The following is a 54458-nucleotide window of genomic DNA, read 5'->3' on the forward strand; positions in this document are numbered from 1 at the left end:
CCGAGCGGTCACCGCGTGTAGCGCCGTGATCGGGTGAAACGGCCTGCCTAGCAGGCCTGCCCCGGTCCGGGTGGGGGGTACCCCCACGTTGCCGAAACCGCCGCTGACCGCTAGTTTTCCCGGCGCCGGGAACCACATGCCCCTTTGGTTCCCTGGCACACCACGTTTCACAGAGTGCCGGTATTGGACTACCGGTGCGATAGGGACCTGAGGAGAACTGGTGCCGCTCCCGCAACTAAGCCCCGAGCAGCGTAAAGCCGCGCTGGAGAAGGCCGCGGAGATTCGCAAGGCCCGGGCCGAGCTGAAAGATCAGCTCAAGTCTGGCAAGACCACCCTCGCCGCCGTGCTCGACCGGGCGGAAGGCGACGACGTCGTCGGCAAGCTGAAGGTTTCGGCCGTGCTCCAGGCGCTGCCGGGCATCGGCAAGATCCGGGCCACCCAGATCATGGAGAAGCTCAAGATCGCCGACAGTCGCCGTCTTCGTGGCCTGGGCGAGCAGCAGCGTAAGGCCCTCCTGGGGGAGTTCGCTGCGAACTGACTCACCGGCTCGTGTTGAATGAGCCTGTGAGCATGGATGACGACGCGCGCCCGGCAGCCCGACTCACCGTCCTGTCCGGCCCCTCGGGGGTGGGCAAAGACAGCGTGATCGAGCTGATCCGGGCGCGCTCGCCATGGATCAAGCTGTCGGTGTCGGTGACAACCCGCAAGAAGCGTGACTACGAGACCGACGGCGAGCACTACCACTTCGTCACCCGCCAGGAGTTCCAGCGCCTCGTCGACGGCGACCAGCTGCTCGAGTGGGCGGAGTTCGCGGGCAACCTCTACGGCACGCCCCGGGCCCAGGTCGAGGGCTGGCTGGCGCAGGGCCGACCGGTACTGCTCAAGATCGACCTGCAGGGCGCCCGGCAGGTGCGGGCCACGATGCCCGACGCCCAGCTCGTCTTCCTCGCCCCGCCCAGCGTCGAGGAGCTCAAGCGCCGGCTGATCGGGCGCGGCACCGACGACGAGGAGACCATCCGGCGGCGCCTGGCGCACGCCGACGAGGAGCTCGCCGCCGAGAAGGAGTTCGACCGCACCGTGGTCAACGACTTCGTCGAGCGTGCCGCCGACGAGCTGGTAGGATTGCTCGGTTCGTCGTTTCTGACTCCCGCTCAGCCGCCGGTGTCAAGCTGAGAATTAAGGAAGTACATCACTGTGGGAACCATCGCCAACCCCGAAGGCATCACCAACCCGCCGATCGACGAGCTGCTCGACAAGACCTCGTCGAAGTACTCGCTGGTGATCTTCGCGGCCAAGCGCGCCCGCCAGGTCAACGCCTACTACAGCCAGCTCGGCGAGGGTCTGCTCGAGTATGTCGGCCCGCTGGTCGAGACCACTCCGCAGGAGAAGCCGCTCTCGATCGCGATGCGCGAGATCAACGCCGGTCTGCTGACCGCCGAGGCGACCGACAACCCCTGATCCGCTGATCCGCCGTGCACCCGCGCCCGCTCACCGCGGGCGCGGGTTTTTCGTTGACGGGAAGTGTGCCCATGCCGGAGGTCGTGCTCGGGGTGTGCGGTGGCATCGCCGCGTACAAAGCCTGTGAGCTGCTACGGCTGTTCACCGAGTCGGGTCACGGCGTGCGCGTCGTGCCGACCGCGTCCGCGCTGAAGTTCGTCGGCGCGCCCACCTGGGCCGCATTGTCCGGCCGCCCGGTGACCACCGAGGTGTGGGACGACGTGCACGAGGTGCCGCACGTGCGCATCGGCCGGCACGCCGAGTTGGTCGTGGTCGCGCCGGCCACCGCCGACATGCTCGCCAAGGCGGCCCACGGCATCGCGGACGACCTGCTGACCAACACGCTGCTCACCGCGACGTGCCCGGTGGTCTACGCCCCGGCCATGCACACCGAGATGTGGGAGAACCCGGCCACCAGGGCCAACGTCGCGACCCTGCGGGCCCGCGGCGCGATCGTCATCGAGCCGGCGGTGGGCCGGCTCACGGGGGCCGACACCGGCAAGGGCCGGCTGCCGGACCCGGCCCAGATCTTCGCCGCCGCCGTGCGCGTGCTGCGTCGTGGCGCGGCCGCGGGGACCGACCTGGCGGGCCGCCGGGTGGTCGTCACCGCCGGTGGCACCCGCGAGCCGCTGGACCCGGTCCGGTTCCTGGGCAACCGCTCGTCGGGCAAGCAGGGATACGCCCTGGCCCGTGCGGCGGTCGCCCGGGGCGCGCGCGTGACGCTGATTGCGGCGAACGTCACTCTGGACGATCCGGCGGGCGCCGACGTGGTGCGCGTCGGCACGACCGAGGAGCTGCGCAAGGCCACGGTCGAGGCCGCCGCGGACGCGGACGTCGTGGTCATGGCGGCGGCGCCGGCCGACTTCCGGCCGGCCGCGGTCGCCGGCCAGAAGATCAAGAAGAGCGACGAGGGTACGGCGCCCACCCTCGAGCTGGTCACCAACCCGGACATCGCAGCCGAGCTCGGCGCGGCCAAACGCCCTGGTCAGCTGCTCGTCGCCTTCGCCGCCGAGACCCACGACGCGCTGGAGAACGCCCGCGGCAAACTGGTCCGGAAACGCGCCGACCTCATCGTCGTTAACGAGGTGGGCGTCGACCTGGTCTTCGGGTCGGACAACAACACAGTCACGATCCTGGGCGCCGACGGGAGCACCACCGCGCTGGGGGAACTCCCGAAAGACGAGGTAGCCGATGCGATATGGGATCAGGTCGCCGGGCGCCTTGATCCGCAGGTCGGCACGCTTGGGACGGGCTGAGACCGCCCCGGCGTCACTACAGCGGTGGTGACTACACTGCCGCGGAACGAAACTTCGACAAATCTGAGGAGCACCGTGGCACGCCGCCTGTTCACCTCCGAGTCGGTCACGGAAGGCCACCCGGACAAGATCGCTGACCAGATCAGCGACGGTATTCTCGACGCCCTGCTGTCGCAGGACCCCCGCAGCCGCGTCGCGGTGGAGACCCTGATCACGACCGGCCAGGTTCACGTGGCCGGCGAGGTGACCACCAAGGCGTACGCGGACATCCCGAGCATCGTGCGCGAGACCATCCTGGGCATCGGCTACGACTCGTCCAAGAAGGGCTTCGACGGCGCGTCCTGTGGCGTCAGCGTGTCGATCGGCTCGCAGTCGCCCGACATCGCCCAGGGTGTGGACAGCGCGGTCGAGCTGCGCGAGGGCAACTCCGAGCACGCGCTCGACGCCCAGGGCGCGGGCGACCAGGGCATGATGTTCGGCTTCGCCTGCTCCGAGACCCCGGAGCTGATGCCGCTGCCGATCGCGCTGGCCCACCGGCTGGCCCGGCGGCTGTCGAGTGCCCGCAAGGACGGCACGATCCCGTACCTGCGCCCGGACGGCAAGACCCAGGTCACCATCGAGTACGACGGCCTGCGCCCGGTGCGGCTGAACACCGTCGTGGTGTCGTCGCAGCACGCGGCCGACATCTCGCTGGAGTCGCTGCTGACCCCGGATGTCCGTGAGCACGTCATCGCCCCGGAGCTCGAGGGCCTGGGCCTGGACGTGGAGGACTACCGCCTGCTGGTCAACCCGACCGGTCGCTTCGAGATCGGCGGACCGATGGGCGACGCCGGCCTGACCGGCCGCAAGATCATCGTGGACACGTACGGCGGCTACGCCCGTCACGGCGGCGGCGCCTTCTCGGGCAAGGACCCGTCGAAGGTGGACCGCTCGGCGGCGTACGCGATGCGCTGGGTGGCCAAGAACGTGGTCGCCGCCGGCCTGGCCGAGCGCTGTGAGACGCAGGTCGCGTACGCGATCGGCAAGGCGCACCCGGTGTCGCTGTTCGTCGAGACGTTCGGCACCGAGAACGTGCCGGTGGAGCGGATCGAGAAGGCCATCAACGAGGTGTTCGACCTGCGTCCGGCCGCGATCATCCGCGACCTGGACCTGCTGCGCCCGATCTACCAGCAGACCGCGGCGTACGGCCACTTCGGCCGCGAACTGCCGGAACTGCTGTGGGAGAACACGGACCGCGCCCAGGACCTGAAGTCCGCCGCGGCCTGAGCTTGGTGACGCCAGGAACGGGTGCCTCGACTCCGGTCGAGGCACCCGTGCTGTTTGCGCCGGAAGATGTCGTACCCGCGCGCCAGAATGTGCGGGTGAAGGCGGCCAAGGCGAAACCCGACCGCGAGCCGGCACCCCGGCTGCCGGTGGCCCGGGTGAGCGTCGAAGTGCCGCTGGCCCACCTCGACCGCCCGTTCGACTACCTGGTCTCCGCGGCCGACGACGAGGCTGCTCAGTCCGGTGTGCGGGTGAAGGTCCGCTTCGCCGGGCAGCTGGTGAACGGCTTCCTCCTGGAGCGGGTCGAGTCCAGTCCGCACGGCGGAAAGCTGGCCTTCCTCGACAAAGTGGTCTCGCCGGAGCGGGTGCTGGACCCTGAGGTGGCGCGGCTGGCTCGCGCTGTCGCTGACCGGTATGCGGGGAATCTCTCGGATGTGTTGCGGCTGGCTGTGCCGCCTCGTCACGCTCGCGCGGAGGCGCAGGCCACCCCGCCGTCCTTGTCGGATTCACCGGGACAGTCTCGGCCGGTGGGGTCAGGACCTGCCGTCCCGGACGCACAACGTGGTTCAGCGGGTGTGCCGTCGGCACACCCGGATGCGGTCGATGTGGTGCCGTCCGGGGACGTAGCGGAGATTCATCCGACCGCGGCCGTTGAGGTGGAGCCGAGCCCGGTCGGCGGCACACCGGCTGGTCCGGGCGTGGCTGACGACCGGCAGGAGAACGGCGCCGATGTTGATGGCGAGCCGGGTCCAGCCGAGGCACCACCCCTCCACCCGGAAGCAGCCGGCGCCGGGACTGTCCAGCCGGAGGCGGTTGCGCACGGGTGGGGGATTTATCCCACCGGCGGGGCTTTCCTGCATGCCTTGGCGCAGGGCCGGCCGGCTCGGGCCGTGTGGTCCGCGCTGCCCGGGGAGGACTGGCCCGCGCGGATCGCGGAGGCGGCCGGGGCCGTCGTCCGGGGTGGCCGGGGTGTGGTCATCGTGGTGCCGGACGCGCGAGATCTGGAGCGGCTCGATCGAGCTCTGACCGTGGTGCTCGGCGATGGGCGGCATGTCGCCCTCAACGCCGCCGCTGGGCCGGCTGAGCGATATCGGAGGTTTCTCGCTGCGAGCCGGCATCGGGTGCCCGTTGTCGTCGGGACGCGGGCTGCCATGTTCGCGCCCGTCGCCGACCTCGGGCTCGTGGTCATCTGGGACGACGGGGATGACCTGCACGCCGAGCCACGGGCGCCGTACCCGCACGCCCGGGATGTTCTGCTCACCCGCGCGCAGCTGGCCGACTGCGCCGCGCTGGTCGGGGGTTTCGCCCGCACGGGTGAGGCGCAGTTGCTGCTGGAGACCGGATGGGCCAAGGAGATCGTCGCCGATCGTGGCACGTTGCGGGCGCGCAGCCCGGCCATCGCGCCGACCGGTGATGATCCGCAGCTGGCGCGGGATCCCGGTGCGGTGACCGCGCGGCTGCCGAGTCTGGCCTGGCAGGCGGCTCGTGGCGCGTTGCAGGCCGGGATGCCGGTGCTGGTGCAGGTGCCGCGGCGGGGCTACCTTCCGTCCACCGCCTGCGCCGAGTGCCGGACCCCGGCCCGGTGCCCGCACTGCTCCGGTCCACTGGGGCTTGCCGGTTCGCGGGACGTGCCGGCCTGTCACTGGTGCGGCCGGGCCGCAGCCGACTACGCCTGCCCGGCCTGCGGTGGGCGGCGCCTGCGGGCCTCGGTGACCGGTGCCCGGCGTACGGCGGAAGAGCTCGGCCGGGCCTTCCCGGGGTTCCCGGTGCGCACCTCCGGCCGGGACGAGATCCTGACCACCGTTCCCGGAACGGCCGCCGTCGTCGTCGCCACACCAGGAGCGGAGCCGGTTGCCGAAAGCGGCTACGGCGCGGTGCTGCTGCTGGACACGTGGGCGCTGCTGTCCCGGGCGGATCTGCGGGCCGCCGAGGAGACCATGCGGCGCTGGCTGTCCGCGGCCGCGCTGGCACGGCCCGGTCCGGCGGGTGGCCGGGTCGTGGTCGTGGCCGACGGTGCACTGGCACCCGTGCAGGCGTTGCTGCGCTGGGACCCGGGCTGGTTCGCGGCCCGTGAGCTCGCCGAACGCCGCGAACTGGGCTTCCCGCCGGCAGCCCGGATGGCCAGCGTCACCGGCCAGGCCGAGGCGGTCGCCGAGTTCCTGAGCGCGGCACGCCTGCCCGACGATGTGGAACTCCTCGGTCCGGTTCCGGCAGCCGACGACCAGGAACGCATGCTGCTCCGGGTTTCCCGGGGGCGCGCGGCGGCGCTGGCCCGAGCTCTGCACGAGGCGGCGGCGGTCCGCAGCGTGAAGAAGTCCAACCTGCCGATCCGCATCCAGATCGACCCCGCCGAACTCCTCTGACCCAGCGGCTCACCGTGGCCGGGATGACAGCTCACTCCGTGGCCAGCTTGGCGCTGAACCCGAGCAACGCCGCCCCCGTAGCCGCATCGAGCATGCGCCGAACGCGCCGGCGGGCCAGCAGCCGCCTAGCCCGCGCCAACCCGGCCACCACCACCAGCAGATACAGCAACGACAGCACGGCATGACTCAGCGCCAGCACGAGCAGCGCCCCCAGCGGCGCGTCCGGCCCCAGGAACTGCGGCAGGACCGCCAGGTAGAAGACCAGGACCTTCGGATTGGTGATGTTGGACAGGAACCCCTGCCGCCATCCCGCCCCCGAAGCCTCGCTTCCGGCTTCGGCATAGCGACCGGCCAGCGCCGACCGCAGCGCCTGGATGCCCAGGTACGCCAGGTACGCGATTCCCGCCCACTTGATCGCCTGGAACACGGGCTGCGCCCGGGTCACGAGTGCGCCCAGTCCGGCCGCCGCGGCCAGGCCTTGCACCGCGTTGGAGCTGGCCACTCCGGCCGCGCTCCAGGAGCCTCGGCGGCGCCCGCCGGCCAGGGTGTTCTTGGTGATCACCGCGAAGTCCGGGCCCGGCACCAGGACGAGCACGATCGCGAAGATCAAGAATGATCCGTACGTCGACCACGTCATCTGTCGACCGTAACCCCGCCGCCGTCAGAGCGCCCGGTAGTACCTGACCTGGGGCAGCGCGGTGAAGCCGGCCCTCTCGTACGCGCGGCGGGCCGGTGCGTGGCCCGGGTCACCCCCGGTGCCGATCGCCACCAGCCGCGCTCCCGCCGCTCGCGCCTGCTCCACGGCGTACGAGATCAGCGCGGCCGCGATGCCCTTGCGCTGGTGCGCCGGGTCGACCGCCAGCATCTCGATCTCGCTGCTGCGGTCCGCATCGTTGAGCACCAGAGCGACGAAGCCGACCGGCTCGTCGCCGGCAGTGGCCACCCACGTGGTCGGGGCGTGTTCGGTGCACACCTTCGTCACGTCCCGGGCCTGCGACGACAACCAGTCCGGGTAGATCCGGCGGTAGATGTCCTCGCCCAGCACAGTCTCGAAGGACGCGAAGACGGGCGTCCAGGCCCGCAGCGACAGCCCGACAACGGCGTCGATGTCCGCATGCGTGAGCGCTCTGATCTCGATGGTCATGAGGATGAGACTGCCAGCAGGCCGATCTGTTCGCGTACGGGCGGGACGCGCGGGTCCGGGTGCAGGGAGGCCAGCGGTCCACGCCGCGCGGCTGGGCGACGCCGGCCGTCCGGCCGGGCTCCGTAGACTAGGTGCGATCAGCGATTTTTGTGAGCAGTCAGGAGTGGCACCCGCGTGACCGTCCAGCCCATCCGTCTGTTCGGCGACCCGGTGCTGCGTACGCCGGCCGACGCCGTGGTCGACTTCGACAAGGAACTGCGCCGGCTCGTCCGGGACCTCACCGAGACGATGCAGGACGAGGGCGGCGCCGGCCTGGCCGCACCCCAGCTCGGCGTGGGTCTGCGGGTGTTCACCTTCCACGTCGACGACGTGACCGGCCACATCGTCAACCCCGTGCTGTCGTTCCCCGACGAGGAGGAGCAGGACGGCCCGGAGGGTTGCCTGTCCATCCCGGGCGTGTACGTCGACACCAAGCGCCGCCAGCACGTCGTCGCCCAGGGCTTCACCGAGAACGGCGAGGAGTTGCAGCTGGTCGGCACCGGCCTGATGGCGCGCTGCGTGCAGCACGAGACCGACCACCTCGACGGCGTGCTCTTCCTGGACCGGCTGGACGCCGCCGCCCGGAAGGACGCGATGAAGCAGATCCGGGCCGCCGAGTGGTACGACGCCGGCGCCCCGCCGAAGGTCAAGGTCAACCCGCACGGCATCTTCGGCCTGGGGCGGTGACCCGGTGCGCCTGATCTTCGCCGGCACCCCCGAGGTGACCCTGCCGTCGCTCGACGCCCTGGCCGCCTCCAGCCACGAGATCGTCGCCGTCGTCACCCGCCCCGACGCCCCGGCCGGCCGCGGCCGCCGCCTGGTGCGCTCACCGGCCGGCGCCTGGGCCGACGAACGCGGCATCGAGGTGCTCACCCCGCAGCGCCCCCGCGAGCCGGAGTTCCTCGAACGGCTGCGCGAGCTCGCCCCGGACTGCGTGCCCGTGGTCGCGTACGGCGCGCTGGTGCCGCCCAGCGCCCTGGAGATCCCCAAGCACGGCTGGGTCAACCTGCACTTCTCGCTGCTGCCCGCCTGGCGTGGCGCGGCGCCGGTGCAGCACGCCGTCCTGCACGGCGACGAGGTCACCGGCGCCAGCGTGTTCGAGCTGGAGGCCGGGATGGACACCGGGCCGGTCTACGGCACGCTGACCGAGCAGATCCGGCCCACCGACACCTCCGGTGACCTGCTCACCCGGCTGGCCACCGAGGGCGCCGGCCTGCTGGTCGCCGTCCTGGACGCGATCGAGGCCGGCACCGCCCGGGCGCACCCGCAGCCCGCCGACGGCGTGTCGCTGGCCCCGAAGATCACCGTCGAGGACGCCCGGGTCCGCTGGAGCGACCCGGCATTCGCCGTCGACCGGCGCATCCGCGCCTGCACCCCGGCGCCGGGCGCCTGGACCACCCTGCGTGACGAGCGGCTCAAGCTCGGGCCGGTGCGCCCGGTCGCCAACGCCGCCCCGCTGGCTCCGGGGGAGCTGCTCGTCGAGCGCACCCAGGTGCTGGTGGGCACGGCGACCACCCCGGTGGTCCTGGGCGAGGTCCGGGCGGCCGGAAAGAAGCCGATGTCGGCCTCCGACTGGGCGCGTGGCCTGCGCCTCAACCCGGGGGAGACCCTCTCATGACCGAAGAGCATCGGGCCGAGCGGCCGCAGGAGCAGCGCCGGCACAGTGCCGACCGGCCGCACAACGCCGGCCCGCGCCGCCCCGGCGGGCCTGGGCAGGGCCGGGAGCAGAGCCGCGACAGCCGTTCCGGGCGGGCTCCGCGAGCGGGTCGCCCGCCGTCGGACCCGGCCCGGCAGGCCGCGTACGAGGCCATCGCGGCCGTGCACCGTGATGACGCGTACGCGAACCTGGTGCTGGCCCAGATCCTGCGGGACATGCGGCTGCACGGCCGGGACGCGGCGTTCGCGACCGAGCTGACCTACGGCACCCTGCGCGCCGTGGGCACCCTGGATCTGATCATCGCGGACGCGGCCGGCCGGGATGTGTCGCGCATTGATCCGCCCGCTCGCGACGCGTTGCGTCTGGGGGCGTACCAGTTGCTCTTCACCCGGGTGCCGGCGCACGCCGCGGTGAACCAGACCGTCGACCTGGTCCGCGCGGTCGCGCCCGCCGCCCACGGTTTCGCCAACGCGGTCATGCGCACCATTTCGGACACCGGCCTGGAGGAGTGGCTGACCAAGCTGGCCCCGGACTACGCGGAGAACCCGGTCGGCAACCTCGCGGTCGTGCACAACCACCCGGAGTGGATCATCCGGTCGTTCGCCGAGGCGCTCGGTGGCGACCTGGAGGACACCGCCCGGCTGCTGATCGAGGACAATCAGCCGCCGACCGTGCACCTGTGCGCGCGGCCGGGGCGGGCCGACGCGGTCGAGCTGGCCGACGAGGTCGAGGGTGTGCCGGGCGCGTTCTCGCCGTACGCGGTCTACCTCAACGGGGGTTCGCCGAGTGAGCTGGCCGCCATCCGTGACGGTCGGGCCCACGTGCAGGACGAGGGCTCGCAGTTGGTGGCGGCCGCGCTGCTGGCCGCGCCGATCGAGGGCCAGGACAGCCGCTGGCTGGACCTGTGCGCGGGTCCGGGCGGCAAGGCCGGGCTGCTCGGTTCGATCGCCGCGCTGCGCGGCGCCGAGGTCACCGCCGTCGAGGTCGCCGATCACCGGGCCCGGCTGGTCGAGCAGGCCACCGCCGGACTGCCGGTCACGGTGCTGCCGACCGACGGCCGTACGGTCGGACGCGACCCCGACCTGCCGGAGGAGGGCTTCGACCGGGTGCTGGTCGACGCGCCCTGCACCGGGCTGGGCTCGCTGCGCCGGCGTCCGGAGTCGCGCTGGCGGCGTACCCCGGCCGATCTTCCGCCGTTGACCCGGCTTCAGCGGGAGCTGCTGGTGGCCGCGCTGCGGGCCGTGCGTCCCGGCGGCGTGGTCGCCTATGTGACCTGCTCACCGCACATGGTGGAGACGCAGGTGACCGTCACCGAGGGCGCCCGCCGCAGCGGCGTGGAGGTCGACTTCGTGGACGCGCGCCCGTTGCTGCCGCCGGGCATGCCCAAGCTGGGCCCGGGCCCGACGGTGCAGTTGTGGCCGCACCGGCACGGCACCGACGCGATGTTCCTGGCGGTGCTGCGCCGCACCAGCTGAGCGCCTTCTGCACTGTTCCGGTCAACAAAGTCCGGTATAAAGATGGACATGGATGTCATCGGGGCAGGTTTCGGCCGTACCGGCACACTCAGCCTGAAGATCGCGCTCGAGATGCTGGGCCGCGGGCCGTGCATGCACATGCTGCCGTTGCTCGACGATCCCGAACGGGCGACTCTGTTCGCCCGGGCCGCGGAGGGCGGCGACCTCTCCAGCCTCGACAAGGCGCTGGAGGGGCACCGCTCCACGGTGGACTGGCCCGGCACGTACTTCTGGCGGGAGCTGACCGAGAGGCATCCGGACGCCAAGGTGGTGCTGACGGTCCGCGACCCGCAGAAGTGGTACGACAGCGCGCACAGCACGATCTTCCAGGCGGCGCAGAGCGCTCCGCGCGACGGCGACGACTCCGTCACGGCGGGCCTGGCCATGGTCCGGTCGCTCATCTGGGAGGGCACGTTCGGCGGCCGCTTCGCCGACCGGGAGCACGCCGTGCGGGTCTTCACCGAGCACAACGACGCGGTGCGCCGCGAAGTCCCGGCGGACCGGCTGCTGGAGTTCGAGGTCTCGCAGGGCTGGCAGCCGCTCTGCGACTTCCTCGGCGTCCCGGTCCCGGACGCGCCGTTCCCGCGGGCCAACGACAGTGCGACCTTCCAGGCGCGGATCCGGGAGCGGCAGAACGCCGGCAAGTTGTAGCGCCGTCAGTCCACGGGCAGCACCGAGGGGCCCGCGCCCTTCAGCGAGCGGGTGAAGGTCCGCTTGGCGAAGTACACGAAGCAGCGCACCCGCCGCTCGCCGGACAGCCATTCGGTGCGCGTCGGGTTGTAGGAGATCCAACCGGTGCGGTACTGCATGTCCGAGTCGTCCGGCAGCTTCGCGAACTTGGCGATCACCCCGCGGCAGCCCGCCGCGCTGCGCTCGGTGCCGGACTCCAGCGCCGCGTAGGTGATCTCCGGCGCTTTCCACAGCCCGGCGAACTCGGCCCGGTGCCGCTCCTCGCACGGGACCGGGCGCATCGTCGTCACCGTCTCGCCGTCGACCGTCGGGTTGAAGCAGCCCAGCTTGAGCGGTGACGCACCGGCCAGTTCCCCGGCCAGGCTGCCGGTGCGGCTGGTCCGGCTCTGCCCGTCGAGGTCGGCGGTCGTGACGTCGCAGCGGAACCAGCGCGCCCCGCCCGACCAGGCCGCCTTGGTCGGCCAGACCACCTGCACGGCCACCCGGGCGGTGCGCCACGGGCCGCCGAGGAAGCCGGCCGCCCTGGTCGAGCATTCCTGGAACGCGGCCCGGGCACCCGCCGTGCCGGCGGCCGGAACCACGTCGGCGTCCGCCGCGGTGCCGACGTGGAAGGTCTCCGAGACGTGCAGCTCGGCGCAATCCACCGGCCGGTAGTCGTCCAGGGCCGCCGTCGCCGCCAGCATCTCGTGGCACTCGCCGGTGGCGGGCCGGAAGGGAGCCGGGGACGAGGGCGTCCGCCAGTCGTCGGTCAGGTCGCCGTCGGTGCCGTCCGGTGGCGCGCCGGAGCAACCGGCGGTGAGCAGCACCGCCAGCAGCACCGCCGTGTGTCGCATAGAACCCTCCGGGAACGGACTGAAGGCAGTCCCCAGGAGTATCCCGGGTGACGGCAAACAGGCCATACACTTCACCGGTGGAGTCATCGCCGATCATCGCCCCCAGCATCCTGGCCGCGGACTTCGCGCACCTCGCCACCGCGGTGCACGACATCGAGGGCGCCGCCGACTGGGTGCACGTGGATGTCATGGACAACCATTTCGTCCCGAATCTGACCATCGGCCTGCCGGTCGTGCAGAGTCTGCGCAAGGCGACCGCCATCCCGTTCGACGTGCATCTGATGATCACGGATCCGGAGCGCTGGGCCCCCGGTTACGCGGAAGCGGGGGCGTACAACGTGACGTTCCACGCCGAGGCCTGCGAGAACCCCGTGGCCCTGGCCAAGACGTTGCGCGCGGCGGGCGCCAAGGCGGGCCTGGCCATCGACCGGGACACGCCCGTCGAGCCGTATCTCGAGCTGATTCCCTATGTGGACACGGTGCTGATCATGACGATCAAGGCCGGGTTCGGCGGGCAGAAGTTCATGCCCGAGATGCTGGGCAAGGTGCGTGACGTGCGCCGCCGGATCAAGGCCAAGAACCTCGAGGTACGCCTGGAGGTCGACGGTGGCATCGCCGCCGACACCATCGAGCAGGCCGCCGAGGCCGGCGCCGACGCGTTCGTCGCGGGCACCGCGGTGTACGGCGCCGAGGACCCCGCCGAGGCCTGCCGCAAGCTGCGCGCCCTGGCCGAGCGTTCGATGGTGCACGCATGAGCACCGGAGTCGTCCGGCACAAGGTCGACGCCAGCGCCGCCGAGCCGGAGGAGCGGCCCGACCTGATCCTGGTGGTCGACGACGACGAGGACATCGCCAGCTTCGTCGCGTTCAACCTCAAGGTGCACGGCTTCGAGGTGATGCGGGCCCGCGACGGCCAGCAGGCCCTCGAGGTGATGGAGAGCCGCCGTCCCGACCTGGCCGTGGTCGACTGGATGATGCCGAACATGAACGGCGTCGAGCTGACCCGCCGGCTGCGCGCCGAGCCGCTCACCTCGGCCCTGCCGGTGATCATGCTCACCGCCAAGGGGATGACCGTCGACAAGGTGGTCGGCCTCACCGCCGGCGTCGACGACTACCTGGTCAAGCCGTTCGACACCGCCGAGCTGATCGCCCGGGTCTCCTCGACCCTGCGGCGCAACAAGGAGTTCCGCGAGGTCTCGCCGTTGACCGGCCTGCCCGGCAACGCCCGGGTGCGCCGCGAGATCGTCGACCGGATGAAGACCGGCAAGGACTTCGCGGTCGGCTACATCGACATCGACCGGTTCAAGAGCGTCAACGACGTGTACGGCTTCGACCGCGGCGACGAGTTCATCACCGCCCTGGCCGGCAGCCTGCACCGGGCCGTCGCGGCCACCGGGCGCCCGCCGGTCTTCCTGGGCCACATCGGCGGTGACGACTTCGTCTTCATCTGCACCCCCGAGCAGGTCCTGCCGCTGACCAAGCGCACCGTGACCGACTTCGAGACCGTCGCCGACCAGCTCTACGACCCCGAGGACGCCCAGCGCGGCTACATCGAGGTCCCCGACCGCCGCGGCAACAAGCAGCGCGCCGCGCTGGTGACGCTCTCGATCGGTGTCGCGCAGGCCACCGCCGAGGGCCGCCGCTTCGAGGATGCCCGGGTGGTCGTCGCCGTGGCCTCCGAGATGAAGAAGGTCGCCAAGAGCCAGCCGGGCTCGTTCGTGGCGATCGACCGCCGGCGCGCCGACTCCGAGGACCCGGAGGATCCCTCGTCGGGCGTGGGTCTGTGACGTGGATCGCCCAGCAGGTGGCAACCCGCGATTCGCGTGCAAGACTCATGGGTGACCCACCACGCGCTGGCGGGACTCGGTGAAATTCCGAACCGGCGGTAATGCCCTGCTCCGGCAGGGCTGAGCCCGCGACCCGGACGTCGATACCAAGACGGACGGTGGATCTGGTGAGACTCCAGAGCCGACGGTTGAGCGGACGGCCTCGGGCCGACTGCTCAGACAGTCCGGATGGGAGACAGCGCGCGGGAGCAGGATGAGGGCTCGTCGCGGCGTGTCCTCACCGGGGCGGCGCGAAGCGTCCCCTCATGTCCTGTTTCTGCTTGTCTGTTCCCTCTCTGTTCGGCGCGTGACCGCACCGCGCATGGAGAGGGAACGCAGATGGTCACCGACGACGAGGCAATGGGCCGGGCGATCGCGCTCGCCGCCCGCGGCCTCGGCACGACCAGCCCCAACCCGGTGGTCGGCTGCGTGCTGCTCAGCGCGGAGGGCGAGGTCGTCGGCGAGGGCTTCCACGCGTACGCGGGCGGGCCGCACGCCGAGATCGTCGCCCTGGCCCAGGCCGGTGAGCGCGCCCGGGGCGGGACGGCTGTCGTCACTCTCGAGCCCTGCAACCACACCGGCCGCACCGGCCCCTGCGCCCAGGCGCTGATCAACGCCGGCATCATCCGGGTGGTCATCGCCGTCGACGACCCCACACCCGTGGCGGCCGGCGGGGCGGCGACCCTGCGCGACGCCGGGGTCCGGGTCGAGACCGGGGTCGGCCGGGCGCCGGCCGAGGAGGGCAACGTCGCCTGGCTGACCGCCGTACGCCGTGGCCGGCCCTACGTGACCTGGAAGTACGCGGCGACCCTGGACGGGCGTTCCGCCGCGGCCGACGGCACCAGCCAGTGGATCACCTCCGCGCCCGCCCGCAGCGACGTGCACAAGCTGCGCAGCACGGTCGACGCCATCGTCGCCGGGGTCGGCACCATCGTCGCCGACGATCCTCAGCTCACCGTCCGCGACCTGCGGGACGGCAGCCTGGCCATCAAGCAGCCGTGGCGGGTCGTCGTCGACTCCTCCGGGCGTACCCCGGCCACCGCCCGCATCCGCGACCAGGCCGCACCCACCTGGATCGCGACGGCGGCCGAGGTCGGCACCGGCCCCGACGGCCGGGTCGACCTGGCCGCCCTGCTCACCGAGCTGTACGCCCGCGGCGTGCGCGCCGTGCTGCTGGAGGGCGGCCCCACCCTGGCCGGCGGCTTCCTGGCGGCCGGCCTGGTCGACAAGGTGGTCGGCTACATCGCTCCCAAGATGCTCGGCGCCGGTCAGCCGTCCCTGGTCGGCGCGGGCGTCACCACCATCGCCGAGGCCATCGAGCTGGACCTCGTCGACATCGCGCGGGTCGGACCCGACCTGCGCTTCACCGCATCGCTCCGAGCCAAGGAGGCCTGATGTTCACGGGAATCGTCGAGGAACTGGGTGAGGTCGTGTACCTCACCGACGCGGGGGGCGACTCGGCGGTGATCGCGGTACGCGGTCCCGTCGTCACCTCCGACGCCCGCCACGGCGACTCGATCTCGGTCAACGGCGTCTGCCTGACCGTCATCGACAACGTCGACGGCGTCTTCACGGCCGACGTCATGGGCGAGAGCCTGCGCCGCTCGTCGCTCGGCGTGCTGACCGCGGGCAGCCAGGTCAACCTGGAACGCGCCGCGACCGTCGGCTCCCGCCTCGGCGGGCACCTGGTGCAGGGCCACGTCGACGGCGTCGGGCGGATCGTGGCGCGCGAGCCCGCCGACGAGTGGGAAGTGCTGCGCTTCTCGCTGCCCAGCGAGCTCTCGCGGTACGTAGTGGAGAAGGGCTCGATCACCGTCGACGGGGTGTCGCTGACCGTCATGGCGGTCACCGCCGACACCTTCGACGTGGGCCTGATCCCGACCACGCTCAAGCTCACCGTGCTGGGCGCCAAGTCCGTCGGCGACCCGGTCAACCTCGAGGTCGACGTCATCGCCAAGTACGTCGAGAAGATGCTGGGGGAGCGGCTGTCATGAGCACCGACATCGAACGGGCGATCAAGGACATCGCGGCCGGGCGTCCGGTCATCGTGGTCGACGACGAGGACCGCGAGAACGAGGGCGACCTGATCTTCGCGGCCGAGCACGCGACCCCGGAGCTGGTCGCGTTCATGGTCCGCTACACCTCGGGCTACATCTGCGTACCGCTGCCCGAGGAGGAGGCCGACCGGCTCGACCTGCCGCCGATGTTCCACACCAACCAGGACCGGCGCGGGACCGCGTACGCGGTGACCGTCGACGCCCGCGAGGGCATCAGCACGGGCATCTCGGCCGCCGACCGCGCGCACACCATCCGGCTGCTGGGCTCGGCGGAGACCCAGCCCACCGACCTGTCCAGGCCGGGTCACGTCGTGCCGCTGCGGGCCAAGGCCGGCGGCGTGCTGCGCCGGCCGGGTCACACCGAGGCCGCGATCGACCTGTCCGTGCTGGCCGGGCTGCGGCCGGCCGGCGTGCTCTGCGAGATGATCAACGACGACGGCACCATGATGCGGATGCCCGACCTGGAGCGGTTCGCGGCCGAGCACGACCTGGCGCTGATCAGCATCGCCGACCTGATCGCGTACCGGCGCCGGCACGAGACCCTGGTCGAGCGGGTCGTCGAGACCCGGCTGCCGACCGAGCACGGCGAGTTCACCGCGGTGGGCTACCGCACCGACGTGGCCGGCGCCGAGCACGTCGCGCTGGTCTTCGGCGACCTCGGCGACGGCGAGGACGTGCTGGTCCGGGTGCACTCCGAGTGCCTGACCGGGGATGTCTTCGGCTCGGTGCGCTGCGACTGCGGGCCCCAGCTGGACGCGGCCCTCGACCGGGTCGCCGAGGCCGGGCGGGGCGTCGTGCTCTACATGCGCGGCCACGAGGGGCGGGGCATCGGGCTGCTGCACAAGCTGCAGGCGTACCAGTTGCAGGACCGCGGCCTGGACACCGTCGACGCCAACCTCGAGCTGGGCCTGCCGGCCGACGCCCGCGACTACGGCACCGGCGCCCAGATCCTGTACGACCTGGGCGTGCGCTCGATGCGGCTGCTCACCAACAACCCCGCGAAGCGCGCCGGGCTGGAGGGCTACGGCCTGACCATCACCGGCCGCGAGGAGCTGCCGGTGCGGCCGCACCCGGAGAACGTGCGCTACCTGCGGACCAAGCGCGACCGGATGGGCCACCTCTTCGAGGCCCTGGGCTGAGCTCTGGCTGATTTTCCGGCGCCGTCGCGGTGGCCGGAGCAAACTACAGGCAAAGAGGGGGCAACACATGGCCGGTTTCGGGGATCCGCACCTCAACACGGTTGACGCCGCCGGGCTCAAGCTCGGCATCGTCGGCTCGCGCTGGCACTCCGACCTGGTCGACCACATGGTCGAGCGGGCGCAGGCGGCCGCCCAGGCGTGCGGCGTGCAGGACGTGGTCGTGGCCCGGGTGGCCGGCTCGGTGGAGCTGCCGATCGTCGCGCAGGCCCTGGCCAAGCGCTGCGACGCGGTGGTCGCGCTGGGCGTGGTGATCCGGGGCGAGACCGCGCACTTCAACTACGTCAACGACGCGGTGACGGCCGGGCTGACCCGGGTGGCACTGGACGAGCAGACCCCGGTGGCGCACGGCGTGCTCACCGTGGAGAGCCTGGGCCAGGCCAAGGACCGGGCCGGCCTGGAGGACTCGATCGAGGACAAGGGCTGGCAGTCGACGGTCGCGGTGCTGGACGCGGTCCTGGCCATCCGGGAGCTGAGCAAGGACTGAGATCGTCTAGCTTGGAGCCGTGCCGCAGACGTTACGCCGGAGCCGGATCGCCGCCGCGCTGCTCTTCCTGCTCTACGGCACACTGATCGGCACGTGGACGGCGCGTATCCCGGCGGTGAAGCAGCACCTGGGCCTCAGCGACGGCCGGCTCAGCATCGCCCTGGTCGGGCTCGCCCTCGGCGCGGTGACCGGCATGCAGCTCTCCGGGCGGCTGGTCGACCGGTACGGCAGCCGGCACATCATGGTCCCCGCGGCGCTGGTGGACGGGTGCTTCCTGCTGCCGGTCGCCGTAGCTCCGTCGCTGGTGACGCTGACCGTGGCGCTGTTCGCCTTCGGCGTGGTCCACGGCGTGCTGAACATAGCGATGAACGCCCGCGGCGTGGAGATCGAGCGGACCGCCGAACGGCCGATCATGTCGTCGTTCCATGCCGTCTACAGCATCGGCGGCTTCCTCGGGGCGGTCCTCGGCGGCGTCACCGCGGCCGCCGGCGCGAGCCCGCTGGGCACCTTCGCCGTCGTGGCTGTGCTGGGCGCGGCCCTCGCCTGGTGGTCAAGCCGCTGGTCGGCGGGCCTGACCGAGGCCGCGGGCTCCCCGGCCGACGGCCCCGCGCGTCAGGTGCCGCTCTCCGGGGTGCTGCTGCTGGGCGCGCTGGCCCTGTGTGCCCTGGTCGGCGAGGGAGCGGCAGCCGACTGGAGCACGGTCTATCTGCGCGACAGCCTGCACAGCACCGAAGGCTTCGCGGCTGCGGCGTTCGCGGCGTTCTTCATCGCCATGACGGCCGGCCGGCTGACCGGCGACCGGCTGGCTGCCCGCTTCGGCGCGGTCCGGCTGGTCCGGGGCTGCGGCCTGCTCGCGGCGGCCGGCCTGGGCACCGCGCTGCTGGTCGGGCAGCCCGTGGCCGGGGTGATCGGCTTCGGGTGTCTGGGGGCCGGGCTGTCCTGCGTGGCGCCGCAGGTGTTCTCGGCCGCGGGTCACCGCAACCCGCAGCGTCCGGCTCAGGCCATCGCCCGGGTGGCGAGCATCGGCTGGCTGGGCTTCTTCGCCGGACCGGTGCTGATCGGTGGCGCGGCCGAGGCTTTCGGCCTGCCGGTGGCACTGTCCATCCCGGTGTTGCTGGCGCTGCTGGTCGCCCTGGCGGCCGGGGCGCTGCGACCGGCCCGCGAACCCGGCACCCGGGTTCTCAGCCCCAGCTGAACCGCCGGCCGCCAGCTGCCGGCCGGTCCGGCCCGGCGGCCGGTTCGGGCGGCCGGTCGGTCCGGCCCACGGCCGGTCTCGGCGGGCTGCCGGGTTGAGCGCCCGGGAGCCCGATCAGAGCCGGCCGGCCTCGATGATGCGGGCCAGGAACTGCCGGGTCCGGGCCTCGGTGGGGTCGCCCAGCACCTGCTCGGGCGGCCCCGCCTCGAGCACCCGGCCGCCGTCCAGGAAGACCACCCGATCCGCGACCTGCCGGGCGAAGCCCATCTCGTGGGTGGCCAGCACCATGGTCATGCCCTCGTCCTTCAGGCCGCGGATCATGGTCAGTACCTCGCCGACCAGCTCCGGGTCCAGCGCCGAGGTGACCTCGTCGAGCAGCAGCAGCCGGGGGCTGTTGACCAGGGCCCGGACGATGGCGACCCGCTGCTGCTGGCCGCCGGAGAGCCGGTCCGGATAACTGTCCGCCTTGTCGGCCAGGCCGACCCGGTCCAGCCACTGCATGGCCTGCTCCCGGGTCTCGGCGGCGGACCGCTTGTGCACCCGTACGGGGGCCAGCGTGATGTTGCGCAGCACCGTCATGTGCGGGAACAGGTTGTACGACTGGAACACCATGCCGATCCGCTGCCGTACCTGGTCCGGGTTGACCCGGGGATCGGAGATGTCCTCGCCGTCGAGCCGGATGGTGCCGTCGTCGATGTCGGTGAGCAGGTTGACGCAGCGCAGCAGCGTGGACTTGCCCGAGCCGGAGGCGCCGATCAGCGCGACCACCTGGTGCTCGTCCACCTCCAGCGACAGGTCGTCGAGCACCACGGCGGCGCCGAACGTCTTCCGGACGTGCTCGCAGGACAGCAGCATGGTCAGGCTCCCGCGGACTGGCGGCGGGCCGCGCGCAGCGTGACCCAGTCGGTGACGCCGATCAACGGCAGCGCGAGCAGCACGAACAGCACCCCCGCCACGATGTACGGCGTGTAGTTGGCGTCCTGCGCGACCCCGATCTGAGCCGCGCGTACGGCGTCGATCGGGCCCGCCAGCGAGACCAGCCCGACGTCCTTCTGCAGCGCCACGGTGTCGTTGAGCAGCGGCGGCGCCACCCGGCGGATCGCCTGGGGCAGCACCACGTGGCGCATCGTCTGCCGGTACGTCAGCCCCAGTGACCGGGCCGCGGCGAGCTGGCTGGGGTGCACCGACTCGATGCCGGCCCGGAACACCTCGGCCAGATAGGCGCCGTACGTGATCACCAGCGCGGCCCCGCCCAGCACCAGCACCCCCGGGGTGCCCTGCAGCCGCAGGCCGGGGACGCCGAAGGCCATCAGGTAGATGACGATGATCAGGGGCAGACCACGGAACGTGTACGTGTAGCCGGTCGCCATGGCCCGTACCGGAAAGAAGACCGGGCCCCGCAGGGTCCGCAGCGTGGCGATCAGCAGCCCGAGCGTCAGCGCGAGCAGCGCGCAGACGACCAGCAGCCGGACGTTGAGCCAGAGGCCGTCGAGGATCTCCGGCAGCCAGCGCCAGGCCACCTCGGGGCTGAAGAACGACAGCTTGACGCGGTCCCAGCCGGGCGCGCCGGTGACCGCGACCACGAGCAGCACGCCGACGACCGCGGTCGACAGCGCCGCGAGCAGCACCGAGCGGACCGTCTGCCGTCGCCGGTAGGCGATCCGCCCGCGCTGGATCTCGGACGGCTGATGGAGCTCGGTGCTCACGAGAGTTCGGGAGCCCCGCCGGTGCTCGCCAGCCACTGCTTCTCGAGCACCGCGAGGGTGCCGTCCTGCCGCAGCTGGTCGACGGCCTGAGAGACGCAGGTGGTCAACGGCGATCCGAGATCAAGAACCAGACCGAACTGCTCCGGTACGCCGACCTGCGGCAACTGACCGACGATCACTCCGTTGTCGAGCTCGGCCGCGGTCATGTAGAACGCGGTCGGCAGGTCCACCACGATGCCGTCGACCTGGCCGTTCTCCAGGGCCGCCTTGGCGTCGTCGTTGTTGTTGTAGACCTGGGCCTTGGCGGTCGGCTTGATCAGCTCGTTGATCGCCTGGTAGCTGGTGGTGCCGACCTGCGCGCCGAGCTTCGCGCCCTTGAGCTCGGCGATCGCCTTCACGCCGGCGATCTTCGAGCCCTTGGTGGTGATGACCGTCTGCCGGACCAGGTAGTACGGCGAGGAGAAGTCGACGGCCTTGCGCCGCTCGGGCGTGATCGAGAACTGGTTGATGTCGAAGTCGAACGTCTTCGGGCCCGGCGCGATGGCGTTGTTGAACGTCACGTTCGTCCAGACCACGTCCGGCGCCTTGTAGCCGAGGCGCTCGGCGACCTGGTACGCGACCGCGGACTCGAAACCCTTGCCGTTGGCGGGCTTGTTGTCGCTGAACCACGGCTCGTACGCCGGGTTGTCGGTGCCGATCGTGAGCTTGCCCGCGGTGCGCGTGCTGAGTGTTCCGGGGGCGCAGGCGGGGCCGGAGGCGGAGGCCGACGCGCCGGCGGAGGGGCTCGCCTCGTCGGCGGGCGCGCAGCCCGCGAGGGCTGCGAGGAGTACGGCCGCGCTGCTCAGCGCGGCGACGGTGTTTCTGCTGACCATGACCGCGAGCCTAGGCCACGTCCCAACCGATGGGGTCGTCCGTCGCCATCCCGTGATGAGCTGCCACAATCGTCTCCCGTGAAGACGTTCGAAGAGTTGTTCGCCGAGTTGCAGGCGAAGGCGGCGCAGCGGACCCCGGGTTCGTCCACCGTCGTGGCGCTGGACAAGGGCGTGCACTTCATCGGGAAAAAGGTCGTCGAGGAGGCGGCCGAGTCCTGGATGGCCGCCGAGCACGAGGGGCCGGAGCGGGCCGCGGAGGAGATCTCCCAGCTGCTCTACCAGGCACAAGTCCTGATGATCGCCACCGGGCTCGAGCTCAAGGACGTGTACCGACATCTCTGACGTGGTCCTCCGCCTCAATCGAGATCGATCGAAGGAGCACGTCGATGCTGCGCATCGCCATTCCCAACAAAGGCACCCTGTCCACTCCGGCCGCTCAGATGCTGCGCGACGCCGGCTACCGCCAGCGCACCGACCCCAAGGACCTCGTCTGCCGTGACGAGGCCAACAATGTCGAGTTCTTCTACCTGCGTCCCCGCGACATCGCCACGTACGTGGGCTCGGGTGATCTGGATCTCGGTATCACCGGCCGTGACCTGCTCGTCGACTCCGGGGTGCCGGCCACCGAGGTGCTGGACCTGAGTTTCGGCGGAGCCACTTTCCGCTGGGCCGCCCCGGCCGGCGCGCTGGCCTCCGCGGACGAGATAGGCGGTCGCCGCATCGCCACCGCCTACCCGGGTGTCGTCCAGCGCTACCTCGATGAGCACGAGCTCAAGGCCGAGGTGGTCCGCCTCGACGGCGCGGTCGAGAACGCGGTGCGCCTCGGCGTCGCCGACCTCATCGCCGACGTCGTCGAGACCGGCACGACCCTGCGCCAGGCCGGCCTGGTCACCCTGGGCGAGCCGCTGCTGCGCAGCTCCGCGATCCTGATCGGCCGCGGACCGGCCGGCGACTCCGGCCCCGCGGCCCAGCTCATCCGGCGGCTGCAGGGCGTGCTGGTCGCCCGCAGCTTCGTGATGCTGGCGTACGACGTCCGGGCCGACCTGCTGGAGAACGCGACCGCGCTGACCCCGGGCATCGAGTCGCCCACCGTGTCACCGCTGCACCGCGAGGGCTGGGTGGCCGTGCAGGCGATGGTCCGCCGCAACGACGTGCACCGGATCATGGACGAGCTGTACGAGCTCGGCGCCCGCGCGATTCTGGTGACCGACATCTCCAACTGCCGGCTGTGAGTGGCACAGTGGTTACCGTGACTTCCACAAGCACTCCGGTCGTCTACCGGCCGCGGCGCATCCGGTGGGTGGCCGGCTTCTCGGCGGCTGCCGTGGTGATCCTCTTCACCGTGTTGAGCTTCGGCCTGCACGGCTCGACCGGGGACAACATGGGCACGTACCAGCGCGGCGACCAGACCGCGATGATCGGCCTGGGCATCCTGATCGGGCTGGGCATCCTGGCGTTCACCCGCCCCCGGGCGGTGGCCGACGCCGACGGCGTCAAGGTGCGCAACGTGGTCGGGGGCTACGACCTGCCCTGGACAGCGGTGCGGGCGGTGCGCTTCGACCGCAACTCACCCTGGGCGACGCTCGAGCTGCACGACGACGAGACCGTGTCGGTCCATGCGCTGCAGGCGGCCGACAAGGAGTACGCCGTGGAGGGCGTTCGCGCACTTCGCGCCCTCCATTCGGCGGCGACTTCCTGAGCTGGTAGACTCGTCCGGTAGTCGACCACGCCCCTCGTCATGGGGGGCGCGAAAGAGGAGCCCGCTGGTTCCCACCCCGTCGCCCCTGAGGTGGCTGGGTCCGGTCAACCGCTCCGGGAATATCCCGGTGTCGGTGTGCGTCCTCATGGACGCCGATGACCGGTCGAGCGGGCCCTGGCATTCGTGCCGGGGCCTTCTGCTTTCCTCGGCGCCCTGCTGAAGTGGGCGTGAGAGGGCCGACCGACATTGGCAGTGCGCTCTGCCCGCGGCGAAAGACCGCAGGCGGAGACATCCACTAGATCGTTCTGAGGAGGCCCCATCAGCGTCGAACCACGCGTGAACGAGCAGATCCGGGCAAGGGAAGTCCGTCTGGTCGGCCCCGAGGGTGAGCAGGTGGGCATCGTCCCGCTCGAGCGCGCCCTGCAGCTGGCTGCGGACGTCGACCTGGACCTGGTCGAGGTAGCGCCGATGGCGCGCCCGCCGGTGTGCAAGCTCATGGACTTCGGCAAGTTCAAGTACGAGAGTGCACTCAAGGCGCGCGAAGCCCGGCGCAACCAGCAACAGACCGTCATCAAGGAAATGAAGCTCCGCCCGAAGATCGACCCGCACGACTACGAGACCAAGAAGGGTCACGTGGTCCGGTTCCTCAAGGCGGGCGACAAGGTCAAGGTGACGATCATGTTCCGCGGTCGCGAGCAGAGTCGCCCCGAGCTGGGTTTCCGGCTCCTGCGCAGGCTCAGCGAAGAGATCTCGGAGCTGGGTTTCGTCGAGGCCAGTCCGAAGCAGGACGGCCGCAACATGATCATGGTCCTGGCTCCGCATCGGGCGACCAAGGCCGCCGCCGCTGCCGTCATCGCCGCCAACGCGCGCCCGCCCCGCGAGCCGCGTGAAGGCGAAGAGGCCGAGGCACCGCCGGCCGAGGCTGCTGCCGACACCAGCGCCGTAACCGCAGAGTAATCAGAAAGAGGCGTTCCGAGTGCCGAAGATGAAGAGCCACACCGGCATGGGCAAGCGGGTGAAGATCACCGGCAAGGGCAAGATCGTGCGTGAGCTGGCCGGCAAGCGCCACCTGCTCGAGGGCAAGTCCTCGCACGTCACCCGCCGGATGACCGGTACGGTCGTGGTCTCCAAGGCCGACACCAAGCGAGTCAAGAAGATGCTGGGCCGCTGACGCGCGCGCCACACTCGTTCCCCTGTTAGGAGTACAGAAATGGCACGCGTCAAGCGGGCAGTGAACGCCCAGAAGAAGCGCCGTACGCTGCTGGAGACTGCCAGTGGCTACCGCGGACAGCGCTCGAGGCTGTACCGCAAGGCCAAGGAGCAGGTGCTGCACTCGATGCAGTACGCGTACCGCGACCGCCGTGACCGCAAGGGCGACTTCCGCCAGCTGTGGATCACGCGCATCAACGCGGGCGCACGGGCCAACGGCCTGACCTACAACCGCCTGATCCAGGGCCTGAAGCTGGCCGGCGTCGAGGTGGACCGCAAGATCCTGGCCGACATGGCCGTCAACGACGCCGCCTCGTTCGCGGCGATCGTCGAGATCGCGCGGGCCGCGGTGGCGGCCGAGGGCACCGGCGGCGCCGCCGCTCAGGCTGCCTGATCGTCAGCACTTTTTCGGGGCGTCTTCCGGGTGACCGGGAGGCGCCCCGATGCTGTTCCCTCCAGGAGGACACGTGACCTTCACTCCCCGCACCCCCAGGGTCGTCGCGGCCCGGCGCCTGCAGCGCCGCCGCGACCGCGACCAGACCGGACGCTTCCTCGCGGAGGGCCCGCAGGCGGTGCGTTCCGCGCTGGCCGCGGGGGTCGTCCTGGAGCTCTTCGGTACGGAAGCAGCGCTGTCCCGGCACGCTGACCTGGCTTCGCAGGCGCCCGTGGTGTCCCCGGTGACCGACGACGGCCTCGCGGCGCTGGCTGAGACTGTCCAGCCGCAGGGACTGGTGGCTGTGTGCGAGCAGTTGGACGTGCCGCTGGCCGAAGCATTGTCGAAGGGCCCCCGCCTGGTGGCCGTGGCCGCTGAGATCCGCGACCCCGGAAATGCGGGGACGATCCTGCGCACGGCCGATGCCGCCGGTGCGGCCGCGGTGATCTTCGCGGGTGAGGCGGTTGATCCTTACAACGGCAAGTGTGTGCGGGCCTCGGCGGGCAGTCTCTTCAACGTGGACGTGGTCCGGGCGCCGCTGGGGGTGGTCGACGAACTGCGGGACTTCGGGATGCAGGTGCTGGCCACGACCGGCTACGGCGAGGATGACCTGGACTCTCTGCTTGACGATGGCTCCCTGGCTGGGCCGACGGCCTGGTTGTTCGGGTCGGAGGCTCATGGTTTGCCGGAGGATCTGGTGAAGGCGGCCGACAGGCGGGTGCGGATCCCGATTTATGGCGGCGCGGAGAGTCTGAATCTGGCGGCGGCTGCGGCGGTTTGTCTCTACGCGTCGGCCCGTGCGCATCGCCGTCCGGCTGGCGGCCACGGTGTGGCGGTTTAGCCGGCTGACCGCGGGTTTCTGCGGAGCCGCGTAGCCGGGTGGCCGCGCTACAGCGTGATCGCGTAGACGAGAACCGAGCCACCGATGACTGCGTCCACGACGCCGCACCATTCCGCGAATGCTCGGGGGACCACCTCGTTCCGGCGGAAGTGCCAGTAGTCCCAGCCCGCGTGCGCGAGCCACCCCAGCCCCACCAGCCAGACGCTCAGCACCGGTCCGGCGAGGACCGCGGCCAGGAGGAGCCCCAGATACACCGCCATCGCCGCCACCTGCCGGATCAGGACAGCCCGCGGGCGCAACGTGCGCCGCACCGCTCCGATGGTGAGGTAGGCGAACGCCAGTACCAGCAGCTTCCACGGCGCGAGCGCGGCAGGCTCGACGAGCATGTCCACCGTGATCAGCAACGCCAGCGCGGTCGGCCAGCGGGCCAGCAGGCCGGTCCTCGGCTCGTGGACGTGCCCGCCGGCGTAGTCGTCGGCGCGCTGGAGCATCGCCAGCGCCATGGCCGGCAGCATCAGGAGGTGGCCGCCGAGGAGCACTGCCGGGCCCGGTATCAGACCTGCCCACCAGGGGATGAGCAGGACCAGGAAGGGTGCGTACATCGCCGTGGTCATCTCGGCGATCGCGGCGCGGGAGTGACCCCGGTAGCCCATCCAGACCGCCATCGCGACCGACATCGTGGTGGCCGTCCACAGCGCCGACACGTCCACCCGGGACGGTGTCCAGAACGGGCCCAGGGCCGCCATGCCGACGACCATCGCGGCGAGCATCTCCAGCAGGTGCCGGGCGAAGGGCCAGGGGCGGGTTCGTACCGCTGAGATTGTCATGCCAGCAGCCTCGGCCTAACCGTGCGCAACCGGCACCGTCGCCGGCGCACCCACCAACCATGAACTTTTCATGGGTCGTCCGTGCGTCTCCCGCGCCTAGCATCAGCGCATGCACAGACAGATGCGACGAGCCCGGGTCGTCACCCTGGTCGTGCTGGCTACCAACGGCTCGATGGCGTTGTTCCTGCCGGCTGTCGGCCTCTGGCGCGAGCCTGAGACGTTCCGGATCTTTCTCGGCGCGATCGGCATCCTGCTGTTCTCGGTCGCCCAGGGTTTCGTCTTGCACGCCCTCGTCACGCCGTGGCTCAGTCCACGGGCCCGCCGCGGCGCCTTGCTGGGCCTCGCCACCGCGTCCGTCGCGTCCGTGCCGCTGGTCGGTCCCACCGGCGGCACCTGGCCGAGCTGGGCCTGGCTGGCTGCTTGCATCATCGGGGTCCTGCCGGTGATCACCGGCAGATGGACGGCGCTGGCGCTCAGCGCCGTCACGGCGGCGGTCGCGGTGTTGACCACGCCGGGCTCGGTCCGGGACGCACTGATCATCTCGGTCGGCTTCGGTGCCGGCATAGCAGCGATCAACGCCGTGCAGGTCTGGTTCTGGGAGCTGCTGATGCAGGCCGAGCAGGGCCGGGCAGCGCAGTCCCAGCTGGCCGCCGGCGAGGAACGGTTGCGGTTCGCTCGGGACGTGCACGATTCGCTGGGCCACCACCTGTCGGTGATCGCGCTCAAGGCGGAGCTGGCCGAGCGACTCGCCCCGGTGGACCCGCCGCGGGCCGCCCGGGAGGCAGCGGAGGTGCGCGGGCTCGCCACGTCAGCTCTGACCGAGCTGCGTGAGGTCGTGCACGGCTACCGCCAGGTCGACCTGCGCGAGCAACTGACCGCCATAGAGCAGGTCCTGGTGTCCTCCGGGGTGCGCTGCACGGTGCAGGCACCCGACGGCGTCCTACCTCCGCCGGTCTCCGCGCCGCTCGCCGCCGTGCTGCGCGAGGCCTCCACGAACGTGCTGCGGCACAGCCGGGCGGCGTGGTGCACGATCGACATCGTCCGGGTCGGGCCGGAGTTCATGATGACCGTGGTCAACGACGGCGCCGGCGACGCCGCGCCTGACCGGCACAGTCACGGCCTGCACGGCCTGGCGGAACGGCTGGCCGAGTCCGGTGGCGTACTGCGGACCAGAGCGGCGGACGGCCGGTTCACGGTCGAGGCCGTCGTCCGCTCGGCGCCATGATCCGGCTGCTGCTCGCCGACGACGAGGAACTGATCCGCGTCGCCGTGGCCGCGCTGCTCGACCTCGAAGCCGATCTGGACGTGGTGGCCCACGCCGCGGACGGCCACGAGGCAGTGAAGTCAGCGCTGCAACACCGCCCCGACGTGGCAGTCGTGGACCTCCAGATGCCCCGGGACGGCATCGAGGTCACCGCCGAGCTCACCCGCGTCCTGCCGTCCTGCGCGGTGGTCATCCTCACCGGGCACGCGCGGCCCGCCCAGGTGCAGCGCGCCCTGGCCGCCGGCGCGAAGGGCTTCCTGCCCAAGGGCTGCAAGGGCGGCACGCTCGCCGACGTGATCAGGCGTGTGCACAGCGGCGGCCGGTACGTGGACCCCGGGCTCGCCGCGGACGCCCTCAGCATGCCGGAGTGCCCGCTGACCCAGCGCGAGCTCGACGTGCTGCGCTCCGCCGAGCCTGACGTGCCGGTGTCGCTGATCGCCCGCCGCCTGCACCTGTCGCCCGGGACGGTCCGCAACCACCTGACCGCGATCCTGGCCAAGCTCCGCGTGGGCAGCCGCACCGAGGCCGTAACCGCCGCTCGAGACAACGGCTGGCTATGACGTCCGCAGCCGCGCCGAGGCCGCCGCCCCGTGGGTCGAAACCCCAGTCGCGCGGGACAAAGTGCCGCTCCGCAATACCGGGTTGGCTACGGCGGTATGCTGTGTCTCATGCGCCGAGTGCACCCGATGATGTTTACCCAGCCCGCTGGTCGCGGGCGCCGGGTCTGACACTCCTGCGCGACTTCCCCTGACCGGCGGGCTGCGGCCCAGCCGCGCCTCCGTACACTGCCCGATGGCTCATCCGGTGTGAGGGAGTTCGCCCGACCATGTCCTACCGCAACGATCCGTACGATCCGAAGCAGGCCGTCCTGCTCGCCCCCGAGGCTCTCGAGGCCGCCGTCGCCGAGGCGGAGAAGGCGTTCGCCGGTGCGGGTGATCTTGACGCGCTCGGCACCCTGAAGTCTGCGCATCTCGGCGACCGTTCGCCCGTGTCGCTGGCCCGGCGGGAGATCGGTTCACTGCCGCCGCACGCCAAGTCGGAGGCCGGCAAGCGTGTCAACGTGGCCCGGCAGTCGATCCAGAGTGCGTTCGACGCGCGGCTCGCCGAGCTGGAGCTCGAGCGGGCCGCCCGGGTTCTGGTGGAGGAGCGCGTCGACGTCTCCCTGCCCTGGGACCGGGCCCCGCGTGGCGCCCGGCATCCGTTGACCACGCTGATGGAGCACATGGGCGACCTGTTCGTCGGCATGGGCTACTCGGTTGTCGACGGGCCGGAGCTGGAGCTCGAATGGGCGAACTTCGACGCGCTCAACATCGGCCCCGACCACCCCGCGCGCGGGCTCATGGACACGTTCTACGTGGATCTGCCCGGGCTGGTCATGCGTACGCACACGTCGCCCGGCCAGGTGCGGACGATGCTGAGCCGCAAGCCCCCCATCTACGTGGTGAGCCCGGGGCGGGCGTACCGCACGGATGAGCTGGACGCCACGCACACTCCGGTGTTCCACCAGATCGAGGGCCTGGTTGTCGACGAGGGCATCACGCTCGCCCACCTCAAGGGCACTCTCGACCATTTCGCCCGGTCGATGTTCGGGCCGGACGCGCGGACCCGGTGGCGGCCGAACTACTTCCCGTTCACCGAGCCGTCGGCGGAGTTCGACGTCTGGTTCGCCCAGCACCGCGACGGCCCGCGTTGGGTCGAGTGGGGTGGCTGCGGCCTGGTGAACCCGCGGGTGCTCACCGCCTGCGGAATCGACCCCGAGCGGTACTCGGGCTTCGCGTTCGGCATGGGGGTCGAGCGCACGCTGATGTTCCGCAACGGGGTCAGCGACATGCGCGACATGGTCGAGGGTGACGTCCGGTTCACCCGCAACTTCGGGATGGCGGTCTGATCATGAAGCTGTCTCTGTCCTGGCTGCGCGAGTACGTGCAGCTGCCGGCGGTGCTGTCCGCCGACGAGCTGGAACGCAAGCTGGTCGGCCTCGGCATCGAGGTGGAGTCCATCGTCGACCAGGCTGCCACCGTCAAGGGCGACCTTGTCGTCGGCCGGGTGCTCGAGATCGAGGAGCTGACCGGTTTCAAGAAGCCGATCCGCTTCACCCGCGTCGACGTCGGTAACCCCGAGCCGCAGGAGATCGTCTGCGGTGCCCGCAACTTCGAGGCAGGCGACCTGGTCGTGGTCATCCTGCCCGGTGGTGAGCTGCCCGGCGGTTTCAAGATCGGTGCGCGGAAGACGTACGGGCGCAACTCCAACGGCATGATCTGTTCCGCGGCCGAGCTCGGGCTCAGCGGTGACCACTCGGGCATCATCGTGCTGCCCGCGAACTCCGCCGTGCCGGGCGTGGACGCGCGGCCGATCGTCGGGCTCGACGACGTCATCATCGACGTGGAGATCACCCCGGACCGCGGGTACGAGATGAGCATCCGGGGCGTGGCCCGCGAGCTGTCGTACGCGTACGCCTCGGCGTACACCGACCCCGCTGCCGTGCCGGCCTCCGGTGCGACCGCCGAGGCGCCGTACCCGATCCGGATCGACGACACGGTCGGCTGCGACCGTTTCGCCGCGCGGGTGGTCCGGGGCATCGACCCGTCCGCGCCGTCGCCGGCGTGGATGCAGCGCCGGCTGATCACCGCCGGGGTGCGGACGATCTCGCTCGCCGTCGACATCACCAACTACCTGATGCTCGAGCTGGGCCAGCCGATGCACGTGTTCGACCTGAACCTGCTGCGCGGTGGCCTGGTCGTGCGCCGGGCCCACCCGGGGGAGAAGCTGACCACTCTGGACGGTGTCGCGCGGGTGCTCGACGCCGAGGACATGGTCATCTGCGACGACTCCGGGCCGATCTCGCTGGCCGCGGTCATGGGCGGCGAGACCAGCGAGGTGCAGCCCGACACGGTCGACGTCCTCCTGGAGGCCGCGCACTGGGACCCGGTGATGGTGGGCCGCACGGCCCGCCGGCACAAGCTGTTCAGCGAGGCGGCGAAGCGCTGGGAGCGGGGCGTCGACCCGCAACTGCCGCTGGTCGCTCTGGACCGGGCGGTCGCCCTGCTCACCGAGCACGCGGGCGGCACCGTGGACGAGCGGGTGCTGGACCTCGACCACGTCGTCCCGCCGGCCCCGGTGCTGCTCGACACGAGCCTCCCGACCCGGCGGATCGGCCTGGCCTACGACACCGAGCAGATCACCACGCTGCTCGGCCAGGTCGGCTGCACCGTCCGCGGGGTCGAGCCCCTCGAGGTCACCCCGCCGTCCTGGCGGCCCGACCTGGTGGCCCCGATCGACCTGGTCGAGGAGGTGGCCCGGCTCGGCGGCTACGACGCCATCCCGAGCATCCTGCCGCCGGTTCGCGGCGGCGGCCGGCTCACCCCCGGCCAACTGCGCCGGCGCACGGTCGGGCGGGCGATGGCCGAGAACGGCTACGTCGAGGTGCTGTCGTACCCGTTCGTGGCGCCCGGCGCGGCGGACGCGTTCGGCCTGGCCGCGGACGACCCGCGCCGCAGCGCGGTGCGGCTCACCAATCCGATGTCCGAGCAGGAGCCGCTGCTGCGCACCTCGCTGCTGGCTCCGCTGCTCGGCACGCTCAAGCGCAATCTCGGCCGCGGCGAGCGCGACCTGGCGCTCTACGAGACCGGTACGGTCTTCCTGCCGCACCTGACGGCCGTCGCGCCGCCGGTGCTCGGGGTGGACCACGGCCCGTCCGACGAGGACTGGGATGCGGCCAACGCCATCGTCCCCGAGCAGCCGTGGCACCTCGCCGCGGTGCTGACCGGGGAGGCGGCACCGGCCGGCTGGTGGGGCGCGGGCCGGCCCGCGACCTGGTCGGACGCGATCGAGGCGGCGCGCATCGCGCTGTCGGCGGCGGGCATGACCCCGGACCGGATCACGGTACGGGCAGCCGAGTACGCCCCGTGGCACCCGGGCCGGTGCGCGGCGATCGCGGTCGACGGCACGGTCATCGGGTACGCGGGCGAGCTGCACCCGGGCGTGATCTCGGCCCTGGAGCTGCCGAAGCGCACCTGCGCGATGGAGCTGGACCTGGACGCGATCCCGGCGGCGCCGGTGATCGAGGCCCAGCGGATCTCCACGTTCCCGCCGGCGCTGATCGACGTGGCGCTGGTGGTGGACCAGGCGGTCCCGGCGGCCGAGGTCGAGGCGGCGCTGACCGAGGGAGCGGGCCCGCTGCTGGAGTCGGTGCGGCTCTTCGACGTGTACGCCTCGGAGCAGCTCGGCGCGGGGCTGAAGAGCCTGGCGTACAACCTGACGTTCCGCGCGCCGGACCGGACGCTGACCGTCGAGGAGGCCGTGGCGGCCCGGGACGCGGCCGTGGCACTGGCGTCGTCGCGGGTGGGAGCTGTGCTCCGCGGCGCCTGATCGAGCTGATGACGGCCGGGATCTCCTGCGGGACGTCCCGGCCGCCGAGCCCGGCGAGCGCCGCCAGGATCGCCGGGATCCCGCCGGGCCGGGACCGCCGGGATCCTGAGCCGGGATGGTCGGGACCGCCGGCACCGCCGGGCCGGGATGGCCGGGCCGGGGTTGCCGGCGCCGCCGAGCTGGAACCGCCGGGCCGGGATCGCCGGATGGCCGGGTCGGGACCGCCGGGCCGGGATCGCCGACGCACTCAGCGACGCGGCATGTTCCCGTTCACCAGGCGCCGTGCGGCCGTCCCCGACCACCGGGTCGCGGGCAAACGCGAAGCCGGTCCAGGATGGGGTGGTGGACCGGATCGTTCGTGAGGTGCTGTCGGCCGTCGAACGCCACGACCAGGTGGCGTTGAAGGCGCTGTTGCACCCGTACCTGCACTGGAATGAGCCGCGGATCTCGATCCGGGGCCGGGTCAAGGTGCTCGCCCGGCTGGCCGCCTCACCGGCACCCGTCCCGCCGGCGTCTTACGAGCTGCGGGACGGGCAGATCTACCGCTGGAACGGCGGCTGATCCGTCACCGCGGTCACTGCTCGGTGAGGCGGGCGGCGTGCGCGGTCTCCTCCGGGGCGACCTCGCCCCGGGCGGAGGACGTCAGGGACCAGAAGGACGCCGTACCGTCCGGGCCGGCGAAGGCTCCCGCGGCCAGTGCCGCGTCGATCAGGCCGCGGACCTGCTGCTCGCGGTCCGGCTCCGTCGCGAACAGGACGTGGACCCGGACCTCGCCGTCGACGCGCACGGCGGCGGTGTGGTGCGCGGCCACCGGGCAGGGTGGTTCATGCTCCCAGTGACCGCACAGGGCCGTCGTGACCGCGCCGCCCGGTGCCCGCAGGTCGGCCTCCGGGCCCATCATCAGCACGGCGTCATGGGCGAACGCGCGCCGTGTCATCGGATGATCTCGGTCGGGGTGCCGGCGGGTGGCGGCGCGGTGTCGTGGGTGAACGCGTGGCGTGTCATCGGATGATCTCGGTCGGGGTGCCGGCGGGTGGCGGCACAGCGTCGTGGGTGAACGCGTGGCGTGTCATCCGACGATCTCGACCGGGGTGCCGGCCGGCGGATGACCGAAGAGCTGGGCCGCGTTCCCGCCGCGGGCCAGCAGCTCGTAGCACATCCTCATGTCCCCGCCGGTGCCGCTCGGCCAGCCGGAACTGCCCGGCGCGAACGACACCTGCCCGGCCGGTACGGCGAACACGCCGTCGCTGACCACGGCCTCGGCCTCCGCATCGCCGATGCGTACCCGGACGGTCGTGCCCGTTTCGGCCGGCGCCTCGAACCAGCTGGTCTTCAGGTTGCCGTAGCCGTCGGTGTAGACGACTGTGCGCCGTGGCGCCGGGCCGATCGGGACCACGTCGCCGAGCAGGTCGTCGTCGCCGCGGACCAGGCCCGCCACCGCTGCCGGGAACACGTCTCGGGAGCGGAACTGCGAGCCCGCGTCGGCGACCTTGACCGCGTGCAGCGGCACGCCTTCGTCGGCGAGGAACGACAGGCTGGCCCCGGAGTCCACGCCGACGACCAGCACGCCGGACGGCAGCCGCGCGGCGACCAGTCGTTCCCCGGCGTTGTCCTCGCGTGGCTGCTCCTCGTCCTGGCGGGGTGCCACGTTGGCGTAGATCACCCGGTCGGCGGGCCCGGACCCGAAGGCCAGCTGGGCCACGCAGAAGCCGGCACCGACCGTGTCGAACGGCGGCACCGACAGGGCTTCCACCCGAGCCTCGGGCAGCAGCTCCGCGAACGTCTGACGGACCTCGGCGAACGCCAGGTCCCCGGTGCCGTAGTCGGCCACCACGGTGATGAGCATGCCCTGAGCCTAAGGACAACCGGCCGGATCCGCCGCGGATCGGGGTGTCATCGGCCGGTGAGGAACGAGACCGCCTCGGTCAGGGCCAGGTCGGTCAGGACCGGGTCGTGCCGGGCGCCGACGTCGCGCATGAACGCGTGTTCGCCGCCCTGGTAGATGTGCAGTTCGAGGTCGTCCTGGCCGGCCGCGTACAGGGCGGACAGGATCTCGGCCCGGGCGCCGGCGGGTACGTGCGGGTCCTGGGAGCCGAAGACGATCATCAGCCGGCCCTGGATGTCGGCGGCGCGGGCGAGGGATCCCGCGTCGGCGTCGGCGCCCAGCGCGCCGTTGTGCAGGCCGGTCGGGTAGAAGCACACGGTGGCGGCCACCCGCGGGTCGAAGGCGGCGCGGAACGCGAGGTGACCGCCGATGCAGAAGCCGGTCGCGAACAGCGTCGTGACGTCGGTGCGCTGTTCCAGGAAGTCGAGCACGGCGATCCGGTCCTCGTCGAACTGGCCGGTGGTGGTCGCGGCCGCCCCGGCCAGGCCGGCCTGCTTGCCCGCGTCGTCGAACTCCAGGACCACGCCGGCCAGCTCGCCGCGGGGGTAGATCTCCGGTACGCAGACGACAAAGCCGGCCGAGGCCAGGCGCCGGGCGGTGCGCAGCGTCGACTCGGTCAACTGGAAGATGTCGGTGTGGAGCAGCACGCCCGGCCACGGGCCGTCGCCCACCGGAGTGATGAGCACCGAGCGGATCTCGTAGCCGGACGCCGCTACCCGTACCTCGTCCTCATGCAGCTTCATGCCGAATGACCCTACTGGCACCCGACCGCCGGGCCGCGTCAGTCGATGGTGTGGCCGCCGTTGACCGTCAGACGTTCCCCGGTCATGAAGCGGGCGGCGTCGCTCGCCACGAAGGCCACCACGTCGGCGATGTCCTCCGGCTTGCCCAGCCGGCCCAGCGGCACGTCCCGGACGTAACCGGCGCTGTCCTCGGCCGTCACCACGCCGTGGCGCTCGACCGGGATCCAGCCCGGCGCCACCACGTTCACCGTGACGCCGTACGGGCCCAGCTCGCGCGCCCACGTCCGGGCCAGGCCGATCTGAGCGCCCTTCGCCGCGTTGTACGCGGAAGCGCCCGGCAGGGCTCGCTCGAACGAGTCGGAGCCGATGTGGATGAAGCGGCCCGAACCCAGCTCACGCATGCCGGGCAGGGTGGCCTGGAGCAGCAGGGTCGGGCTCTTGACGAAGAAGACCAGCTGATCCAGGTGGGCCTGCCAGGAGACCTCGGCGGCCGGGGCGAGCGGCTGCGGGCCGGTCGCGTTGGCCACCACCACCTGTACGGCGCCGAGCTCGGTGGTGATCGCGGTGGCCAGCGCGGCGACCTCGGCCTCGTCCGTGACATCCGCGCCGAACGCGGCGGCCCGGCCCCCGGCGGCGACGATGTCGGCGACCACCTTCTCCGCGCCCGCCCGGTCGGAGCGGTAGTTCACGGCGACGGGCCAGCCGTCGGCGGCGAGGCGCCGGGCGATCTGGGCGCCCAGACCTCGTGAGGCGCCGGTGACCAGGGCGCTGCCCGAGATCGTCAACTCATTCTCCCGTCGTACCGTCGAGCAGTTCGCGCACCGCGTCGGCGTGACCCGCGTGCCGGGCCGTCTCGTTGATCAAGTGGATGAGGACGAAGCGTAGATCCGTGCCGTCGCCGGCCCGTGACGGCGTACCCAGGTCTCCCAGCTCCCGGACCGCGGCGTCCGTCGCCGCGGCGCGCTCGCGGTACGCCCGGATCGCGGCCTCGATCGTCAGTTCCGGGCCGGGGAAGTATTCGTCGGCGCTCTTGCCGGTCGGCCGGCCGAGCATCTCGCCGTCGATCCAGCGCCACTCGACGTGGGTGAGATGGTTGACCAGGCCGAGCAGCGGCAGCAGCCGGCCGTCCGGCCGCCACCGGGCCTGCTCGTCGGTGATGCCGCCGGCCTTGCGCAGCACCGCCCCGCGCAGGCACGCCAGCCAGCGCAGAAAGAGCTCCGGCTCGTCGGGTGTGCCGGTGGGGAAGCCGCTCACATGAGCCCGCCGGCGACCGTCAGCTCCTGGCCGGTGAACTCGCCGGTCAGCATCGGCATCGCCCGGGCGATCGCGGCGCGGGTCTCGGGCAGCTGCAGCGAGGCCGCGTGGTGGTCCTTGCTCGCCCAGACCTCGTTGACCCAGATCAGGTCCGGGTCGGTCTCGGACACGCCCACCACGTAGAGCCGGCAGCCCACCTCACGCAGCCCGTCCACGCCGCTGAGCAGGATCTGCACCACGTCGTCGCGGTGGCCCGCCGTTGTGCGCATGGTCGCGAGATAGCCGTACGACACGCTGTTCCTCCCGGTCCCGGGGCACGGAGGTGCCCGCGGGCGACATTACGCCGCCGGGGTTGCGGGGCTCAGCCGGCCGGCAGCGGGGCCGCCACCGGGCTGCGGTGACCGTCGCGGTCCACGGCGCGCACGCCGAAGAAGACGTTGTCCTTGGACAGGTCGATCGTCACCGTGGTCACGTCGCCCACCGCCAGCACATTCGTCCAGTCCGGGGCGGTGGTCTCGCGCCAGACCACCTCGTAGCCGGTCAGATCGGGGCTCGTGCCGCGCTGCCAGCGCAGCGTCGTCTCGTTGGTCAGCTGGGTGGTGTCGATCACCACGCCCTTCGGCGTGCCCGGGGCCTGGGCGAGCGACCACAGGGCGGCCGCGTTCACCCGGGCCACCCGCGCGATGTACTTGAAATCGCAGAACTCGACCAGGTCGCCGTACTGGATCCCGTTCTCGACGCGGACGTCCTGGTGCTCGTGCGCGAAGTTCTCCCGCGGCTCGGTGAGGCGGGCCGCCGGATAGCCGCGCAGCAGGAACGAGATGTGGTCGCTGCCGCGCAGGTAGCGGTCGCGGCGCCAGATGACGCGGACCTTCATGCCGGTCTGCGGATTCTCCGCCACGTCCCGGACGAAGCGGCCCAGCTGGCGCGACGGTCCGTCGTTCTCGCCGCCGACCGACTTGCGGACGGTGGCCTCGGCGGCCGTCTCGGCGGTGGGCACGCCCTCGACGAACAGCCGGACCGTGCGCGGATCCGGCGACGAGCCGTCGTGCGCGTCGCCGGTGCCGACGATGTCGTTGCTGAACATGGCCTGCACGTCGGTCCCGGCGTTCTTGAACTGCTGAGCCAGGTAGTCGGAGCCGTACAGGCCCTGCTCCTCGGCCGCGACGGCGGCGAAGACGACGGTGGCCTCGGTGTGCCGGGTCGCCATCACCCGGGCCAGCTCCATGATCGCCGCCACGCCGGACGCGTCGTCGTCGGCGCCCGGGGCGTCGCTGGTGGCGTCCAGCACGTCGGTGGCCCGGGAGTCGTAGTGGCCGGTCACGACGTACACCCGGTCGGGATCGGTGTCGCCGCGCAGCGTGGCGACGACGTTGGTGATCCGGGTCGGCACCGGGACGCGCGGGGAGACCGGCTGGATGAACGACTGCAGCTCGACGGTCATCCGGCCGCCGGAAGCGGCGGCGTAGGTGGTGAGCTGCTCGAAGATCCAGTCCCGGGCCGCGCCGATGCCGCGCGCCGGGTCGTCCTGCGCGGACAGCGTGTGCCGGGTGCCGAACGCGGCGAGCCGGGTGACGATGGCGCCGATCCTGTTCGGGTCGATCTCCCGCAGCAGCGCCCGCAGCTGTCTGTCCGGTGACTGCCCGTGCGCGCCCCGCCCACCGGCATGGGCGGCCCGGGCGCCGAGGACCGGCGTCGCCGCGACGGCCGCGGAGGCCGTCAGGAACGCGCGCCGCGACGAGATGGGCTTTTCGCGGTGATCCGTCATACCCCAGCATCGTCGTCCACCCCGGAGCAGATGTCCATGCTCATCGATGTCAGATGTCGACTCTTGACCTTCAGTCGGCTTGAGGTTCTAGCGTCACGACGTGGTGATGAAAACGTATGCGGAGACGGAACTCGCGGCGCAGCCGATCGGCTACTGGACCGGCGCGGCGTACCGGGCGGTCGTCGGGCGGATCCGCGCGGAGCTGACGGTGGAGCAGCTCACCCAGCCGCACTGGTGGATCTTGAACCATGTGGCGGGCGCGCCGGGCACGTGGGAGCGCAACGGTCTGACGGGGCGGCTGCAACGCTTCGACGACCAGGAGACGAATTTCGCGGCCGTCTTCGACGACCTGGAGGGGCGCGGGTGGGTGCTGCGGGCTGCGGACGGGTCGCTGACGCTGAGCGAGGCGGGGGAGCAGGGCCGCCTGCGGGCCCGGGAGCGCAACATGCGGGCCCATGAGGAGATGCACCAGGGCATAACCCCGCAGGAGTACGCGGCCACGCTGACGGTCCTGCGCCGGGTGATCGACAACCTGGGCGGGGACAGCGACCTGCCTTAGGTGTGGAAGTCGGCCGCGGCCACGGCATGCACCCGGCGTGCCGTGGCCACGTCCGGCGTAGATCAGCCGCCGTTGACCGGGTGGAACGGCTTCGGCAGCGAGCGCGGCACCGCCGACCGCGCGGAGGCCGACGTCGGCACGGCCGGCAGGTTGTCCAGCATGGTCCGGCCGATCTTGGCGTGGGCCTGCACCGCCGGGTGGGTCGCGCCGTAGTTCTCCGGGTCGCCCAGGCCTTCGGCGAACATCGCGTACGTCAGCAGCGGCACCCCGTCCGGGCTGAACATGATGCCGGCCTCGTGCCGGGACTCGCCCAGGTCGTTGAAGTCGGCGCCGTACTTCGTCGCGACCCGCTCGCGCTCCTTGGAGGACATCACCCGGCGGACGCCGTCGTGGTAGCCGTTGAGCCAGCGGGTGATGCTCAGCAGGAAGTCGCACGATTCCGGCTTCAGCAGCGTCTTGGTCGCCAGGCGCCACAGCAGGTCGTGCATCTCCCGCGGCGTGGTCGTGCCCAGGAAGAAGCGGTTCGGGTTGGCCACCGGCTCGACCCGGGTGTGCACGAAGCCCTTGGCCGCGAGGATCTCGTTGATCTCCAGCGCCGGCACCACCCGGCCGCACATGCGGACCGCCGTGTTGTCCGAGACGAGCAGCATCGCGGTCAGGAAGTTCGCCACCGTGATCTCGTCGCCCCAGACCCGGTGCAGGTGGTAGATGCCGGAGCCGCCGAGGATGATGTCGGCCGGCAGGTCCAGCTTGGTGCCGAGGGTCAGCTGACCACGGTCGATCTTGTCCATGACGGCGGTGGCCACGGCGAGCTTCTGCACGCTGTAGCCGTACGTGACGTGGTCGGCGTCGTCCTCGACGATTCCCTTGATCGCGCCGGTGCTGTCCACGGCCGCGATGTGGGTGTGCCAGAGGCCGCCGACCTTGGCCTTCTCCTTCGCGTACACCTTCTTGATGCTCGCCGGGCCGGCCGCCGCGGCCTGGGCGGGGGTGCTCACGCCGACACCCGCGACTGCTGCCGCGGCGCCGAGACCGAGTGCCGAACGGCGGGACATGCTGGTTGACATCGTTCTCCCTCAATGGACGGACGGTGGACCACGCGGCAACGTACACCACGCCCGCTCATGCCCGGAGATACCGCAGCACGGCCAGCACCCGCCGGTGATCGGTGCGCGCCTGGGGCAGGTCGAGCTTGGTGAAGATGGCGGTGACGTGCTTCTCGACGCTGCGTTCGACCAGGTGCAGGGCCTCCGCGATGGCCACGTTGGAGCGCCCCTCGGCGAGCAGCCCGAGAATCTCCCGCTCCCGGTCACTGAGCCGGGCCAGACCGGCGTCGACGGCCGGCGCGGCCAGCAGCTGCCGGACGACCTCGGGGTCCAGGGCGGTGCCGCCGTCCGCCACCCGCCGCAATGCCCCGACGAACTCGTCGGTGCTGACGATCCGGTCCTTGAGCAGATACCCGACCCGCCCGGCGTTCTCGGAGAGCAACTGCCGCGCGTAACTGGTCTCGACCCACTGCGAGAAGACCAGGACCCCGACCCCGGGGTACGCGGACCGGATCGTCAACGCGGCCCGCAGACCCTCATCGGTGTACGTGGGCGGCATCCGCACATCGACAACGGCGGCATCGGGCGGATCGGCGGCCACGGCAGCAAGCAGCGCGCCGGCGTCGGGAACGGCGGCGACCACCTCGACGTCATGCTCGCCGAGCAGCAGGGCGATCCCGTCCCGCAGCAGCGGATTGTCCTCGGCGATGACCACGCGCACTCTGTCAGCCTCCGATCTCGGGAAGAATCATCGTCACGGTGGTGGGGCCGCCCGGGGGTGAGTCCACGGTCAGCGAGCCGTCGAGTGCGGCGGCTCGCCGGCCCAGCCCGGCCAATCCTGTCCCGGAAGCAGCGGGCCGGGCCTGGCCGGAGTCGATGACCGCCGCGCCGCCGTGGCCGTCGTCGGTCACCGTCAGGCGTAGGCGGCGGTTCTCCGTGCGGAGGTCGATGCGGACCCGGGTCGCGTTCGCGTGGCGGGCGACGTTGGTGAGCAGTTCGGCCACCGCGAAGTACAGGGCCGATGCCGTCGCGTCCGGTGGGCGGGCGACCAGTGACACGGCGACTTCCGCCGGCACCGCGCTGCGGGCCGCCAGGGTTGTCAGGGCCACGTCGAGGCCGTCGTCCAGCGCCGGGGGATGCATGCCGCGGACGATGTCGCGGAGCTCCGCCAGCGCTTCCGTGACCGTGCCGCGGGCGTCCGCCGCCAGCGTGCGGACCGGCTCGTCGGTGCTGCGGTGCTCGATCCGGGACAGAGTCAGGCCCAGGGCGACGAGGCGGGCCTGCGTGCCGTCGTGCAGGTCGCGCTCGACGCGGCGCAGGAGTGCCGCCGCATCCGATTGCAGGGCCGCGCGGCCGGCCTCGAGCTCCGCGATGCGGCGCTGGGCCTCGCTCGGGTGCAGCAGGGCCCGCACCAGGAACCGGTCGAGCAGCACGATCAGCCGCAGCCACCAGGGCGTCGCCAGCAGGACCGCGAGGCCCTGCAGCGCGATGATCCAGGTGTGCGACCACGTGTCGGTGTCGTCCGCGGGGACCAGGAACCACCACAGCGGATACGTGATGCCGACCGGTGCGGCCACCACGGCGAACAGACCCGGGTACGCCCCGACGACCGCCAGCGGCCACCGGGCCAGGCAATAGGTCAGCGCCCGCCACGCGGTCGGGTCGCTGGGCAACGCCCGGACCCGTCCCCACCACGTGCCGGCGGGCAGTGGCGGTGGGTCGGCCCAGTCCCAGCCGAGCAGTTTCCGGGCCGGGCCGCGGAAGTAGCGGGGGGTGCGGCGGGCGAGGGCGAGCACACCGACCAGCAGCGGCAGGCCGACGGTCAGCGCCGACGCCACTGTGGTCACCGCACCGACCACCGCGAGCACGAAGGTCGGCAGTCCGAGGAACACCCCGGAGACCAGGTAGGCCAGCTCCCGCCAGGTGCGTGCGGTCAGCCAGGCCCGCACCACGATCACCCGACCACCTCGATCGCCGCCCGCTGGCCGCCCGGCCGCCCGGTCATGAGACCACCTCGATCGGGGGCCGGCGCATCGCCAGGGCCGCGGGCAGCGCGGTCCCCGCCAGGACCAGAGTGGCCGTGGCCAGCACCCCGGTGACCAGCCAGCCGACCGGCATCCACGGCACCCAGGTGCCCAGGGCCGTGTGCAGCAGCGGCAGCGTCGTGATCGCGGCCACCGCCGCGCCCACCACCAGTGCTGTTGCGGTCACCAGCAGAGCCTCGCAGACCACGACCGTCAGGGCGCGCCTGCGGGTTGCTCCGGCGAGTTGGGTCACCGCCAGGTCGCGGCGGCGGGACAGGATCACCGTGACCAGGGTGTTGACCGCTGCCACCGCGGCGAAGGCGACGTAGACCGAGGTGCCGGAATACTCCAGCCAGCGGTCCGCGGCCGCCGGTGCCGTTCCTGTCTTGTGTTCCGTGGTTTTCAGGATGATGACTTTGACGGCGGTGAAGGCGATCGCCAGGGTGAGCGGCACCAGGGCGCTGGACAGGGCCTTCGCTCGGACGGCGATGGCGTCGCCGGCCAGCCGGCCGGTGTCGCCGAACAGCCTTCCGGCGACTGCCGCGACCCGGAGCAAGGCCGGGCCCAGCAGGCCTGCGCCGACGCAGAGGGCCAGCATCACCAGCAGGCCCAGGGCGTCGGTGGTCTCCGCGTCCAGGTCGGCGATCGTGATCGACAGCGTGGTGCCGCCGAGCATCAGGATCAGCCCGGCCGTCGTGCGTACGCGGCCGAGGCGCCGGTGGGGGGCCGCTGTTTCGGCCAGGGCCGCGGCGGGGCGCTTCCGGGACGGGCGGATCGCGGCGATCAGGGCGCCGGCCAGGGAGGTGCCCACCGTGACGGCCAGGGCGATCGGCAGGGCCGCCGGGTGCGGGTGGAAGGTCACCGCGGCCGGGGCCAGGTCGTGGGTGACGACGCCGCTGATCCATTCTCGGCCGCCCAGGCTGCCCACGGGCACCCCGAGCAGGGTGGCCGGCACGGCGACGATCGCCGCCTGGGCCGCCACCGAGCGGCGGACCCGCCCGGGGGTGGCGCCGATCGCGCGGACCAGGGCGATGTCGCGGGCCTGCTGGGCGATCGTCGCCGCCATCGTCACGCCGACGATGATGATCGACAGGTAGATCGCGATCATCACGAAGATGATCGCGATGTCGGCGAGGCCGCTGTCGGTCAGCGCCTGCCGGGCGGCGGGGTTCAGCGGGGCCCGGTCGAACGACGTGGTGATGCCCAGCCCGGCCGCGACCAGGGCCGCGGCCAGCAGCTGGGTGGAGAACGGTCCGAGGAACGACCACGGGTTGCTGCGCAACGCCTGCCGGATCATGCCGCCACCGCCGTGGAGACCGCGCGGAGCCGGTCGGCGATCGCCGGGGCGTCCGGGGTGGCCGCGTCCGTGGCCACGGTGCCCGCGCGCAGCAGCACCAGCCGGTCGCTCCAGGCCGCCGCGACCGGGTCGTGGGTGACCATCAGCACGGTCACACCCTGCTCGTCGACCGCGCGGCGCAGCAGGCCGAGGATCTGGCCGCCGGTCGTCGGGTCGAGCGCCCCCGTGGGCTCGTCCGCGAAGATGACCGACGGGCCGGTGACCAGGGCCCGGGCGATCGCCACGCGCTGGCGCTGGCCGCCGGAGAGCTGGCCCACCGGGCGGGAGCCGGTGCCGGCCAGCCCCACCGCCGCCAGCACCTCGTCGATGCCGCGGCGGCGCGGACCGCCGAGCCGGCCGGGCAAGGCCAGATTCTGCCGGACGGTGAGCTCCGACAGCAGGTTGTAGGACTGGAAGACGAAACCGACCCGGTCGCGCCGCCAGCGGGTGAGGGGCCGCTCCCGCAGCCGGCTGATCTCGCGGCCGGCCAGCCGGACCGAGCCCGCGGTGGGCCGGTCGAGCCCGGCGGCGCAGTGCAGCAGCGTGCTTTTTCCCGACCCGGTCGCGCCCATGACGGCGACGAACTCGCCGGCGCCGACAGACAGGCTCACCTGCCGCAGGGCCACGATGCCGCGCGGGAAGGCACGGGCGACGTCTCTCAGTTCCAGGACCGATTCCATGCGTCCAGCCTGGCCGCCGGGAGCGCGCCGGACATCGGGGCTGGCTCCCGTCCGGGGGTGCGGATAACCGCACCCCCGGCGCGCGGTCAGGGCAGGAACTGCTGCTCGATCTTCGTCACCTCGCCCTGCTTGACCGTGAACCAGAACAGGGTGCCCTTGAGCAGGTTGCCGAAGTGCTGCTCCACCTCCGACACGGCGATGGTCTCCTCGGTCCCCGGGCCGGTAGCCCCGACGACCTCGACCTTGATGGTCCGGGACAGCGGGAGCGCCCGGAGTTTCTTGTTGTCGTTGATGATGAAGTAGTCGTTGTCCGGCGAGTCCTGCTCGGAGTCGGGGTACTTCTTCCGCCACGCCGCCGCGGCGGCGTCCCCGGTCAGGAACTCCACGAGGTCCATGGACACGGTCTCGCCGGCCACCTTGGCGATGAAGCCGGGCCAGCGGCCGTCGGCCAGCAGGACCGCCGGCTTCGTCGAGGTCGCCGTCGCGACGGGGGTGACGGCCGCGTCCGGCGCCGGGCCGTCACCGAACTTCGCGGTGGATCCGGGTACGGCGGCCGGCGGGGCGGCTGACTTGTCCCCGGCCGGCTGCCCGGAGCAGGCGGTGGCGAGGGCGAGCGTGCAGACGGCGAGGCCGGTGGCGGCGAGCAGTCCGGGCAGGCGTGACGGCATGAGCCGAAGATCCCACACCCGCGCCACTCAGTAGCTGGCCAGGGCCGCCTCGACGCCCGGTTCCCGCGGGCCGAGAAAGACCGGATCACGGCCGGAGACCACGTCGGCGAGCGCCTTGACCACCGCACCGCGCTCACGGATCACACTGTTGCGCCACGGCTCCCGGTAGATCCGCACGGTGTCGTCGCCCACCCCGGTCGCGTCGACGCCCAGCCGGCGGCACAGGGCCACCGCGCGGTCGATGTGGTAGCTCTGGGTCACCACGACAGCCTGGCTGACGCCGAACACCTCGCGGGCCCGGGCGCACGAGTCGTACGTGTCGAAGCCCGCGTGGTCCAGCACGATCCGCTGGCTCGGCACGCCCCGGTCGACCAGCCACTGGAACATCGCCCCGGGTTCGTTGTAACCCCAGTCCATGTGGTCGCCGGAGACCAGGATCGCGCGCACCTTCCCGGCGGCGAGCAGTTGCCGGGCGATCTCCAGCCGCGCGGCCAGGAACGGCGAGGGGTTGCCGTCGGGATACACCTGGGCGCCGAGCACCAGTGCCACCGGGGCCGCCGGGACTGCTGCCACGGTGTAGACGTGGCCGCGGGCCTCAGCGCGTACCCAGAGGTCGCCGGCCGCCATGGTGAGGACCGCTGCCGCCACGCTGAGCGCACCCGCCACGACGCCGCGCCGGAACCAGACCCTGATCATGCCGGTGACGATGCCAGCAGGCGTCAAGGGCGGCGGACCGGGCATCATTGCCGGTGATGATCGCTCTGGACCGTATCTCCGCCGACGACGACCCGCTGCTGCTGTGGACGGCTCAGGACATGCGTACCGGGGCCCGCGCCTGGGCTCTCGGTGACGCTGCCGCCGTCGCCTGCCGGGACGTCTCCCGCCGCGACCGGCTGGCGCTGCGCGGCAGCCCCGATGACGTCGCCGAGCTGGTGCGGCGCATCCGTCCGCAGGTCACCGGCTGCAACCCGGTCGCGGACGCGGCGCTGATCGACGCCCTCGCCGAACGGGTCGACGGCCTGCAACCGGTGGCCCGCTTCGGCTGGATGGACACGACCACGCCGGCGCCCGCGCCGGTCCGCGTCGCCGGCGAGCCGCGCTGGCTCACCGATGCCGAGATCCCCGAGGTCACGGCGCTGCTGGCGGCCGAGCACCCCGGTTCGTGGGCCCAGCCCGGCGACTCCGGGGTACGGCGCTGGGCCGGGCTGCGCGACGCCACCGGGCAACTACAGGCGGTGGCGGCCGACGCCTGGTCCGTACCGGAGATCGGTTTTGTCGCCGGGGTGGCGACCCGGGCCGGGACCCGCGGGCAGGGCTTGGGCACGACGCTCTGCGCCTTTGTCACCGACGAGCTGATCAAGGGCCGCGGCCGGGTGGCGCTGCTGGTCGACCGCGACAACTTCGCGGCGATCCGGACCTACGAGAAGCTCGGCTACCGGATGCGGCCGATCGCGGCCGCCCGGCTCACCGGGCCGTGAGGCCCGGCCCTCACGACACCTCGTCGCGCCAGCTGTGCTCGGGCTCGTAGCCCAGGACCCGGCGGGCCTTGTCGATCGAGAGCAGCGTCTCGTGCTCCCCGAGCTCTTTCTTCACCGGTACGCCGGGAAAGACCTCCGCCGCCAGCGAAGCACTCGACCGGCTCATCACGGTGTCGGCGTTGGCGATGACGAAGACCTCGACGCCGGGCGTCCCGTACGCCAGCGCCTTGCGCACCGCCTGCGCCCCGTCGCGGGCGTCGATGTAGCCCCACAGGTTCCAGCTGCGGCCGCGCGGGTCGGCGTCGAACGACGGGAACTCCGCGTAGTCCTCCGGGTCCATCACGTTGGAGAAGCGCAGCCCGATCATCTTCAGGTCGGGGTCCCACCGGCAGAACTGCGCGGCCATCGTCTCCTCGAGGTGCTTGACCAGCGAGTACGTCGACTCCGGGCGGGCCGGGTAGTCCTCGTCGACCGGGATGTAGGGCGGCGGCGTGCGGAACGGCAGCCCGAGCACGGTCTCGCTGGAGGCCCATACGACGTTGGTGATCCCGGCCAGCCGGGCCGCCGAGAAGACGTTGTAGGTGGCCGTGATGTTGTTCTGGAACGTCGCCGCGTTCGGGATGAGGCCGGGCGCCGGGATCGCCGCCAGGTGCACCACGGCGTCGATCTTGTCGTAGCGGTCGTCGATGGCGGTCAGCGCCTCGACGGTCTGCCCGTAGTCGGTCAGGTCGATCTTCAGGGCCGGGCGCGGGGCCGCGACGTCGAGGTTGACCACCTCGTTGCCGTGCGCGGCCAGGTCGGCCAGCACCGCCCGTCCCAGCTTGCCGCTTCCGCCGGTCACCGCGATCCGGGTCATGTCATTCCTCTCGCCGCCTGTTCGCGATCATCTTGCCCCCAGGACGGCGAACCAACCGGGTGCGCGGTCAGCGGGGCGGGGCCGTGCTGCCGCGCGTGGTCAGGTGGGCGGCGCTGCCCTCGGCGCTGTCGACCTGCTGGCCGTCGATCACCTTGAGCAGCTGCCGGGCCGCCTGGGCGCCGTACCCGGGGATGTCCCGGCTCAGGGTGGTCAGCGCCGGGTGCACCAGGCTGCACAGCAGCGAGTCGTCCCAGGCCACGATGGACAGGTCGGCGGGCACGGACAGGCCCATCTCCTGGGCCGCGGCCAGGCCGGCCACCGCCATCACGTCGTTGTCGTAGATGATCGCGGTGGGCCGGTCGGCCCGGATCAGCAGGCGCCGGGTGGCCCGGCCGCCCTCCTCGCCGGTGTAGTCGGCCTGCGCGGTGACGGCGTCGTGCAGGCCCAGGGCCGCGCACGCCTCCTCGAACGCGCGGGTCCGCTCGTGGGTGTGCCGCAGGCTGGTGAGCCCGCTCACCCGGGCGATCCGGCGATGGCCCAGCGCGGCCAGGTAGCGCACGGCCTCGGTCATCGAGCCGGTGTCGTCGGACCACAGCTGCGGGATCGTGCCGGTGTCGGCCGGGCCGCCCAGCATCACCGCCGGCAGCTCGAGCTCCTGCAGGACGGGGATGCGGATGTCGTCCTCGCGCAGGTCGGTGAGGATCACGCCGTCGATGCGCCGCTCACCCCACCAGCGCCGGTAGACCTCGACCTCCTCCTCGGGGGTGGAGACCACCTGCAGGGTCAGCGCGTAGGAGCGGGCCGCCAGCTCCTGCTCGAAGCCGCTGATCAGGCCCATGAACCAGGGCTCGACGCCGAGGATCTTGGCCGGCCGGCACGGGGCCAGGCCGACGGCGTTCGCGCTCGCCCGGGACAGCGCCCGGGCCGCGTTGCTGGGGCTGAATCCGATGTCCCGGGCGACGGCGAGGATGCGTTCGCGCGTGCTGTCCGAGACTCCTGGCTGGCCGTTGAGCGCGTACGACACCGCGCCTTTCGAGACGCCGGCGTGCCGCGCGACATCGGCGATCGTAGGCCGCTTCACTCACTCTCCCGGGGTCGCCGTCAGCTTACCGGCGCGGACGGTGCCGCGGCAGCGGCCACCGCCGCCCGGAGCAGGTCGTGCAGCTTCGCGGCCCGGGCGGGGTGGCGGTGGGCCATCCAGGCGACACGGCCGGCGAGGTGGGCGGCGAAGTCCGGACGCCCCTCCCGGTTGGCGGCGGCCAGCCCGTGCCGGCCGGCGTTGTGCAGTATCGCCCGCAGCCGGTCGTAGTCCTCGCGGGCCACGGCCGGTCGCGCGTTGACCACCAGGCCGGCGAGCAGCTGACGGTCGCCCTGACGGCGTACCCGGGTCTTGTCCGGATGCGTCCGGAACCCCTCCTCGGCGACGACGGTGCGCACGTACGAGATCAGGTCGCGGACCCGGCGGTCGCCCAGCGTGCCGGAGAAGGCCAGGTCGTCCGCGTAGCGGGAGTAGTGCACGCCGAACCGGTCGGCCAGGCCGGTCAGCCGCCGGTCCAGCCGGAACGCGCACAGGTTGGCCAGCGCCGGGGAGGTCGGCGCGCCCTGCGGCAGGTGGGGCCGGCGCAGCAACGCCGCCCGCGTCGCGTCCGGGGCGCCGCGCAGCACGGGCGCCGGCGTACGGGTGGTGGTCAGCGCGGTCAGCGTGTGCGCCACCGGCTCGGGATAGCCGGCCTGGCGGAACACCGCGTACACCCGGGCGGCCGTGATGCTGGAGAAGAACGCCCGCAGATCCAGGCTGACCAGCACCTCCTGTCCGGCGTGCGAGGCCGCGAAGGTGTGCACGCCGCGCCCGGGCACGAAGCCGTGGACCCGCTCGTGCACCGGTATCCCGGCGAGGACCTCGGCGAGCAGCCGTCGTTGCAGGTCGCGCAGCATCGGCTTGGGCGCCTCGATCAGCCGGTGCGGCAGCCAGGTGTAGCGGTAGTGGCGCAGCCGTTCGTCGCCGGCGTACCGGTTGATCTCCCGCCGGTCGGCGAACCAGTCCAACATGTCGCCGTCGAGCGACAGGAAATCGGCCAGGGCGCCCAGGTCGTCGATCCGCGGTGTCGGCCAGCGCATCCGGACGGCCCGGGCCGGCGCGACCAGGCGGTGCCGCACGACCGTGCGGTGCCCGCCCAGACGTCCGCTCGCGGCGAGGAAATCGGCCAGCTCACGCGGCCGGTCGGCCGGTGCATCCCGGTACGCCCGGAGCACCGCGTCCACCGCCGGACGCACCCAGCGCGCCCGCCGCCCGAAGACCACCCAGGCCGCCCTGAGCATCGCCACCCGTCGCCACGACGTGGTCAGCAGGGCATCGGCCAGCGCCGTCGCGTCCCGCCCGATCGTGGTGGCAGCGTGCCCCGACGATGCCCGGTCGTGCCTGCGCCTGGCTGCGCGAAGCGCAGTGGCGCGCCGGCGATGCGCTGCGGTGGTCAATCCCGCGCCCTCGGGGTTACCCCGAAGAAACCCTCGACGCGCCGCGGGCGGCGCGCGACGGTCAGCTCGGGACACGCTGCCATCACGGCAGCATAGAACGCCGCCGCCAGGGCCTCAGCCGATGGTGAAGCGGGCGCTGAGCAGGCTCTCCGGGCGCGAGCTGGGCCCCACCAGCAGGTCGAAGTCGCCGGGCTCGACGACCCGCCGGGCGTCCGCGGTGACCAGCGAGCAGTCGGCCGCGGCGAGCTCGATGCCGACCGTGACGCTCTCGCCCGCGGGCACCAGCACCTGCCGGTACGCCTTCAGCTCCCGCGCCGCCCAGGTGACGCTGGTGACGAGGTCGCTGATGTAGGCCTGCACGGTCTCCAGCGCCGGCCGGGTGCCCGTGTTGGTCAGCCGGACACTCGCCCGGACCGTGCCGTCGACGCTCACCTGCGGCTGGGCGATGGTCAGGTCGGCGTACTCGACGGTGGTGTAGCTCAGGCCCTCGCCGAAGGCGAACAGCGGGTCCTGGGTCAGGTCCGCGTAGCGGGTGCCGTGCTGCCCGCGGATCTGGTTGTAGTAGACCGGCTGCTGGCCCACGTGCCGGGCGGCCGACAGCGGCATCCGCCCGGTCGGCTCGATCAGCCCGAACAGCAGCTCGGCCAGCGCCCGGCCGCCGCGCATGCCCGGGTTGAACGCCTGCACGATCGCGGCCGAGGCCAGCGCGGACGGCGGCAGCGCGGCCGGCTTGGAGTTCAGCAGCACCAGCACCACCGGGGTGTCGAGCTCGGCGAGCGCGTCCAGCAGCGCGATCTGGCCGCCCTGCAGCTCCAGCGTCGCGGTGGACTTGCTCTCGCCGGTCAGTGCGACGGTGTCGCCCACCACGACGACCGCGTAGTCGGCGGCGCGCGCGGCGGCCACCGCCTCGGCGATGAGCGCGGGGTCGGCGGTGGCGGCCTCGGAGATCGGCGGTCGCGGCTGCCCGTCCGGGTACGTCGCACCGGCCGGGTCCGGCACCAGCCGCTCGATCTCGGCGCCGAGCGCGGTGCTGATCGTCCAGCCGGCCGGGGCGACCCGGCGGAAGCCGTCGAGCACGGTCTCGATCAGCTCGCGGGGCTGGCCGTCGGGCATCCAGTCGACCTGCCCGGAGGCGCCGGCCCAGTCACCCAGTTGCGACTGCGGGGCGTCCGCGTTGGGGCCGATGACCGCGACGGTCCGCGTGCCGGTGGCCCCCGAGGCGCGCCCGTCCGCGTCGGCGACCAGGCCACCGGCCAGCGGCAGGGTGCCGTCGTTGCGCAGCAGCACCAGCGAGCGGCGGGCGATCTCGAGGTTGAGCGCGGCGTGGTCGCGGTGCCCGATCACGGCTGCCTGCCGTACGGCGTCCGGGGCCCGCGGGTTCTCGAAGAGGCCGAACGCGAACTTGAGCCGCAGGATCCGCCGGACCGCCGCGTCGATCTCGTCCTCGCTGATCCGGCCCTGCTCGACCGCGGACTGCGCGCCCTCGAAGAAGCCCGGGGTGGTCATCACCAGGTCGTTGCCCGCCCGGACGGCCTGCGCGGCGGCGTCGACCAGGTCGGCGCAGACCTTCTGCTCCCAGACCATCCGGCCGACGTTGTCCCAGTCGGTGACCAGCGTGCCGGTGAAGCCCCACTCCTGCTTGAGCACGTCGTTGAGCAGCCACCGGTTGAGCGTGATGGGTACGCCGTCCATCGACTGGTAGCCGAGCATGAAGGTGGCGCAGCCCTCGCGGGCGACCCGCTCGAACGGCGGCAGGAACCACGAACGCAGCTTGCGCGGGCTCAGGTCGGCCTCACTGGCGTCGCGCCCGCCCTGGGTCTCGGAGTAGCCGGCGAAGTGCTTGGCCGAGGCCAGCACGGCGGTCGGGTCGGTCAGGCCGTCGCCCTGGTAGCCGCGGACCATCGCGGCGCCGAGCTCACCGATCAGGAACGGGTCCTCGCCGAAGGTCTCGTCCACCCGGCCCCAGCGCAGGTCCCGGGTGATGCACAGCACGGGGGAGAAGGTCCAGTGGATGCCGGTCGCCGAGACCTCGATCGCGGTGGTCCGGGCCACCCGCTCGACCAGGTCCGCGTCCCAGCTGGCGGCCATGGCGAGCTGGGTCGGGAAGACCGTCGCGCCGGGCCAGAAGCCATGGCCGTGGATGCAGTCCTCGGCGGTGATCAGCGGGATGCCGAGCCGGGTGCCGGCGGCCAGGTCGATCGCCTCCAGCATGCGCTGCGGGGAGGCGTGCAGGATCGAGCCGGCGAGCCGGGTGCTGACCGCGTCCTTCAGGTCGCCGCGCGCGTCGAGCTGCAACATCTGGCCGACCTTCTCGGCCAGAGTCATCCGGCCGAGCAGATCCTCGACCCGCTGCTCGACGGGCAGCGAGGGATCACGGTACGGGTCCGCAGCGGCCACGAGGTTTCCTCCGAAACGCAACACATCGGTAAGCGTCCGGAAGTGTCGCACAGCCCGGAACCGGTACCGGCGACCCCAGGGGTCGTATCTTCGGTCAATTTGTACCGGAACCGGGCGTACGGTCAGGCGTCGTCGTCGCTGCTGTCCACGCTCGGCACTTCGATCCCCACGGCGTCGATGGCGTCCAGGCGGGCTTCGGCGGCCTCCTTCTCGCGCTGGGCCAGGTTCGCGTACTCGGCCTGCACGGAAGGGTCGTCGAGGTCCTCGACGCGGTCGAAGAAACGCTGGGTGGTGCGGACCGCCTCGGCGTACGCCAGGGCGGTCTCCCGGATGCGGAGCAGATCCTTGTCAGCCATGGCTGAAGTCATACCCGCCCCGGTCGCCACCCGTCCACCGCCGCTCAGTAGGAGGGGCAGATCCGCTTGCGCACGACCTCGAGGATCCGGGCGGCGGTGGCCTCGCCGAAGCCGTCGGGATGGTCCGGCGCGGTGAAGCGCTGGTTGGTCAGCGCCACCAGCTTGGCCTGGTCGTCCGGCCACTGCTTGACGCCGGCGCACTGGTTCAGGCCCCGGTCGACGAGCCGGCGGAGGTCGCCGTCCCCGACGATGGCCGGGTCGATCCGCCGCAGGTCGGCGACGTAGGCCTCGGCGGTCGCCCGGTCCGGCGGCGGCAGCATCCCCGGCGGCGGCGGGCCACCGGGCGGCGGGCCACCGGGCGGCGGGCCACCGGGCGGCGGGCCACCGGGCGGTGGCGAGCCGCCGGGTGGCGGACCTCCCGGCGAACCGGCAGGTTGGGCGGAGCCGCAGCCGGCGAGCGCGGCCAGGACCGCACCGACGGCCAGGACATGACGTATCCGCACAGTGGACCTCACCGGGGCACGATAGCGGCCGGCCCGGCCCGCCCGCCGGACCGTCCGTCCGGTCCCGGAGGCCCCGCCAGGGCAGCGGAACGTCGTGGGCGGCACCTAGAGTCCTCGCGGTGGAGTGGACTCTTGTCGCCGCCCTGGCGGGGCTGGCCCTGGTCGACAGCACGAGCATCGGGACGCTGCTCATTCCCCTGTGGATGCTGCTCGAGCCGAAGCTGCGGGTGCCGCAGTTCTTCGTCTATCTCGCCACCGTCGCGGGCTTCTACCTCGTCGTCGGGCTGATCCTGATCATCGGCGCGGGCTCGCTGCGTGGCCTGCTCGACGGCCACGATGTCGTCGGCCGGGTCCAGCTCGTCGTGGGCGTCGCCCTCTTCCTGCTCAGCTTCTTCTTCGAGCCCAAGCGGGTGCGCCGGCGTCGGGCCCGCCGGGGTGGGACGGACCCGGCGACGCGCTGGCGGACCCGGCTGTCGACCGCCGGGGCCTCTTCGCGGGCGATGGCCGGGCTGGGCGTCGCCGCCGCGGGCATCGAGGTGCTGTCGATGGTGCCGTACCTCGCGGCCATCGGCCTGCTGACGGCGGCGGACGTGGGCCCGCCCGGGCGAGTGGCGCTGCTCACCGGGTACGTCGTCGTGATGGTGCTGCCCGCGCTGCTGCTGCTCGGGGTGCGCAAGACGCTGGGCAGTCGGACCGAGACGCCGTTGCAGCTGGTCAGTGCCTGGATGTCCCGGCACCTGGACGGGGCGCTGGGCTGGATCCTGGCCATCATCGGCGTGCTGCTCGTCCGCGACGCCGCCTTCCGGCTGCACCTGATCGGGTGAGGGCGCCACCTTTCGAGGTTGCTTCCTGGCTCTGCGCGTTGATACCGTCCTCTGCATAGTCATGCGGAGGTAAGTATGGGAATCAGGGTCGCTGTCGCCGGGGCGAGTGGGTACGCCGGGGGCGAGCTGCTGCGCCTGATCGCCGGGCACCCCGAGTTCGACCTCGTCGCCGCCACGGCGCACAGTCAGGCGGGAACGCCCGTGGCCGCCGTACACCCGCAGCTCGCGGGCCTGGATCTGGTCCTCGGGGCGACCGACGCGCCGACCCTGGCCGACGCTGATCTGGTCTTCCTGGCTCTGCCGCACGGGCAGTCGGCGGCGCTGGCCGCGCAGCTGCCCGCGGGGGTCAAGATCGTCGATCTGGGCGCCGACTTCCGGCTGCACGATGCCGGCGCCTGGGGCCGGTACTACGGCGGCACGCACGCCGGCACCTGGACCTACGGCCTGCCGGAGCTGCCCGGGCACCGGGCCGCCATCGCCGCCAGCGACCGGGTGGCCAACACCGGCTGCTACGCGGCCACCATCGCCCTCGCCCTGGCCCCGCTGATCGCCGCCGGGGCCGCCGATCCCGCCGACGTCGTGGTGGTCGCCTCCTCCGGCACGTCCGGGGCCGGCCGGTCCGCCAAGGTCAACCTGCTGGCCAGCGAGGTGATGGGTGACCTGTCGCCCTACAAGGTCGGTGCCCATCAGCACGTCCCCGAGATCAAGCAGGCCACCGGCGCCACCTCGCTGTCGATGACCCCGGTGCTCGCACCGATGCCGCGCGGCATTCTCGCCACCGTCACGGCCAGGCCGCTCGGGGACGCCGACCCGCGGGCCGTGCTCCAGGCCGCGTACGCCGACGAGCCGTTCGTGCACGTCCTGCCCGCCGGCACCTGGCCGCACACCGCGGCCACGGCCGGATCCAACTCCTGTCACCTGCAGGCCACTCTCGACGTCGACTCCGGCCGGATCGTCGTCGTCAGTGCCCTGGACAATCTCGGCAAGGGCGCCGCGGGCCAGGCCGTGCAGTGCGCCAACCTCATGCTCGGCCTGCCGGAGACCGCAGGCCTGACGGTATTCGGAGTCGCTCCGTGACGATCACCACCCCCAAGGGGTTCCGGGCCAGCGGTGTCGCCGCGGGGCTGAAGACCGGCGGCGGTCCCGACGTGGCGGTCGTCGTCAACGACGGGCCCGACGCCACCGTGGCCGGCGTCTTCACCGCCAACCGGGTCAAGGCCGCTCCCGTGATGTGGAGCCAGCAGGTGCTCAAGGGCGGTGTCGTCCGGGCCGTCGTGCTCAACTCCGGTGGCGCCAACGCCTGCACCGGCACGCAGGGCTTCCGGGACACCCACGCCACCGCCGAGCACACCGCCGCCGTGCTGCGCGGGG

General features: G+C 72.2%; 62 protein-coding genes and 1 riboswitch (2 of these 63 running past the window's edge). Of the genes, 35 read left to right on the forward strand and 27 right to left on the reverse strand.

Annotated elements, in window-relative coordinates; genetic code table 11:
- The 7 genes from pyrF to AB0C12_RS40760 all read left to right on the forward strand — a co-directional run.
- Positions 1-37: the 3' portion of an orotidine-5'-phosphate decarboxylase gene (pyrF, locus tag AB0C12_RS40730; protein ID WP_360556200.1), read on the forward strand. 794 nt of this gene lie to the left of the window's left edge; the window shows 37 of its 831 coding nt (coding positions 795-831); its start codon lies beyond the left edge, outside the window; it ends in the stop codon at positions 35-37.
- Between the two features lie 183 nt (positions 38-220).
- Positions 221-538 (forward strand): integration host factor, actinobacterial type, encoded by a 318-nt coding sequence (mihF, locus tag AB0C12_RS40735; protein ID WP_125806289.1) that lies wholly within the window; start codon positions 221-223, stop codon positions 536-538.
- A 32-nt stretch (positions 539-570) separates the two neighbouring features.
- Positions 571-1173 (forward strand): guanylate kinase, encoded by a 603-nt coding sequence (gmk, locus tag AB0C12_RS40740; protein ID WP_360556202.1) that lies wholly within the window; start codon positions 571-573, stop codon positions 1171-1173.
- A 21-nt stretch (positions 1174-1194) separates the two neighbouring features.
- Positions 1195-1458, forward strand: a complete 264-nt coding sequence (gene rpoZ, locus AB0C12_RS40745) for a DNA-directed RNA polymerase subunit omega (protein ID WP_015623990.1) — start codon at positions 1195-1197, stop codon at positions 1456-1458.
- A 71-nt stretch (positions 1459-1529) separates the two neighbouring features.
- Complete coding sequence (gene coaBC / locus AB0C12_RS40750) at positions 1530-2753, forward strand: bifunctional phosphopantothenoylcysteine decarboxylase/phosphopantothenate--cysteine ligase CoaBC (RefSeq protein ID WP_360556203.1); 1224 nt, start codon at positions 1530-1532, stop codon at positions 2751-2753.
- Positions 2754-2828: 75 nt separating this feature from the next.
- Entirely contained in the window at positions 2829-4019 is a 1191-nt protein-coding gene (gene metK / locus AB0C12_RS40755) for a methionine adenosyltransferase (protein WP_360556205.1), read from the forward strand.
- 155 nt (positions 4020-4174) lie between these two features.
- Positions 4175-6379, forward strand: a complete 2205-nt coding sequence (locus AB0C12_RS40760) for a primosomal protein N' (protein WP_360556357.1) — start codon at positions 4175-4177, stop codon at positions 6377-6379.
- 31 nt (positions 6380-6410) lie between these two features.
- Here AB0C12_RS40760 and AB0C12_RS40765 read toward each other — a convergent pair whose 3' ends face one another.
- Together AB0C12_RS40765 and AB0C12_RS40770 are read right to left on the reverse strand one after the other, a co-directional pair.
- Entirely contained in the window at positions 6411-7016 is a 606-nt protein-coding gene (locus tag AB0C12_RS40765) for a LysE family translocator (protein ID WP_360556207.1), read from the reverse strand.
- Between the two features lie 24 nt (positions 7017-7040).
- The gene (locus AB0C12_RS40770) at positions 7041-7523 is read right to left on the reverse strand and encodes a GNAT family N-acetyltransferase (protein WP_360556208.1); all 483 of its coding nucleotides are present in this window, start codon (positions 7521-7523) and stop codon (positions 7041-7043) included.
- A gap of 174 nt (positions 7524-7697) precedes the next feature.
- Between AB0C12_RS40770 and def the strand changes: the two genes are divergently transcribed.
- Genes def through AB0C12_RS40790 form a run of 4 tightly spaced genes read left to right on the forward strand, consistent with a single transcriptional unit; the run spans position 7698 to position 11384 of the window.
- Complete coding sequence (def, locus tag AB0C12_RS40775; RefSeq protein WP_360556209.1) at positions 7698-8249, forward strand: peptide deformylase; 552 nt, start codon at positions 7698-7700, stop codon at positions 8247-8249.
- Between the two features lie 4 nt (positions 8250-8253).
- Complete coding sequence (gene fmt / locus AB0C12_RS40780; RefSeq protein WP_360556211.1) at positions 8254-9180, forward strand: methionyl-tRNA formyltransferase; 927 nt, start codon at positions 8254-8256, stop codon at positions 9178-9180.
- Entirely contained in the window at positions 9177-10694 is a 1518-nt protein-coding gene (locus AB0C12_RS40785) for a transcription antitermination factor NusB (protein ID WP_360556212.1), read from the forward strand. The genes fmt and AB0C12_RS40785 overlap by 4 nt, the downstream gene beginning before the upstream one ends.
- Positions 10695-10742: 48 nt before the next feature.
- A complete protein-coding gene (locus AB0C12_RS40790) occupies positions 10743-11384 on the forward strand; it encodes a sulfotransferase family protein (RefSeq protein ID WP_360556214.1) in 642 nt (213 codons plus the stop codon).
- Between the two features lie 5 nt (positions 11385-11389).
- On the opposite strand, the gene AB0C12_RS40795 is transcribed toward AB0C12_RS40790, so the two are convergent.
- On the reverse strand, positions 11390-12256 hold the full coding sequence (locus AB0C12_RS40795) for a septum formation family protein (RefSeq protein WP_360556216.1): 867 nt from the start codon (positions 12254-12256) through the stop codon (positions 11390-11392).
- Between the two features lie 77 nt (positions 12257-12333).
- Here AB0C12_RS40795 and rpe point away from each other — a divergent pair, with 77 nt between their 5' ends.
- The 7 genes from rpe (at position 12334) to AB0C12_RS40830 (ending at position 19016) form a co-directional block, all read left to right on the forward strand.
- Complete coding sequence (gene rpe / locus AB0C12_RS40800) at positions 12334-13011, forward strand: ribulose-phosphate 3-epimerase (RefSeq protein ID WP_360556218.1); 678 nt, start codon at positions 12334-12336, stop codon at positions 13009-13011.
- Positions 13008-14042, forward strand: a complete 1035-nt coding sequence (locus AB0C12_RS40805; RefSeq protein WP_360556219.1) for a response regulator — start codon at positions 13008-13010, stop codon at positions 14040-14042. The genes rpe and AB0C12_RS40805 overlap by 4 nt, the downstream gene beginning before the upstream one ends.
- A gap of 61 nt (positions 14043-14103) precedes the next feature.
- Positions 14104-14286, forward strand: a riboswitch (FMN riboswitch).
- 134 nt (positions 14287-14420) lie between these two features.
- Positions 14421-15476, forward strand: a complete 1056-nt coding sequence (gene ribD / locus AB0C12_RS40810; RefSeq protein WP_360556221.1) for a bifunctional diaminohydroxyphosphoribosylaminopyrimidine deaminase/5-amino-6-(5-phosphoribosylamino)uracil reductase RibD — start codon at positions 14421-14423, stop codon at positions 15474-15476.
- On the forward strand, positions 15476-16075 hold the full coding sequence (locus tag AB0C12_RS40815) for a riboflavin synthase (protein WP_360556223.1): 600 nt from the start codon (positions 15476-15478) through the stop codon (positions 16073-16075). The genes ribD and AB0C12_RS40815 overlap by 1 nt, the downstream gene beginning before the upstream one ends.
- The gene (locus AB0C12_RS40820; RefSeq protein WP_360556225.1) at positions 16072-17277 is read left to right on the forward strand and encodes a bifunctional 3,4-dihydroxy-2-butanone-4-phosphate synthase/GTP cyclohydrolase II; all 1206 of its coding nucleotides are present in this window, start codon (positions 16072-16074) and stop codon (positions 17275-17277) included. Before AB0C12_RS40815 ends, AB0C12_RS40820 begins: the two co-directional genes overlap by 4 nt.
- Positions 17278-17344: 67 nt before the next feature.
- Entirely contained in the window at positions 17345-17821 is a 477-nt protein-coding gene (gene ribH / locus AB0C12_RS40825) for a 6,7-dimethyl-8-ribityllumazine synthase (RefSeq protein WP_360556226.1), read from the forward strand.
- Between the two features lie 19 nt (positions 17822-17840).
- Entirely contained in the window at positions 17841-19016 is a 1176-nt protein-coding gene (locus tag AB0C12_RS40830) for an MFS transporter (protein ID WP_360556228.1), read from the forward strand.
- A 114-nt stretch (positions 19017-19130) separates the two neighbouring features.
- On the opposite strand, the gene AB0C12_RS40835 is transcribed toward AB0C12_RS40830, so the two are convergent.
- The 3 genes from AB0C12_RS40835 to AB0C12_RS40845 are packed head-to-tail and all read right to left on the reverse strand — an operon-like array spanning position 19131 to position 21594.
- Positions 19131-19871 carry an amino acid ABC transporter ATP-binding protein gene (locus AB0C12_RS40835; protein ID WP_360556229.1) on the reverse strand — a complete coding sequence of 247 codons (741 nt, stop codon included), beginning with the start codon at positions 19869-19871 and terminating at the stop codon, positions 19131-19133.
- Between the two features lie 2 nt (positions 19872-19873).
- Entirely contained in the window at positions 19874-20722 is an 849-nt protein-coding gene (locus AB0C12_RS40840; protein WP_360556230.1) for an amino acid ABC transporter permease, read from the reverse strand.
- On the reverse strand, positions 20719-21594 hold the full coding sequence (locus tag AB0C12_RS40845) for an ABC transporter substrate-binding protein (protein ID WP_360556231.1): 876 nt from the start codon (positions 21592-21594) through the stop codon (positions 20719-20721). The genes AB0C12_RS40840 and AB0C12_RS40845 overlap by 4 nt, the downstream gene beginning before the upstream one ends.
- A gap of 78 nt (positions 21595-21672) precedes the next feature.
- Here AB0C12_RS40845 and AB0C12_RS40850 point away from each other — a divergent pair, with 78 nt between their 5' ends.
- From AB0C12_RS40850 to AB0C12_RS40880, 7 genes are all read left to right on the forward strand, one after another.
- Complete coding sequence (locus tag AB0C12_RS40850; protein WP_203766914.1) at positions 21673-21936, forward strand: phosphoribosyl-ATP diphosphatase; 264 nt, start codon at positions 21673-21675, stop codon at positions 21934-21936.
- A 44-nt stretch (positions 21937-21980) separates the two neighbouring features.
- Positions 21981-22826 (forward strand): ATP phosphoribosyltransferase, encoded by an 846-nt coding sequence (gene hisG, locus AB0C12_RS40855; protein ID WP_360556233.1) that lies wholly within the window; start codon positions 21981-21983, stop codon positions 22824-22826.
- A 17-nt stretch (positions 22827-22843) separates the two neighbouring features.
- Positions 22844-23293 carry a PH domain-containing protein gene (locus AB0C12_RS40860; protein WP_360556235.1) on the forward strand — a complete coding sequence of 150 codons (450 nt, stop codon included), beginning with the start codon at positions 22844-22846 and terminating at the stop codon, positions 23291-23293.
- 336 nt (positions 23294-23629) lie between these two features.
- A complete protein-coding gene (infC, locus tag AB0C12_RS40865) occupies positions 23630-24250 on the forward strand; it encodes a translation initiation factor IF-3 (protein WP_360556237.1) in 621 nt (206 codons plus the stop codon).
- A 19-nt stretch (positions 24251-24269) separates the two neighbouring features.
- Positions 24270-24464 (forward strand): 50S ribosomal protein L35, encoded by a 195-nt coding sequence (gene rpmI / locus AB0C12_RS40870; RefSeq protein ID WP_360556238.1) that lies wholly within the window; start codon positions 24270-24272, stop codon positions 24462-24464.
- A 39-nt stretch (positions 24465-24503) separates the two neighbouring features.
- Positions 24504-24896, forward strand: a complete 393-nt coding sequence (rplT, locus tag AB0C12_RS40875) for a 50S ribosomal protein L20 (protein WP_184991627.1) — start codon at positions 24504-24506, stop codon at positions 24894-24896.
- A 73-nt stretch (positions 24897-24969) separates the two neighbouring features.
- Positions 24970-25776, forward strand: coding sequence for an RNA methyltransferase (locus AB0C12_RS40880; protein ID WP_360556240.1), 807 nt, complete (start codon positions 24970-24972; stop codon positions 25774-25776).
- A gap of 47 nt (positions 25777-25823) precedes the next feature.
- On the opposite strand, the gene AB0C12_RS40885 is transcribed toward AB0C12_RS40880, so the two are convergent.
- Positions 25824-26603, reverse strand: coding sequence for a hypothetical protein (locus AB0C12_RS40885; protein WP_360556241.1), 780 nt, complete (start codon positions 26601-26603; stop codon positions 25824-25826).
- A gap of 109 nt (positions 26604-26712) precedes the next feature.
- On the opposite strand from AB0C12_RS40885, the gene AB0C12_RS40890 reads away from it, so the two are divergent.
- The 5 genes from AB0C12_RS40890 (at position 26713) to AB0C12_RS40910 (ending at position 32796) form a co-directional block, all read left to right on the forward strand.
- Positions 26713-27828, forward strand: a complete 1116-nt coding sequence (locus AB0C12_RS40890) for a histidine kinase (protein ID WP_360556243.1) — start codon at positions 26713-26715, stop codon at positions 27826-27828.
- Positions 27825-28427 (forward strand): response regulator transcription factor, encoded by a 603-nt coding sequence (locus tag AB0C12_RS40895; RefSeq protein WP_360556245.1) that lies wholly within the window; start codon positions 27825-27827, stop codon positions 28425-28427. The genes AB0C12_RS40890 and AB0C12_RS40895 overlap by 4 nt, the downstream gene beginning before the upstream one ends.
- Before the next feature lie 266 nt (positions 28428-28693).
- Positions 28694-29755 (forward strand): phenylalanine--tRNA ligase subunit alpha, encoded by a 1062-nt coding sequence (gene pheS, locus AB0C12_RS40900; protein WP_360556246.1) that lies wholly within the window; start codon positions 28694-28696, stop codon positions 29753-29755.
- 2 nt (positions 29756-29757) lie between these two features.
- On the forward strand, positions 29758-32235 hold the full coding sequence (gene pheT / locus AB0C12_RS40905) for a phenylalanine--tRNA ligase subunit beta (RefSeq protein WP_360556248.1): 2478 nt from the start codon (positions 29758-29760) through the stop codon (positions 32233-32235).
- Positions 32236-32577: 342 nt separating this feature from the next.
- Positions 32578-32796 (forward strand): nuclear transport factor 2 family protein, encoded by a 219-nt coding sequence (locus tag AB0C12_RS40910; RefSeq protein ID WP_360556250.1) that lies wholly within the window; start codon positions 32578-32580, stop codon positions 32794-32796.
- Between the two features lie 13 nt (positions 32797-32809).
- On the opposite strand, the gene AB0C12_RS40915 is transcribed toward AB0C12_RS40910, so the two are convergent.
- The 7 genes from AB0C12_RS40915 to AB0C12_RS40945 form a co-directional block, all read right to left on the reverse strand.
- On the reverse strand, positions 32810-33172 hold the full coding sequence (locus tag AB0C12_RS40915) for a hypothetical protein (protein ID WP_360556251.1): 363 nt from the start codon (positions 33170-33172) through the stop codon (positions 32810-32812).
- A 132-nt stretch (positions 33173-33304) separates the two neighbouring features.
- A complete protein-coding gene (locus AB0C12_RS40920) occupies positions 33305-34081 on the reverse strand; it encodes an SAM-dependent chlorinase/fluorinase (RefSeq protein ID WP_360556252.1) in 777 nt (258 codons plus the stop codon).
- A gap of 47 nt (positions 34082-34128) precedes the next feature.
- Positions 34129-34863, reverse strand: a complete 735-nt coding sequence (locus AB0C12_RS40925; RefSeq protein WP_360556253.1) for a dienelactone hydrolase family protein — start codon at positions 34861-34863, stop codon at positions 34129-34131.
- Between the two features lie 38 nt (positions 34864-34901).
- Positions 34902-35648 (reverse strand): SDR family oxidoreductase, encoded by a 747-nt coding sequence (locus AB0C12_RS40930; RefSeq protein ID WP_360556254.1) that lies wholly within the window; start codon positions 35646-35648, stop codon positions 34902-34904.
- Position 35649: 1 nt separating this feature from the next.
- The gene (locus AB0C12_RS40935) at positions 35650-36117 is read right to left on the reverse strand and encodes a DUF664 domain-containing protein (protein ID WP_360556255.1); all 468 of its coding nucleotides are present in this window, start codon (positions 36115-36117) and stop codon (positions 35650-35652) included.
- Entirely contained in the window at positions 36114-36410 is a 297-nt protein-coding gene (locus tag AB0C12_RS40940) for a putative quinol monooxygenase (RefSeq protein ID WP_360556256.1), read from the reverse strand. The genes AB0C12_RS40935 and AB0C12_RS40940 overlap by 4 nt, the downstream gene beginning before the upstream one ends.
- A gap of 68 nt (positions 36411-36478) precedes the next feature.
- A complete protein-coding gene (locus AB0C12_RS40945; protein WP_360556257.1) occupies positions 36479-37885 on the reverse strand; it encodes a M28 family metallopeptidase in 1407 nt (468 codons plus the stop codon).
- A gap of 100 nt (positions 37886-37985) precedes the next feature.
- Here AB0C12_RS40945 and AB0C12_RS40950 point away from each other — a divergent pair, with 100 nt between their 5' ends.
- Positions 37986-38444 (forward strand): MarR family transcriptional regulator, encoded by a 459-nt coding sequence (locus AB0C12_RS40950; protein WP_360556259.1) that lies wholly within the window; start codon positions 37986-37988, stop codon positions 38442-38444.
- A 62-nt stretch (positions 38445-38506) separates the two neighbouring features.
- Here the strand turns inward: AB0C12_RS40950 and AB0C12_RS40955 are convergent, their stop codons facing one another.
- The 7 genes from AB0C12_RS40955 to AB0C12_RS40985 form a co-directional block, all read right to left on the reverse strand.
- A complete protein-coding gene (locus tag AB0C12_RS40955; protein ID WP_360556261.1) occupies positions 38507-39511 on the reverse strand; it encodes a serine hydrolase in 1005 nt (334 codons plus the stop codon).
- Between the two features lie 55 nt (positions 39512-39566).
- Positions 39567-40211, reverse strand: a complete 645-nt coding sequence (locus AB0C12_RS40960) for a response regulator transcription factor (RefSeq protein ID WP_360556263.1) — start codon at positions 40209-40211, stop codon at positions 39567-39569.
- Positions 40212-40215: 4 nt separating this feature from the next.
- A complete protein-coding gene (locus tag AB0C12_RS40965) occupies positions 40216-41448 on the reverse strand; it encodes a sensor domain-containing protein (RefSeq protein WP_360556265.1) in 1233 nt (410 codons plus the stop codon).
- A 43-nt stretch (positions 41449-41491) separates the two neighbouring features.
- Complete coding sequence (locus AB0C12_RS40970) at positions 41492-42811, reverse strand: ABC transporter permease (protein ID WP_360556267.1); 1320 nt, start codon at positions 42809-42811, stop codon at positions 41492-41494.
- Entirely contained in the window at positions 42808-43530 is a 723-nt protein-coding gene (locus AB0C12_RS40975; protein WP_360556268.1) for an ABC transporter ATP-binding protein, read from the reverse strand. Before AB0C12_RS40975 ends, AB0C12_RS40970 begins: the two co-directional genes overlap by 4 nt.
- Positions 43531-43616: 86 nt before the next feature.
- Positions 43617-44198, reverse strand: coding sequence for a hypothetical protein (locus AB0C12_RS40980; protein WP_360556269.1), 582 nt, complete (start codon positions 44196-44198; stop codon positions 43617-43619).
- A 27-nt stretch (positions 44199-44225) separates the two neighbouring features.
- On the reverse strand, positions 44226-44894 hold the full coding sequence (locus AB0C12_RS40985; RefSeq protein WP_360556270.1) for an ElyC/SanA/YdcF family protein: 669 nt from the start codon (positions 44892-44894) through the stop codon (positions 44226-44228).
- 56 nt (positions 44895-44950) lie between these two features.
- Here AB0C12_RS40985 and AB0C12_RS40990 point away from each other — a divergent pair, with 56 nt between their 5' ends.
- A complete protein-coding gene (locus tag AB0C12_RS40990) occupies positions 44951-45676 on the forward strand; it encodes a GNAT family N-acetyltransferase (protein WP_360556271.1) in 726 nt (241 codons plus the stop codon).
- Positions 45677-45686: 10 nt separating this feature from the next.
- On the opposite strand, the gene AB0C12_RS40995 is transcribed toward AB0C12_RS40990, so the two are convergent.
- From AB0C12_RS40995 to AB0C12_RS41020, 6 genes are all read right to left on the reverse strand, one after another.
- A complete protein-coding gene (locus tag AB0C12_RS40995) occupies positions 45687-46532 on the reverse strand; it encodes an NAD(P)-dependent oxidoreductase (protein ID WP_360556273.1) in 846 nt (281 codons plus the stop codon).
- A gap of 67 nt (positions 46533-46599) precedes the next feature.
- Positions 46600-47613: a LacI family DNA-binding transcriptional regulator gene (locus AB0C12_RS41000; RefSeq protein ID WP_360556274.1), complete on the reverse strand. Its 1014-nt coding sequence runs from the start codon at positions 47611-47613 to the stop codon at positions 46600-46602.
- 20 nt (positions 47614-47633) lie between these two features.
- Positions 47634-48851, reverse strand: a complete 1218-nt coding sequence (locus AB0C12_RS41005) for a reverse transcriptase family protein (protein WP_360556359.1) — start codon at positions 48849-48851, stop codon at positions 47634-47636.
- A 270-nt stretch (positions 48852-49121) separates the two neighbouring features.
- Positions 49122-51404: a glycoside hydrolase family 3 N-terminal domain-containing protein gene (locus AB0C12_RS41010; RefSeq protein ID WP_360556276.1), complete on the reverse strand. Its 2283-nt coding sequence runs from the start codon at positions 51402-51404 to the stop codon at positions 49122-49124.
- Between the two features lie 122 nt (positions 51405-51526).
- Positions 51527-51760 carry a hypothetical protein gene (locus AB0C12_RS41015; RefSeq protein WP_360556278.1) on the reverse strand — a complete coding sequence of 78 codons (234 nt, stop codon included), beginning with the start codon at positions 51758-51760 and terminating at the stop codon, positions 51527-51529.
- Between the two features lie 44 nt (positions 51761-51804).
- On the reverse strand, positions 51805-52275 hold the full coding sequence (locus AB0C12_RS41020) for a hypothetical protein (protein ID WP_360556279.1): 471 nt from the start codon (positions 52273-52275) through the stop codon (positions 51805-51807).
- Positions 52276-52382: 107 nt separating this feature from the next.
- Between AB0C12_RS41020 and AB0C12_RS41025 the strand changes: the two genes are divergently transcribed.
- The 3 genes from AB0C12_RS41025 to argJ form a co-directional block, all read left to right on the forward strand.
- The gene (locus AB0C12_RS41025; RefSeq protein ID WP_360556280.1) at positions 52383-53087 is read left to right on the forward strand and encodes a GAP family protein; all 705 of its coding nucleotides are present in this window, start codon (positions 52383-52385) and stop codon (positions 53085-53087) included.
- 75 nt (positions 53088-53162) lie between these two features.
- Complete coding sequence (gene argC, locus AB0C12_RS41030) at positions 53163-54164, forward strand: N-acetyl-gamma-glutamyl-phosphate reductase (protein WP_360556281.1); 1002 nt, start codon at positions 53163-53165, stop codon at positions 54162-54164.
- Positions 54161-54458, forward strand: partial view of a bifunctional glutamate N-acetyltransferase/amino-acid acetyltransferase ArgJ gene (argJ, locus tag AB0C12_RS41035; RefSeq protein ID WP_360556283.1) — the 5' end (the start) only. 875 nt of this gene lie beyond the right edge of the window; 298 of the gene's 1173 nt are visible here — the first part of the coding sequence; the start codon lies at positions 54161-54163; its stop codon lies off the right edge, out of view. The genes argC and argJ overlap by 4 nt, the downstream gene beginning before the upstream one ends.

It is taken from the genome of Actinoplanes sp. NPDC048967 (assembly GCF_040649415.1).
In the GTDB taxonomy this organism is placed as follows: domain Bacteria; phylum Actinomycetota; class Actinomycetes; order Mycobacteriales; family Micromonosporaceae; genus Actinoplanes.

Excerpts from the sequence above, each read along its gene's own strand:
- AB0C12_RS41005 (WP_360556359.1), bottom strand. The coding sequence starts at position 48,851 with ATGCTCAGGGCGGCCTGGGTGGTCTTCGGGCGGCGGGCGCGCTGGGTG.
- hisG (WP_360556233.1), top strand. The coding sequence starts at position 21,981 with ATGCTGCGCATCGCCATTCCCAACAAAGGCACCCTGTCCACTCCGGCC.
- AB0C12_RS40895 (WP_360556245.1), top strand. The coding sequence starts at position 27,825 with ATGATCCGGCTGCTGCTCGCCGACGACGAGGAACTGATCCGCGTCGCC.
- AB0C12_RS41015 (WP_360556278.1), bottom strand. The coding sequence starts at position 51,760 with ATGGCTGACAAGGATCTGCTCCGCATCCGGGAGACCGCCCTGGCGTAC.
- AB0C12_RS40790 (WP_360556214.1), top strand. The coding sequence starts at position 10,743 with ATGGATGTCATCGGGGCAGGTTTCGGCCGTACCGGCACACTCAGCCTG.
- AB0C12_RS40835 (WP_360556229.1), bottom strand. The coding sequence starts at position 19,871 with ATGCTGCTGTCCTGCGAGCACGTCCGGAAGACGTTCGGCGCCGCCGTG.
- AB0C12_RS40795 (WP_360556216.1), bottom strand. The coding sequence starts at position 12,256 with ATGCGACACACGGCGGTGCTGCTGGCGGTGCTGCTCACCGCCGGTTGC.
- AB0C12_RS40920 (WP_360556252.1), bottom strand. The coding sequence starts at position 34,081 with ATGCTCATCACCGTGGTGGCCGACTACGGCACCGGGGACCTGGCGTTC.
- AB0C12_RS40995 (WP_360556273.1), bottom strand. The coding sequence starts at position 46,532 with ATGACCCGGATCGCGGTGACCGGCGGAAGCGGCAAGCTGGGACGGGCG.
- rplT (WP_184991627.1), top strand. The coding sequence starts at position 24,504 with ATGGCACGCGTCAAGCGGGCAGTGAACGCCCAGAAGAAGCGCCGTACG.
- AB0C12_RS40970 (WP_360556267.1), bottom strand. The coding sequence starts at position 42,811 with ATGATCCGGCAGGCGTTGCGCAGCAACCCGTGGTCGTTCCTCGGACCG.
- argC (WP_360556281.1), top strand. The coding sequence starts at position 53,163 with ATGGGAATCAGGGTCGCTGTCGCCGGGGCGAGTGGGTACGCCGGGGGC.
- AB0C12_RS40820 (WP_360556225.1), top strand. The coding sequence starts at position 16,072 with ATGAGCACCGACATCGAACGGGCGATCAAGGACATCGCGGCCGGGCGT.
- AB0C12_RS40845 (WP_360556231.1), bottom strand. The coding sequence starts at position 21,594 with ATGGTCAGCAGAAACACCGTCGCCGCGCTGAGCAGCGCGGCCGTACTC.
- pheS (WP_360556246.1), top strand. The coding sequence starts at position 28,694 with ATGTCCTACCGCAACGATCCGTACGATCCGAAGCAGGCCGTCCTGCTC.
- AB0C12_RS40990 (WP_360556271.1), top strand. The coding sequence starts at position 44,951 with ATGATCGCTCTGGACCGTATCTCCGCCGACGACGACCCGCTGCTGCTG.
- AB0C12_RS40890 (WP_360556243.1), top strand. The coding sequence starts at position 26,713 with ATGCACAGACAGATGCGACGAGCCCGGGTCGTCACCCTGGTCGTGCTG.
- pheT (WP_360556248.1), top strand. The coding sequence starts at position 29,758 with ATGAAGCTGTCTCTGTCCTGGCTGCGCGAGTACGTGCAGCTGCCGGCG.
- gmk (WP_360556202.1), top strand. The coding sequence starts at position 571 with ATGGATGACGACGCGCGCCCGGCAGCCCGACTCACCGTCCTGTCCGGC.
- ribD (WP_360556221.1), top strand. The coding sequence starts at position 14,421 with ATGGTCACCGACGACGAGGCAATGGGCCGGGCGATCGCGCTCGCCGCC.
- AB0C12_RS40955 (WP_360556261.1), bottom strand. The coding sequence starts at position 39,511 with ATGTCAACCAGCATGTCCCGCCGTTCGGCACTCGGTCTCGGCGCCGCG.
- AB0C12_RS40975 (WP_360556268.1), bottom strand. The coding sequence starts at position 43,530 with ATGGAATCGGTCCTGGAACTGAGAGACGTCGCCCGTGCCTTCCCGCGC.
- AB0C12_RS40770 (WP_360556208.1), bottom strand. The coding sequence starts at position 7,523 with ATGACCATCGAGATCAGAGCGCTCACGCATGCGGACATCGACGCCGTT.
- AB0C12_RS40805 (WP_360556219.1), top strand. The coding sequence starts at position 13,008 with ATGAGCACCGGAGTCGTCCGGCACAAGGTCGACGCCAGCGCCGCCGAG.
- AB0C12_RS40985 (WP_360556270.1), bottom strand. The coding sequence starts at position 44,894 with ATGATCAGGGTCTGGTTCCGGCGCGGCGTCGTGGCGGGTGCGCTCAGC.
- AB0C12_RS40815 (WP_360556223.1), top strand. The coding sequence starts at position 15,476 with ATGTTCACGGGAATCGTCGAGGAACTGGGTGAGGTCGTGTACCTCACC.
- coaBC (WP_360556203.1), top strand. The coding sequence starts at position 1,530 with ATGCCGGAGGTCGTGCTCGGGGTGTGCGGTGGCATCGCCGCGTACAAA.
- AB0C12_RS40885 (WP_360556241.1), bottom strand. The coding sequence starts at position 26,603 with ATGACAATCTCAGCGGTACGAACCCGCCCCTGGCCCTTCGCCCGGCAC.
- AB0C12_RS40925 (WP_360556253.1), bottom strand. The coding sequence starts at position 34,863 with ATGAAGCTGCATGAGGACGAGGTACGGGTAGCGGCGTCCGGCTACGAG.
- ribH (WP_360556226.1), top strand. The coding sequence starts at position 17,345 with ATGGCCGGTTTCGGGGATCCGCACCTCAACACGGTTGACGCCGCCGGG.
- AB0C12_RS40945 (WP_360556257.1), bottom strand. The coding sequence starts at position 37,885 with ATGACGGATCACCGCGAAAAGCCCATCTCGTCGCGGCGCGCGTTCCTG.
- AB0C12_RS40980 (WP_360556269.1), bottom strand. The coding sequence starts at position 44,198 with ATGCCGTCACGCCTGCCCGGACTGCTCGCCGCCACCGGCCTCGCCGTC.
- AB0C12_RS40765 (WP_360556207.1), bottom strand. The coding sequence starts at position 7,016 with ATGACGTGGTCGACGTACGGATCATTCTTGATCTTCGCGATCGTGCTC.
- AB0C12_RS40785 (WP_360556212.1), top strand. The coding sequence starts at position 9,177 with ATGACCGAAGAGCATCGGGCCGAGCGGCCGCAGGAGCAGCGCCGGCAC.
- AB0C12_RS40915 (WP_360556251.1), bottom strand. The coding sequence starts at position 33,172 with ATGACACGGCGCGCGTTCGCCCATGACGCCGTGCTGATGATGGGCCCG.